Raw genomic sequence first — 57,671 nt, forward strand, 5'->3', positions numbered from 1 at the left:
CCTGAGCCATCGTTAATATCAAGGTCGCTTTTAATGTTTTTGATGGTCAGTTCACCTGAACCGTCCTTCACTTGAACCGCGCTAGTAATATTACTAATGTTTATCGCGCCAGAGCCATCATCGACGTTCAACATTAAGTGACTTGGCATCGTTACTTTAATATCAATATGTGGCGAATCACCCTGCCAAAAACCACTGCTGTTGATTTTAGCCACTAAAATCGCACTTTTACCTGAGTTAGTTAAGGTTAATTCATAGTCATCTGCATTACGTTCTTAAGCATATATATCAGCGACCACGGTGATCTCCGTCACTTGGTCAGAACCAGAAATCACCAAAGCGCCCGCTCCGGCTTCAACATCCAATGCGTTAAGCGTTTGTGCATCAATTATCAGTTCTTGTTGGCTGTGGTAATTGGCATGAGACGGGCTTGCTATAACAATGCAGCCACTTAAAAAGGTTGCGCCTGATATCAAAAGTAATGTTTGAGCTAATTTCATTGGTCTATTTCCTTGTAAACTATCGATTATTATAATTGTATGCACCAAACAATCAAGAATCGCGCCAAAGAATAAAAGGCAATATTATTAGTCATTTAAGAATAAACATTCACATATAAAAACTCAGTGTTGATATATTTTGGTTAAAATAACAATTAATTCGCGAATTCGTAACTAATAATAACTAAGAACTGATCAGTTAATTAATCACTTCAGGAAGAATGCCAAAAACTAAGCCTAATGTAATGAAGCTATAAACTAATGCTTTTTCTATAATATGACTGTTGCCTTTATTAGTTTTACCGCGAACTAAAGGAATATTGGGTACTGGCGCATCGGCAAAGATTCTAAAAATCATCGGTAAATAATAAGCTAAACCAATACCACTGCCGATAATAAGCATCGCAATTAACCACCAAGCATGGGCAATAGTTGCCTGACTTAAAATATAAAATTTACCAATAAAGCCCATGGTTAAAGGAATACCGGCTAAGCTCAGCAAGCCAAGTATCATCAATACCGCATAACTCGGTGCTCGCCAAAACAAACCTTGTAAGTCGTTCAGTGAAATATCTTCTTGATAAGACGAACGGGTATTTTGCTGTTGAATTAAGGCAATAATGATAAAAATAGACAAGTTAGCGACGGTATAAGCCGCTAAGTAAAATAAACTACTTTGCCAAGTAAACGCCAAGCTTTGCTCAGAAGTCACAATGATCACAATCAGTAGATAACCCATATGAGCTATTGATGAATAGGCGAGCAAGCGTTTCAAATTTTGCTGTTTAAGCGCCATCACATTACCCAATAACATGGAAATTACAGCAAATGACATCAAAAAAACTTGAAAGTTCTCCAGCAATAAATAGCGCTGAGCGATAATACATTTAAGCAAAACCACGAACATAGCTACTTTTGAAATAGTCGCCATTAATAGCGTTACTGGCGTTGGTGCACCTTGATAAACATCAGGTGTCCAGAAATGAAATGGTGCAATTGATAATTTAAAGGCAATACCAGAAACAAATAATAATAGCCCTAACTGAAAAAATATTCCTAAGCCTTGCTGATGATATATTTCGCTGGGTATCGCGCCATTAAAACTCAAATCACCGGTAACGCTATAAATAAAGGCGATACCTAACAACATAAAACTTGAGGCTGTGGCACTTAATACTAAGTATTTAAAACCACTTTCCACGCTATACTGACTTTCGCGATGATAACCTACTAAACCAACCAAACTGATGCTTAACAGTTCAAAGCCCAAAAATAGGCTAGCAAAATGGTCGCTAGTCACCAAAATACCCGCCCCGAGTACCATCAGTAATAATAATAAATAATACTCGTCGTGCACTTCTATATGCGCTTTTAGGAAACTATGGCTCATACGTAAAGCCACTATGGCTGAAATTAATATTAAACTAAAAGCAAAAGTGCTGTAACCGTCTACTTTCAGTAACTGTGTTACTTGGATTGCCTGGCTTACGTGGCTTGCAAAAGTTGTAAGTAAACTCACATTTGCGATTAATGAAACGAAAAGTATAAAAAAGGTAAAAAGTACAATAGTGCGTTGCGATCTTTTCCAGGCTACCAATAGCAGCGCTAATGTTATGCCAAACGCAATAATGAGTTGCGGTAAAATTGCGCCAGCCATAGCCGTAGTTAGCAAGGGTTGTGAGATATCTGCAATAGGCATATCACTAGACTCCAAATGAGAATTTAAGCAATAGCGTCGGATATAAACCAATGGCTAAAAGCATCAATAATAATGAGCCACAAATAATCAGCTCCCTAGACTGTAGATCAACAATGTCCTGCTTTGGTGCCCCTTGAAAGCTCGATTGAAAAAGTACCATGCCATAAATAGCAGAGCCGATAAGACCTAAAGCTGCAACAATGGCGAATTCAGGCAGCACTTGAAATACCCCAACAAGACTAAAAAACTCACCAATAAAGTTAGCTAAACCCGGTAAACCAAAAGCAGCGCCAGCGAAAGCTAAAGCAAATCCGCCCATACGAGGCGCACTTTGCCAAAAACCGCCCATATCGGCTAAATTACGACTGTGAATCCGTTGATAAATCATGCCCGCCATTGCGAACAAAGCCGCACTACTTAAACCATGAGCCACCATAGTCACAATGGCGCCTTGATAAGCAGTAGCATTAAACGCAAACAATGCCAGCATTACAAAGCCCATATGGCTAATACTGCTATACGCGACTAAACGTTTAAAATCTTGCTGTGCAAAAGCCATTTTAGCGCCATAAACAATGCTCACCACAGCTAATGTCGCAGCAATGGGGACAAATTGCTCGCTAGCTTGTGGGAACAAGAAAATAACAAAGCGAATTAAGCCGTAAGCCCCGGTTTTTAGAAGCACGCCAGCCAGTAAAACGCTTCCGGCTGTTGGCGCTTGAGTATGCGCATCAGGTAACCAACTGTGTACGGGCACTGAGGGTAGTTTAACTGCAAAGGCAATAAAAAAACCTAACATCAAATATTGACTCATTTCGAGTGGAATATCTAACTTAAGCCAATCGAGGTAATAAAAACTTAACTGCCCCGTTTGTAATAAATGAAAATATCCTGTGGCAATAATAGCCACTAGCATTAGTAAACTACTCACTTGAGTAAATATGAAAAACTTAAGCGCAGCAAATTGACGTTTCTCATGTCCCCAAATAGCAATAATGGCGGTCATGGGGAGTAACATAACTTCCCAGAAAAAGAAGAAAAGAAACATATCAACCGCAACAAAAACACCAATAATACCGGCGATAGTTAACAGTAAATTAAAATAATAAAAACCAACATGAGTCTGAATTTCTCGCCAAGAAACTAACACACAAATAATCGCTAACAGCCAAGTCAGCGCTATTAGCACAATGCTTAACTGATCAATCGCAATACTATATTGAATATTAAAAGTTTTAATCCAATCAACTTGGGTTAGCACTTGTAACTGTTCAAAGTCATTATTGTGGTTGATTGCCTGATTAATAATAAAAACAGCAAAAACTGTCGCTAATAAGGCTAAGCTCATTAATGCCAACCACTTAGCACTACCTTGCCAATGTTTTTCAGCTCGCCATGCTAAGGCACCCGCAATCAGCAATGCCAACATAATAAAGGTGAGAGTCATAAGAAACTTACTCCTAACAACAGTAATATGGCTAAACCAAAGGCCGCCAAATACCAGCGTAAACTGCCATTTTGTACCAGCAATAATGCATCGTGCCACAAGCTAACGTACCAAACATTGAGCATAATAATTTGGTCGAATATATCGCGTTTATTTAGCTCGGCAAGCCACTGATAAGGTTTAACTAACACTGCATCATATAAAGTGTCAAAACCTAAACCATGACGGCAGAACACTACAAGCTTACTTTCACTGGCTTTAATTTGATGTTCGCTGCCTTTCATTGCAGCACTACGATAGCTTTTAAAATAAAACCAAGAAAACACAATACCTATAAATGGCGTAATAATGGCAATTGTATGTAACCAATTAGGTTCATCCAATGATGCTAATGGCGTTTGTATAAATGTTGAGAACACTAATGTAAGATCCAGCGGAATAAGTCCACCAAATAATGACAGCAGCGCTAACACAATTAATGCACTACGTAACAAAGTACTTTTTTCTGTGTGGGGCTTTTCAGTGAAGCGCGCAGACCCCAGAAAGGCAAGAAAGAATAACCGGCAACTATAAATACTGGTTAATAGTGCTCCTAAAATAGCGCACCACCATAACATTGGCCCCGCAGTATTAGACGACCAAAGCTGAGCAATAATCGCTTCTTTGGAGAAAAATCCTGAAGTCCCCGGTAACGCCATCAAACAAATTAAACCAACAATAAACAAACTGCTTTCAAACGGCAGTTTCTTCAATAAACCGCCCATGTTGAAAAGATTTTGTTGATGATGCAGCGCATAAATAACCGCTCCTGCCGTTAAGAACAATAGTGCTTTAAAAAAAGCATGGGTCATTAAATGAAATACGCCTGCAGACCATGCACCCGCGCCCAACGCCAGCATCATATAACCAATTTGGCTCATGGTTGAATAGGCGAGAACGCGCTTAATATCGGTTTGTGCTAATGCCGCAATGCCAGCGAGTAATAGAGTTAAGGCTCCAAGCCAAGCGACATAATTCATTACTTCAGGCGATAATAAAAAGATGCCATGCATGCGGGCAATTAAATACACCCCGGCGGTAACCATAGTGGCGGCATGTATCAGTGCGCTAACCGGTGTTGGCCCAGCCATAGCATCAGGTAACCAAGTTTGCAGGGGTAATTGTGCTGATTTACCGACCGCGCCACCGAGTAATAACAAGGCAATCCAATAAATATCATTTGCGTGCTCTATGTTAGCAACCGAATTAGCGCTAGCCGCAATATTATTGGCTTGTTGTGCTAATGTCGTCACTGCTGCAATATTTAATTCACCGAATGTATTAAACAATAACAGCAAGCCTATCGCCATCGAGGTATCACCAATTCGAGTAACAATAAACGCCTTGCGTGCGGCTAAAACATTACTTTTTTCTTGATACCAAAAACCAATCAATAAAAAACTACATAAACCAACACCTTCCCAGCCAAGATATAACAGCACTAAATTATCGGCTAAAACCAATATCAGCATAGCGACAATAAATAAATTCATGTAGGCCATAAAACGCGAGAAATTCGCATCAGTTTTCATATATATGGCGGCAAATAAATGAATCAGAAAACCCACGCCACAAACCACGCTAATCATAACAGCGGATAGGCCATCAAGATAAAAGCGCATATTAACTTCGCTAGTGCCAAGTTGATTAGTTAAATCAAACCAATGCCAGAGGTTAACGCTCAACACTTGGTTTTGAGTAGCCGACAATTCAAACAATAATATCGCGCTCACTAAAACCGTTACTGCCATGCTTGTGACACTAATTATGGCGGCAAGCTGCCAAGACAGCTTCTTACCAAAGATAATTAACAGCAAAAAACTCACTAAAGGATAAAATGGTAAAGTCGCTAATAGCACTATCATTACCCCTTCATCTGGTTTAATAAATCAATATCTAAGGAGCGATATTTCTTTTGCATACGGATTAATAACGCTAACCCGACCGCAACTTCAGCCGCGGCAAGGGTTAAAATTAAAATAAACATCACTTGGCCATCAGCCTGCTGCCAAACGCTGCCTGCACCAATAAAAGCAACGCCAACGGCATTTAGCATGATTTCTAAACTCATCAAAATAAACAGCGTGTTTTTTCTTGCCACCACGCCAATAAAGCCGATAACAAATAATAGACTCGATAATATAAGCACATGAAACAGCGGAATAGAGGTCATAGCGGACCTCCAGTAACATCGGGTTTAGCATAGTGATAACCAGCTAGTAAACCTGATAAAAGTAGAAAAGAAGCAATTTCAACCGCCAGTAAATAGGGGCCATACAACATAATACCAACGGCTTTTGAACTAATAACCGTGGCTTGTAGGCTTTGTTGCATCTCAGCATTATTAATAATAACGACAATTTCAATCAGCAGCGCGAAGGCCAACAACATCGCCCCCACCATATTGGCTAAGTTTTTATTCTTTGGCGCGTTTGCGGTTTCATCTTCCCCTAAACCGAACATCAGTACGGCAAAAACAAACAGCACTAAAATTGCGCCAGCATAAACAATGACCTCTAACCCCGCGGCAAAAGGCGCTCCCATTAAATAGAAGCACACCGCAACCGCCAATAACGACACCACCAAATATAACAAAGCGTGTACGGTATTGTTGCCTGTTACCACTTTTAAACTAGCGATTACGGCCACCAAACCAGCAAGATAAAATAGGCTTTCAATAGCTGCAAAATTAGCGAGCATGTTGACTCTCCTTAGCGCTATGCAGAGGTTTTTCTAGCAAAGTTATGTCACAACTCATGGCATTAATCCTTTAATATCAATAGGTGGCCTTTCTTGTTCTGCTTGTCCCTTGCCTTTACCCGCAATCGCAATACCTGACTGTTGATAAAAGCTATAATCGTGATATTTACCTGGGCCATTAATTAATAAATGCTCTTTTTCATAGACTAAGTTTTGTCTATCGTATTCTGCTAATTCCACATCAGGGGTTAATTGAATGGCATAAGTCGGACAAGCTTCTTCACAAAAACCACATAAAATACAACGAGAAAAGTTAATACGGAAAAAGTCGGCGCGCTTTCGGCCATCGTCATCAACCACTTGTTGCAACGCGATACAGTCAACCGGACAAGCCACTGCACAAAGATTACATGCCACACAACGCTCTTCACCATCAGGGTCTCGAGTCAGGACAATTCGCCCGCGATACCTGGGTGCCAAATAAGGCTTTTCTTCTGGATATTGCACCGTATCGGCTTTAGTAAAAGTGTGTTTTAGCACTAACCACATGGTTCGAAGTTGACTAAACATTATCGCCCCCGTTTGCATTGTTATTATCAGCATAGATTTGATGGAGTTTATTCATAGTTATAGCACTCCCGTTAAGCGCAATACCGCGGTAACTAAAAGGTTTAATAACGCTAAAGGCAACATCACTACCCAGCCAAACTTTAGTAATTGGTCAAATCTAGGTCGCGGCAGTGATGTTCTTAAAAGAATAAAAAACATCACAAAAAACATAATTTTAATAATGAACCACAATAACGGAGGTAACCATGATGCAAGGGGTTCAGGCATTAACCAACCGCCAAAGAAAAGCACCACTGACATGGCTGAAATTAAGGTTACGCCTAAATATTCTCCGAGAAAAAACAAAGCGAATTTCAAGCCAGAATATTCGGTATGAAAACCAGCGGTGAGCTCAGTTTCAGCTTCTGGCAGATCAAACGGTAATCGATGGCTTTCAGCAATACCCGCGACTAAAAAAATAAAGAAACCAACAAATTGCGATTGAATTAACCAGCCATCAGTTTGTGCTAAAACAATTTCACGGAGGTTAAATGTGCCGGTTAGTAACACCACGCCCATGACAGACAAGCCCATAAAAACTTCATAACTGACCGTTTGAGCGGCCGCTCTCATACCACCTAACAAGGCATACTTAGAGTTTGACGCCCACCCTGCCAACACCACGCTATAAACAGCCAGTGATGCCATAGCAAGAAAAAATAATAAGCCAATGTTTAAATCAGAAACGCCAATACTAGGAGAAAACGGTACGACCGCAAAACTCATTAATACACACATCGCGCCAATAATAGGCGCTAATACAAAAACTAAACGATCACTAAAAGGTGGGATCCAATCTTCTTTACCCAAAATTTTCAATAAATCTGCCAATGACTGCAAAACACCAAAGGGCCCAACTCGATTTGGCCCACAACGGTCTTGCCAAATACCGATCATTCTACGTTCTACCCACACCAGCATAGCGGCAATGGGAATAAGTAATGAGATGATGATAGTAATTTCAAACAGTTTCCATAGCATTTCAACCATCATTCAATCCTCCTGAGAACAATCGAATAGGAATGTTTTGATCCTTTACTTTTAGCCTGTCGAGAATGTTTTCTTTACTTTGTTTCGCGGCGATCAACCCATCATTAAATTGCGCTAAATAATCACTCACCTCTTGGTCGCACGCTAAAGAAATGCTCATTTCAACTTGCTGCGTCAAAGTCTGAGAAAGAGCAAAGTTGCCAAATGCTAATGAACTGGGTAAATGATTGACGATAAACACTTGCCCGATGACACTTTGACTGGCCAATTGCATTTCTTTGTTCGTCGCTGAGAAAATAATTTTACACCACTGACCTTTTTTCACTCCAGCTTGCTGAGCTGCCCCAGCATTGATATAAATTTGATTACTTTGTCGCTGCATTTTAAATTCAGGAGTTAGCGCGGCTTGCCACTCACTGAAATAAACATGCTTTTGCTGAACATAAGTTAAAAGATTAGCCGCTAGATTATTAGCAGAACTTTCTTTACTGCTTTCTAATATTCGCCAGTTAGGGTTGTTGGCTACTTCTGTCAATATCGGGATAAACACCGCTGCCTTTTGCTTTAATAATTGACCATTAATTTCGGTTTGAAATTGAGCAATAGCTTGGTTCGAATTCCAACCTGGCGCCCAAGTAAAAGGCATATCACCACTTTGCCCAACAGATTTACCTTCCATTGAAAAAGTAAAGTCATCATCAATTTTTTGCGTAGTTTTTGCTTCATGTACTGTAATATTAGCCATTTGTGCTGTACGCCCACTGGCTCGATGGCTCATTCTCGCAATAGACTTTTGCTCAGGTTCAATACTCTTTTCTGCTATTAACATAGGCCATTGAGCATAAGTATCAGTAAAAAATTGATGTAATTGAGTGAGTGATTCGCAGTCGTTGTTTTTAGCGACAACTTGCACAGATTCATAAGGATTAAGACCACTAACTTCAGTCGATTTTTTCGATACTTTTATACCAACAATATCGGCAATATTATCTAACCAACGCCAGCTTTCTTGTATCGGAAGCACAGGTGCATGTACTTGAACGAATCGCTGTGCTCGGCCTTGGTAATTAACATAATGCCCATCGCCTTCACTAACAGCCGCAACGGGCAGCACAATATCGGCGATACTTGATAATCGATGAGCTGAATGATCAAGCACAATGAGGGTTTTAGCTGATTTTCTTAACTGCGCGATTTGATTCGCAGAGAGTTTATCCAGTTCTTGCTCAAGTAAAATAAGCCCTTGATAGTTTTTATCAGAGTCTTTTAGCTGTGCTATAACTTGTTCTATCGACAGCGATTGCTCATCTAAAATAGATAATAAACCAACGCTATTACTGCAAGGCGGCACAATAATTAATGCTGGCGCGACCATTGTATTTTGCTGTTTAAACGCCGACATTACATTGGTAATATGACTCAAAATTTCAGCACAAACGGAGCTAGTACCAGAAATAAATAATGGCTTTTTAGCTTTACGTAAAGCCTTATAAATTGAGGTAATAAAACCTTGTTCCTCAACACTCAACTGATCTTGCTCAGCTAATTTTGTAACCGCTTCTTCTACTGCTTTGTCATTGTTAATACTTTGAACGTTAGCTAGCTTTAATAACTTTTCAAAAGTGGCTAAACATTTCGTGATTTGCTCAATAGGTAACAATAATGCTTGCTCTGATACATCGTCGAGTTTAGTGGTGGTACTTTGCAGGCAAAATAACGGTGATAATAATTTTCCCCCAATGGTTCGAACTGCGCTGTCTTGCCATGATGGAATACCTATTTTTGCGGCTTTATCAATAGCGGCATTGCGCAGCGCTTGTCGCACAGACAAGGCCATTCTTGGCGCGGTTTGGCTAATATCCTCTGCAATAACAAAAATAAAATCACTGCTTTCAATATCCGTCAGACTTGGTGCTTTGTTTGATGCCAGTAATTGCGCATGATGCGCCGCTACTTTCATTTCTTGGTCATTATAGCCGGGGCTAAACTGCTCAGCGCCAACCATATTTTTCAAATAAAAATTAGCTTCTAATGAGGCACGGGCAGAGCCAATACCAATAAATTGTTTTTTTCTAAAGTGTGAGAAAGCTTTCGCAACATCTAATTTAGTTAATGAGACAGGTGATTGTTGCGCGATGCCTTTAGCTTGGTTGATACGCTGTTCACCATTAACAAAACCTATACCAAAACGACCGCGGTCACAGATGAAATAGCCATTAATATCATCATTGTAGCGGTTCATTACTCGGCGCACCGAACCATAACGTTCGCCAATACTTAAGTTACAACCTACAGAGCAATGGCTACAAACCGACGGTGCAGATTGTAGATCCCATTTTCGAGTATAGTGCGATGAAAATACTTTATTGGTAAATACGCCGGTGGGGCAAACTTCAACTAAATTACCGCTAAATTCACTCTCCAAAGCACCGTCAGACTGACGACCAAAGTACACTTGGTTTTTTGATCCATAAACGCCGAAATCCTTACCGCCAGCATAGTCATTATAAAAACGCGTACAGCGATAACAGGTAATACAACGGTTCATTTCGTGGCCGACTAATTCACCTAAATATTGATTGGTGAATGTACGTTTTGTGCCCTGATATTCCCGTACGCTATGGCCGGTCATTACGGTCATATCTTGTAAATGGCATTCACCGCCCTCAGCACAAACAGGACAGTCATGAGGATGATTAGTCATCATTGCAGCGATAACTTGTTCACGAAATTCAGTCGCTGCTTCATGCTTAATACTAATGCGCATACCGTCTGTAACTGGGGTAATACACGCCATGACTAAACGCCCACGTTTATCATCTTCATCTTGAAATTGTGTCACGGCGCACTGGCGACAAGCCCCTACTGAGCCCATCGACGGGTGCCAACAGAAATAAGGTAAGTTTAATTTTTTTGATAGCACTCCCGCCAGCAAATTATCTTCAGTGCTAAGCTGATAAGGCACGTCATCAATGAAAATCGTCACGTTATTTTCACTCATGTTATTGCCCTGCCTTTGGTGATGTAGGAGAGAGTGTTGACTGGGTTGCGTGAATATTTGACACTTGGGCTTGCGATACTTTAGTACGCTTTGGCGTCATTGACGGATTATAATGACAACAACCGTGCTCAATATGCTGTAAGAAGTCGTCATGAAAATATTTTAAAGCGCTACGTAATGGCTCAACAGCGCCAGGAGCTAAAGCGCAATGGGTTTTGCCTATCCACATAAAGTCACACAGTTTAGCTAAGGTGTCTAAATCTTGTATTTTGCCTTGGCCTTGTTCGATACGGTTGAGCACTTCAACCGCCCAAGGTGTGCCATCTCGACACGGCGTACACCAACCGCAAGATTCTTGAGCAAAAAAGCGCATCAAATTTAACACCATAGCAACTGGACAGTTCTTATCGTCCAACACAATCAATCCACCGGTACCTAAACGACTACCTACTTTGGCAATTGAGTCAAAATCCATAGGTGTATCAAGATGTTCTTCAACGAGAAAATCTGTAGATGCACCACCGGGCAGTAAGCCTCTAAATTGCAGGCCATCTTGCATACCACCAGCGTAGTCGTATAGCACCTCACGCAAAGTCGGCCCCATAGGTAACTCCCACAAACCAGGAGTTTTTACTCGCCCACAAGCACCGTAAATTTTACTTCCGGCGTCACTGTTGGGCGAAATAGCCTGAAACCACTCAATGCCATTTTTTAATATATGCGGTAAATTACATAAGGTCTCAACATTATTCACTATGGTCGGTTTGCCAAATAAACCACTGACTTGCGGAAAAGGTGGCTTTGCTCTAGGCGTTGCACGTTTGCCTTCGAGTGCATTTATCAAGGCCGTTTCTTCACCACATATATAGCGTCCCGCACTGCAATGGACATATAAATCCATTGCATATGAGCTACCTTGAATTTTTTCACCTAACCAATTATTTTGGTACGCTTCATCAATTGCTTGCTGTAGGCGCTTGGCCGCTAAATGATATTCACCGCGCAGAAAAATATAAGCTTTGTTCGCCCCTATGGTGTAAGCCGCAATAATCATAGCTTCAACTAATTGATGCGGCACACCTTCAAGTAATAAACGGTCTTTAAATGTACCTGGCTCCATTTCATCGGCGTTGGCGACTAGGTATTTATTATCTGGCGCATTTTCATCGCCGTCCTCAAACATCGGCACAAAACTCCATTTCATGCCGGTTGGAAAGCCAGCACCTCCGCGCCCTTTTAAGCCTGAATTTTTAACAATCTCTAATACGTCATTGGGTGAATGTTCTAGCGCTACTTTTGCCCCTTGGTAACCGCCCACTTGGCAATAATCGTCAAATGACAACGGCTGTTGTAAATTTACCCATTGGGTTAACGGCTTGTGATTAATGTTAGATGTCGACTCAGGCATTTACTTCTCCCTTACCGCAAGTTGTTGCAGAATATCAACCGCGCTTTCAGGACTTAAATACTGGTAATGCTCGGTGCCAATCATCATAGCCGGTGCTTTGTCACAACTGCCTAAACATGCATTAGACAGTAGCGTGAACTTACCGTCTGCTGTGGTTTGGCCGTATTCTATGTTTAAATGTTGTTTAATCGCCGTAAGAACTGAGTCTAGGCCTGTTAAATGACAAGCAATGCTGTCGCACAAATGGATAACATATTCGCCGACAGGTTGGCGGTAAATTAAATTATAAAAAGTCGCTACGCCTTCTAGCTGGGCAATGGGAATAGCTAACAAGTCACTAATAGCAAAAAGGCTTTCATCACTGATCCAGCCACGATGTTCTTGCACTACTTTAAGTGCCTCAATACCTGCGGCTTCACGTGTTTCCATGATACTGGCTTCATGCTCAATAGCAGCAATTTCAGGTGCTGTTAAATAATGTTGATAATCAATTGTCGTCGTGTCGATTGTTTCCATCACTATCTCTTTATTTGCTATAACTCGTTGTTATAAATCGTTGTTATAATTTTTATCGATCTACATCTGCCATCACATAATCAACGCTGCCCAATGTCGCGATAAGATCCGCCACCATTTGCCCTTTACTAATTAATGGCAACATTTGTAAATGGGGAAAGCTAGGAGTACGAATGCGGGTGCGATAACTCATGGTGCCGCCGTCACTGAACAAGTGATAAGCCATAATACCTTTCGTGGCTTCTACGCTTATCGACACTTCACCGGCGGGGATCACAGGCCCCCATGAAACATTAAGAAAATGCGGAATTAAGGTATCAATATCACGCATGGTTCTATCTTTTAACGGTGGCGTGGTTTGCGGATGTTCCGCTTTATAAGGGCCTTGTGGCATATTATTAAGGCATTGCTCAATAATGCGAATACTCTGGCGCATTTCTTCTACGCGAACACGGCAACGATCATAGCAATCACCGTTCTGGCCAAGGGGCACTTCAAAATCAAATTGATCATAGCCTCCATAAGGTCGTTGTTTCCGCAAGTCCCATGAAAAGCCTGTCGCTCGTAAACCTGGGCCAGTAACGCCCCAGTCAATAGCTTCTTGCGTTGAATACGCACCAATACCGACCGTACGTTGTTTTAAAATTGAGTTTTGCATGACCATTTTTTCATATTCATCAAGACGCTTAGGCAAGTAATTAACGTAGTCACGCACCAAGCCTTCCCAACCTTTTGGTAAATCTTGTGCAACGCCGCCAATGCGGAACCAACTCGGGTGCATGCGAGCGCCAGTAAAGGCTTCAATAATGCCAAAAAGCTTTTCACGGTCGATAAACATATAAAAGATAGGTGAAAGCGCGCCAAGATCTTGCGCGAATGTACCGTAAAACAATAAGTGACTAAGAATACGGAACATTTCAGCGGTCATAATACGAATAACTTTCGCCCGATCCGGTACGGTAATGCCGGCGAGTTTTTCAACTGCCATCACGTAAGGAAAGTTATTCATTACGCCGCCAAGGTAATCAATACGGTCAGTATAAGGAATATAACTATGCCAAGATTGTCGCTCGCCCATTTTCTCAGCGCCGCGATGGTGATAACCAATATCAGGCACACAATCGATAATTTCTTCGCCTTCCATTTGTAAAACAATACGAAAAGCGCCATGAACACTAGGGTGATTAGGCCCAAGGTTTAAGAACATAAAGTCGCTGTCTTTACTTTGTCGTTTCATCCCCCAAGCTTCGGGGTTAAATTGCAGTGCAGCTTGTTCCTTATCTTGTTGATAAGGTGGCAACGTAAAGGGATCCATTTCGGTCGCACGCGCAGGATGAGTTTTCAGTAACGGATGCCCTTCCCAGGTTTGCGGCATTAAAATACGAGTTAAATGCGGATGATTTAGAAAAACAATACCAAACATATCCCACACTTCTCGTTCGTACCAATTGGCATTTGGCCAAAAACCACAGACACTTTCTAAGGTTTTATCTCTCGGATTAAGGGCAACTTTAATACGAATGTCTTGGTTACGTTGATAAGAGCGTAAATGGTAGCTAACGGTAAAGGCTTGAGATAATAATGATGTGTGCTCTCGCTCACTTTCATCGATAGCGGTAATATCAAAACACATATCAAAGGGCTGAGCTAATGCTTGTTTTAACACTTGCATCAGCTTAATTAACTGATTTTTTTCTAACCAATAAGAAGGAATATCGTCAACAATATTTTCAACAGCGCTGACCGGCTGTAATTTCAGCTTAGGCGAAATGGCAAGAATTTCATCAAGCAAAGGAACAGCTTGCAGCATCTGCCAATCAGTACTCGCTTTCATATTTACTTGTGTTGCCATTAACTTCCCTTCACGCTAGCCGTTTTTATTATTAGTTTGTTTACTACGTTTTCACTTTATTAAAATTTTGTTTATTAAAGCCAATAACTGAGCCCATTTAAATATGATCTGGCGAATCTAAATTAGTCACCTGTATGCGCTCTTCGTGTTTAATATCTCGTAATGACGGTTTACCAATTTCACTCACCTGCTGCTCCCCAACCGCCCAACTTAACGGTCGTGGCTGGTGTTCAATTTTAGTTTGCAGCAATAATAAGGCTTCGAGTAACGCTTCTGGACGTGGTGGACAACCGGGAACATATACATCAACGGGGATAAATTTATCTACCCCTTGAACAACGCTATAAATATCGTACATACCGCCGGAATTAGCACATGACCCCATAGAGATAATCCAACGGGGTTCTAATAATTGTTCGTAAAGATGTTGAATCACCGGCGCCATTTTGCGAAAACAAGTCCCTGAAATCACCATCAAATCGGCTTGTCTTGGCGTTGCACGTATAACCTCTGCGCCAAAGCGGGCAATGTCATGGCGCGAAGTAAAGCTTGTTGCCATTTCGACATAACAACAACTTAAGCCAAAATTAAACGGCCATATGGAATTTTTACGTCCCCAATTCACCATGTCATCAAGCTTAGCAAAAAGCACACTGCGCTTTAGTTCTGCTTCAGAAACGCCCTTCATCTCACCCATGGCATCATCTAATTTTGCTTTTGTTAGCGACCATTCCATTATTGCTGTCCCTTAGTCTTATCAAAAAGAGTTTGTTCAAAAATGCTTTGTTTAACAGGTTGCTTTTCAGCTTTTTGCAAGCGCTGAAGTTGCGTTACTCTAAAAGGTTGATGGCGACGTGTTAACTCTAATGCGCCAATACGAATCAAATAAATTAAAGCCGCAAGGAGTACCGTAATGAAAATACTAGCTTCGATAAATCCTGGCCAACCAACTTCGTCAAAAGCAATAACCCAAGCAAAAAGATAAATAGTTTCTAGGTCAAAAATGACAAAGAAAATGGCATATAAAAAGAAGTGATTAGTAAAACGAGTTTTATTGTCAGAGACAGAGATAATGCCAGATTCATAAGGCGTGTCTTTCGCCCGCTGTTTTCCTTTGGGGCCAAGAAAATGTGACAGCAGCATCATAACAATGAGCATACCAGCCAAGATAATAAAGTAAGCCGCGATCGGCCATACTTGAGTTATTTGATCGGATGTGTCCACAAAGCCTCCACTGATAACTTAATGTTTGCTTGTGCCAAATATTAATGGCCACAAATCATTAAACTAAAACCGACAGACAGCAAACTTATCGATACATGCTTAATACGCAATACTCAGCCATTCATTTGCACTTTGGCATAACATAAAGCGATTAAAATAAAGTTAACATGCATTAGCTATATTGGATTTCAGTGTTACTAAAATTCATCGCAAAGTAACCACTAAGTAGATGGGACAGACAAAAGAGTCTGCTAGGTAGGTTAAATTCCTGACCTTATAGGGAGCTCATTATTACCAAGGGTAGTATTTGCTCACTGCATTTACTTATTATTGTTATTTCGCTTTCGCTAACTTTCTCTCTTCATTAATCCTACTGAGATAGCACCTATAACTTTATAATTTACACAATATTTGCATAGTCGACTTTTGCGAATGTACTTTGCAAAAGATCACAATGAAAAATATCGTTGATAATTTGAGTATAGAAAAGAATTCAAGTAATGCTTGTTTTTTAAGCGAATATTAGCATTTAAAAATTATAGATAGTGTGAAAAGCAATAAACACGGCGCTTGCCGTGTTTATTGTTAGAGGTAAAATTTTATAAACTGGCCATTATCAGTGATTATTCTTCAACGCCATTTAGTAAGTCAGAAAATGCAGACAATTTATCAAGCACTATACCGTGTATTGATTTTCTTGGATAACGACCCGTTCTCGTCATTGCTCCAGCAGGTTGCGCCATCAAAATTTCAATCGCCTGATCAATATTATCCACCGCATAAATGGCAAATTTCCCATCAGCTACGGCCTGAATAACCTCAGGTGCCAACATTAAGTTAATGGTATTAGTCTTAGGAATAATAACCCCTTGCTCGCCGGTTAAACCTTTATCTTTACAGAGACGATAAAAGCCTTCAATTTTTTCATTAACGCCACCAATTGATTGCACTTCTCCATGCTGATTCATCGACCCCGTTATCGCTAGGCCCTGGTTTATCGGTAAATGAGCAATAGCAGAAATTAATGCGCAAAGCTCAGCCATAGAAGCACTATCACCATCGATATGGCCATAAGACTGTTCAATGGCAATATTGGCCGAAATAGTCACCGGAAATTTTTGACCATATTTATGGCCCAAATAACCGGTTAAAATCAACACCCCTTTCGAGTGAATAGATTTACCTAAATCAACTTCACGTTCAATATCTGTTACCCCTTGGCTACCGGCATATACCGTCGCGGTTATGCGCGCGGGTGTACCAAAAACGCTATCACCAATCTCTAATACTGTTAGACCATTGATTTTACCGATTTGTCCGCCTTCAGTATCAATTAATAACTGACGCTCTTTAATTTCCTCTAGCCATGCTTCACTCATGCGACCGGTTCGACGTTGTTTGGCTGCTAGCGCCATCGTCACATGTTTACCACACAAGCCATTTGTACCAGCAGATAGCTTCCACAAATAGAATGCCTCATCTAATAAGTCATTAACTTGCACAATATTAGCCGATATTTTGTGTTGATGCTCGGCACGCCTAAGCGCATATTTAACCAGTTCTAATACGGCTTCGTCGGTTACTTCAGGGTAATGATTACGATGGGCTCGTTGGCGGATTAAATTCGCGTAATCATTTAAATTGCTCTGATTTTTCTCTAGATGACGATCAAAGTCCGCCAAAACACGAAATAGCTCGGTAAATTCTTGATCATAATCTTGTAAGGTGTAATAAATTTCAGGATCACCCAACAAAATTACTTTAACGTTTAACGGTATTTTTTCAGGCTGTAGACTAAATGCGCCTGGCTGTGCATATTCTAAATGCGGATTTTCAATGGTTATTTGCTGCGACTTTAGCGCTAATTTCAGTCGCGCCCAAACTAAAGGCTGAGTCAGCAACTTATCCGCTTCGAGTAATATGTAGCCGCCATTAGCTTTATGCAAAGCACCCGGTCGAATTAAACGGTAACTGGTGTAACTGCCACCTTGAAAACTACCAAAATCAACATGACCAAACAAGTTTTGAAAGGTCGGGTTTTGTTCATAAATAACCGGCGCACCTTCATCCGCTTTGCGGGTGACCAGTAAATTAGGTAAAAAGCGTTCAACCATCAATTTACGCATATCTTTGTCATTAGGTGCCTCGTTACTTTCATCTACCAGTAACTCTAATACAGCATCTACGACATGAGCTTTCACTTTTGCTAAATATTTTTGAACGCCAATATTACTGGCGAATTCCGTCTCAAGCTCTTTTAAAAACGGTTGAATACTTTGTGCCGCGGTTTCGTGCTTTAACTTACGTAATTTATCGGAAGCAATGCGTTTCCATTGCGGCAATTCAATTAACTTTTCAGACAATAAATCTTCTAACTTGGCCAATAAAATATAAAAGTCAGCACGTTTGGGCTCTTTTAGTTCAGCAAACTCTTTATCATTAAGTGGCTTACCTTCAACTAATGGTGAAAAGCCAATTTCACCATTTTCTTCGAACAATACCACATCTTCTTTTAATGCCGCTGCTTCAACTTCGGTAATGGCTTGATCATATTTTTTATTAAAGTCGCGATCGAGCGCAGCTTTTTGTCTTTGGTAACCGGGGTTATCGAAAATTTCTGGAAACAAATCCATCAACTCATCAATAAAGGTATTCATACGAGTAAGTAACTGCTTACCATCACCTGGGCTAACATATAGATTATGTGGCGAATTTGGGTCATCAAAATTGTTGATATAGCACCATTCATCAGGTGTTGGTTCTTTACTCGCTGTTGCGGCTAGCATTTGTTTAATAAGGGTTTGACGTCCCGTACCATGCTCACCCATAGCGTAAACATTAAAACCTGGTGCATCCATCGACAACCCGAAAGTTAACGCTTCTTTAGCTCTTTCATGGCCAATAAATACTTGTTCTATTTCTGCTGTTGGTGTGGCATTGGCAAATTGTTTAACCGTTAAATCTGCGGTTAATTGACTAGGCTTAAGGCGTGCATTGGTTGACACATTTGTCATAGAAGATCTCTTGGGGGTACGATTTACATATCAACGGAAATAATACTAAACGGCTAATTTAAGAGTCCGTTTAGTATAGATACTGCTTCATTAAATACAGTGTACAGCGACACGGCTATGAACAGCAAAATAATATTAAAAAACCCGTAAAAAAAAGTTAGTTTTTACGGAGTTAGACTTAAGCGATTAAAGTCTTTGCCACCGCAGTTAATACAATCTGTCACAACATTAGCATGGCTATAAGTAACACAGTGTAAGCAGGTCTGACATTGTAATTGCCCAAACCCTACATAATCACCAACATGGTAGCCATCTTTATGTTGAAAGTCATCCATAAGCTCCGACCATTCTACTTGTGATTTATCGGTAATTTTAGCCAAGTTTTCCCAGAGGCTTTCATGCAGTATTTCTAAATAGACTGAGTGCTTAATATCGGCTTGATATTGCTGATAGAAATCACTGAGATCATATTGTAGATTGGCTATAAATTGTTTAACTTTCTGTTCTGGAATTTGCTCTGCAGCAATAACAATAGCTTTCGCTTGTTCCAGAAAACCGGCTATTGACCGAACTTCATTTTCTTTGGTGTCTTCAAGCCATGTTTGTAACTTTTGATACACCTCTTTAACAGAAGATTGTTCTTTTTTCATAACGCCTCCGTAATATAAAGCCCAGCTTTTAGTATAATAATTAAGGTGATAAAAGCCACCATTAACTGTTTTAGTATAGGGTAAAAAACAATGACAAAAGTGGCTTTTGTCGACTAACTCGTCTTTATCTTGAAAAATCTGCCGCATTAACCTGCTTTAACTTGTCGCAGCGGCTAGAGATAAGGTATCCTATCGGGATAATTTTTATCGCTAAAACCTAATCTTAAAATATCAAATTTTATTACTATAAATTTGCCAATAAAGCAGGTTGAAGCTCCTATTTAAGCGTGCTTGAGAAATCTTAATGGAATCCATTTACAATCCCCAATCAATTGAAGCCGATGTTCAGAAATTTTGGACTGATAACAACACCTTCAAAGCTGAAGAGTTACCAGGAAAAGAAAAGTTTTATTGCTTGGCGATGTTTCCATATCCAAGTGGCCGACTCCATATGGGCCATGTACGTAACTACAGCTTAGGTGATGTAATTTCTCGTTACCAACGCATGCAAGGCAAAAACGTTATGCAACCTATGGGTTGGGACGCTTTTGGATTGCCTGCTGAAAACGCCGCGATTAAAAACAACTCTGCGCCGGCTAAATGGACTTATGAAAACATTGATTACATGCGTAACCAATTAAAGTCATTAGGCTTTGGCTACGACTGGAGTCGTGAATTAGCGACTTGTAAAAAAGATTATTACCGTTGGGAACAATGGTTCTTTACTCAGCTTTATGAAAAAGGCTTAGTGTATAAGAAAAATGCCACGGTAAATTGGGATCCTGTTGATCAAACCGTATTAGCTAACGAGCAAGTTATCGATGGTCGTGGTTGGCGCTCAGGTGCGTTAGTTGAACGCAAAGAAATTCCACAGTGGTTTATTAAAATTACTGACTATGCTGAAGAATTAATTAACGATTTAGACCAATTAACTGATTGGCCTGAGCAAGTTAAAACCATGCAACGTAACTGGATTGGTCGTTCTGAAGGCGTAGAAATGACTTTCCAAGTGGCTGACTCTGCAGAAAGCTTCGATATTTATACTACCCGTCCTGATACCTTGATGGGTGTGACTTATGTTGCATTAGCCGCTCAACATCCATTAGCGTTAGCTGCAGCAGAAAATAATGTAGAACTCGCCGAATTTATTCAAAGCTGTAAAACCAATAAATCTACTGAAGCCGATATGGCAACAATGGAGAAAAAAGGCGTTGATACCGGCTTAAAAGCACTTCATCCTATTAGCGGTGAAATTGTACCGGTTTGGGCCGCAAACTTTGTCCTAATGGATTATGGCTCAGGCGCGGTTATGTCAGTACCAGGTCACGACCAACGTGATTGGGAATTCGCAACTAAGTACGGTTTAGAAATTAAACAAGTTATCGCGGGTACTGAAAACGATGACGTGACTAAAGCCGCCGTTACTGAAAAAAATGTTTTAATCAATTCAGGTGAATTTGACGGTTTAAGTTTTGAAGATGGTTTTAAAGCTATTTCTGATAAGTTGATCAGTGAAAACAAAGGTAAAGTAACGGTAAATTACCGCTTACGTGACTGGGGTGTTTCCCGTCAACGTTATTGGGGTACGCCAATCCCAATGATGCATTTAGCCAATGGTGAATCTGTGCCAGTGCCAGCCGATCAATTACCGGTTGAGCTACCTGAAGATGTCATCATGAACGGTGTAACGTCACCGATTAAAGATAATCCTGAATGGGCAAAAACCACATTCAACGGCGAAGAAGCATTCCGAGAAACTGATACCTTTGATACTTTTATGGAATCATCATGGTATTACGCACGTTACTGTTCGCCAAACGATGATACGCAAATGTTAGATCCAGCCAAAGCCAATTACTGGCTGCCGGTTGATCAATACATTGGTGGAATTGAGCATGCAATTTTACATTTACTTTATGCACGTTTTTTCCATAAGTTATTGCGTGATGCTGGCTTAGTTACATCAGACGAACCATTTAAAAAATTACTATGTCAAGGCATGGTATTAGCCGATACATACTACCGTGAAGCTGATAATGGTGGACAAGATTGGATAGCACCAACCGATGTTGAAGTTGAACGCGATGAAAAAGGCCAAGTAACGACTGCTGTCAGTAAATTAGATGGCAAACCGGTTATTTCTGCTGGCATGAGCAAAATGTCAAAATCGAAAAACAACGGCATTGACCCTCAAGAAGTAATTAATTTATATGGCGCCGATACTGTGCGCCTATTTATCATGTTTACCTCTCCACCTGAGCAAACATTAGAATGGTCAGATACCGGTGTAGAAGGTGCTCATCGCTTCTTAAAGCGCGTTTGGAAACTTACCTATGACTTTACTCAAGCAGCAGATGTGTCACAAGCAGCGCCAAGTATTGAGGGATTAACACTTAATCCAGCTCAAAAGTTACTGCGCCGTGAATTACATAAAACCATCGCTAAAGTCAGCGATGATATTGGCCGTCGCAACACCTTTAACACCGCTATTGCCGCGATTATGGAGTTAATGAACCATTTAGGCAAAGCCAGTATTGCAAGCATTGAAGACCGTGTAGTCATGCATGAAGCTATTCGCGCTGTGGTATTAATGCTAACCCCTATCGTGCCACATTTAAGTCATCATTTATGGAGCATGATTGGTGATGGTAACCCGGTTGAGAATACAGCATGGCCAGTAGTTGACGACAGTGCTTTAGTTGAAGATGAGAAGCTAATTATTGTGCAAGTTAACGGTAAATTACGCGCTAAAATTACCGTTTCTGCTGATGCTACCAAAGAAGCGGTTGAAGAAATCGGTTTTAACGATGAGAATGTCAGTAAGTTTATTGACGGAAAAACCGTACGTAAAGTCATTTATGTACCGGGTAAGTTGTTAAATATTGTTGCTAATTAATTTCTGCAATGACTTTTGCGTAAATTTTTAGTCATCATTTATAGATTAACAACATCGCAGTAACTTAACAGTGCCTACTAAACCTATTAGCTAGGCACTGATTAAATTTTTATCCATTAAAAAGTGAACACTTTATGAAGCAATTGGTCATTGGTCGAGTAAGCAAACTGCTATCATTTAGCCTAGTATTAATCATGTTAACGGGTTGTGGTTTTCAACTGCGCGGTAATTATTTATTAGCGCCTGAATTACAAACCATTGCTTTTAGCTCGGTTGACCAATATGGCGAACTTACGCGCTTAGTTAAACAGCATTTAACGATTAATGATGTTAATTTAGTGCAAAAAAGTGATGATAAAATTCCACAAATGCGCATGCTACAAGACAACTTAGACAGAAGAACACTGTCAGTTTTTCCGAATGGTCAAGTAGCAGAATACGAACTTATTTATACCGTTCGCTATCAAATTTTAATTCCTGGGCAAGATATACAAAACTTCCGCTTTGAGCTTAACCGTGATTATCAAGATGATCCTGATATTGCATTAGCAAAAAGTCGCGAGTTATCGTTAATGCTACGAGAAATGCGTAAAGAAGCCGCCAATAAAATCTTGCGTGATATGGCTAGTATTCAGCTATAGGTAAATTACATGCGCATATATCATAATCAACTCGACAACACACTCAACCAAGGCTTTAAGCCAATATGGTTAGTATTTGGTGATGAGTTATGGCAAAAAAATGACGCATTAGAAAAAATAAAACTGCACGCAAAAAAGCAAGGCTTTGACGAAATAATTCGATTTAGCATCGACGATAAATTTGATTGGGACGAGCTGTTTCAAGAATATCAATCAATGAGCTTATTTTCGTCATTACGTATTATCGAAATAGAGTTTACCTCGGGTAAAATTGGCGATAATGGCGCAAAAGGTGTTGCCCAATTACTCACGTTATTACATCAAGATATCCAACTAATATTTCATGGCCAAAAGCTAGACGCGGCAACGCAAAAGCGTAAATGGTTTAAATCGTTAGAAGCAGCTGGTTGCTTTGTCCCTTTATACGATATGGAGACTAAACAATTAAAACAATGGCTGAATAATCAAGCTCGACAGTTACAATTAACATTGCAACCCGACGTGATTAATTTAATGGCGGAATTATTTGAAGGTAATTTACCGGCACTCGCTCAAGAATTGCAAAAGCTGTCTATTTTGTTTTCACAGCAACCGGTGAGTATAGAGGACGCTGAACAACTTTTCATTAAACAAGCAAAATTCAACGCTTTTCAACTCATTGATACTTTATTGATCGGCGATCTAAAAAAATGCTTAACTATGCTAGATCAAATGCAACATGACGGCAGTGCGCTTGGTCAATTAGTTTGGGTGGTCCATAAAGAAATTAGCCAGCTTTATGCCATGTTGGAGCAAATAGAGCAAGGCAGCAGTATTAACGACATTTTTAAGCAGTATCGTATTTGGGATAAGAAAAAACCTTTATATCAGCATGCTTTAAAGCACATAACCTTAAGGCATGCTGAACAAGCTTTAGCACGGCTAGCGCAAGTTGATTTACTCAGTAAAACCAGCAGTGATTTTAACGCATTCACTTTACTGAGTGATGTTTTCATTAGCTTATTTCACGATACCATCAGTCAGAATTTCAGTTTAGATTATGAGTACAACTAAGCAAACTGCGCCAACGCTTATCGCATTACTTGGCGGTACTTTCGACCCGATTCATCAGGGTCATATTTTACCCGCTCAAGAAACGGCAAAATGGTTAGGTACGAAGCAATTACATTTAATTCCCGCGCATATTCCGCCCCATAAAAACAGTACCCATGCCAATGCAAAACAGCGTGCTAACATGGTGTCTTTAGTCTGCGAAAACAGTAATATATTCACTCTAGACAATCGAGAGCTTAACCGTAAAAGCCCTTCCTATACTGTCGATACTTTGCATGAAATAAAAGCTGAACAACCAAGCGCAGACTTATTTTTTATTATGGGTATGGACTCGCTGCTATCATTTACAACTTGGCATTGTTGGCAAGAAATTCTTAGCTTGTGTAACTTGGTGGTTAATATTCGCCCTGGTTATCCGCATTCAGCGCTGGAAGCGTCACTTGCACCAGAATTAAAATCCCGCCTTATTTATGATTTGGCAAAATTACAGTATAAAAAAACAGGGCAAATCATTCTTCATGAAAGTACACCTGTTGATATTTCGTCTACCGAAATTAGAGCCAAAATAAAAGCTAATTTACATTATTGCCAATACCTGCCCAAACCGGTGTTTGACTATATAGAACAGCAAGGACTCTATAAGTAACAACATACTTTAGCCAGTAACCTCCCATGAATGCCCTATTTTTGGCTAGTTTTAATCACCAGTCAGTGAAATAAATCAATTGTTGTGTAAAAAACCTGCGATTGACGACATTAGATGGTTAACTGACAAACAAAATAATGTTATTATCGCCGATTATTGTTAATTATAGAGATCCCACTTTGCAAAGTTCAGACCTAATTACTTTTGTTACCGAAAAAATCGAAGATATGAAAGGCCGCGATATCGTCACATTAGAGGTATCTAAAAAATCGAGTTTCACTGACTACATGTTAGTTTGCTCTGGTAACTCAAAACGTCACGTTATTTCTATTGCCCAATCACTAACTATTGAATGCCGCGCTGCAGGTATTGAAGCGTTAGGCGTTGAAGGTAATGATATTGGTGAATGGTCTTTAGTTGATTTAGGTGATGTGGTTGTTCACGTGATGACTGATGAAATTCGCGATCGTTACCAACTAGAACAACTTTGGGAATAATCTAAACAACAATGCGCATTACCTTATATGCCGTTGGTAATAAAATGCCAGCTTGGGTTAGCCAAGGATTTAGCGAATATTGCCGTAGATTTCCCCGTGACATGAGTTTCCACCTAGTGGAAATTTCCCCGGGGAAACGTGGTAAAAATGCCGATATTGCTCGCATTCTAGAAAAAGAAGGTGAGCAAATGTTAGCCGCTATTCCAAAAGGTAATCGCATTGTTACGTTAGAGGTAGAAGGCAAGCCTTGGACTACACCTCAACTTGCTAAACAACTTGATCGTTGGCATGTTGATAGTCGAGACGTTGCTCTGCTTGTTGGTGGTCCTGAAGGTTTAGCGCCCGCTTGTATTGAAGCGTCTGAACAAAAGTGGTCATTATCTCCGCTGACATTACCACATCCAATGGTTAGAATTGTCGTTGCTGAAAGCCTTTATCGTGCTTGGTCAATCAACAATAATCACCCATACCATCGAGAATAAATAATGGCCCCCAAAAAACGCGTTGCCATTAGAAATCATAGCGCTGAAGCCAATTTATTTGCACGCCGTACTTTCATCACCTTTATTGCCGTCATCATAATTGCCTTGATGTTGTTTAGTAATATTTATGATCTCGAAGTTAATTCATATCAGAAATACCAGACACGCTCAAACTCCAATCGTATTAAACTTTTACCAGTCGCGCCCAATAGAGGCTTAATCTACGATCGAAATGGTGTTTTATTGGCTGACAACACGCCAGTTTACAGTTTAGAAGTGATCCCTGAACAAGTGACTGATATTGAAAATAGCCTAGCTGAGGTTAGCCAACTATTAGATATAAGCCAAGAAAAACAAGACGAATTACTCAAAGCAGTAAAAAGTAAACGTCGTTTTAAGCCAATTGAGCTTTACTCTCGTTTAAGCGAACAACAAATTTCTTTATTTTCGGTCAATCAACATAAGTTTCCCGGTTTTTTTATCGATGCACGTTTAAAACGTTATTACCCTTTTGCAGATTTAACCACTCATTCGCTTGGCTACGTCGCACGTATTAACGGCCGAGATTCTCTCGCGCTTGAAAAGCAAGGCTTAGCTGAAAACTACGCCGCTACCCGCAATATTGGTAAGTTAGGCTTAGAAAAATATTATCAAGATATTTTACACGGCACTATTGGTCACCAAGAAGTTGAAATAAATAACTTAGGTCGGATCATACGTACTTTAGATTTTACGCCGCCGATCCCAGGAAAAGACCTAACCTTAACCATGGATATTGAGCTGCAAATGATCGCAAAACGAGCCCTTTCGGGTAAGCGTGGTGCCGTTGTTGCTATTGACCCAAGAGACGGTGGCGTTCTCGCCATGTATTCTAACCCGAGTTTTGATGGCAACCTGTTTGTTCATGGTATTAGCAGTAAAAAGTACAAAAAACTTTTAGCTCCTGAAAGTAATAAACCTCTACTAAACCGAGCAGTACAAGGCTATCCTCCGGCCTCAACCATTAAACCTTTATTAGCATTAACTGGTTTAGATGCTGGAGTCATCACGCCAGAAACAGAAATTTATGATCCCGGTTTTTATCAACTTCCCGGCATAGAAACCAAGCGTCGCGACTGGAAAAAGTGGGGCCATGGTAAAGTCGACTTGAATAAGTCCTTGGAACAATCTTGTAATGTTTATTACTACGACTTAGCCTACAAACTTGGCATTACCCGCATTAGTCAAATGATGATGAAATTTGGCTTTGGTGAATATACTGGCATAGATTTACATGAAGAAAGCCGGGCAATTATGCCCAGTATCGAATGGAAAAGAGCCCGTTATAATAAAGGTTGGTATACCGGTGAAACCTTATCTGTGGGTATTGGCCAAAGTTACTGGTCAGTCACCCCCTTACAGTTATCACAAGCCATATCCATCTTGGTCAACAAGGGTGAAATTAAAGTACCGCACTTATTAAAATCCACCAGTGAAGTGTTAGCACACAACGAAGATACCAGTGTGCAACAGGCGCTTATTACTGAATATATTGTTGATCAGAAACCGCCAATTATTTTAAAGAATAAAAAAAGTTGGGATGTTGTTTTAGACGGTTTACATAATACCGTGCAAAAATTCGGTGCTACCGGTTATAACGCATTTAAAGGCACTAAATATGACGCGGCGGGTAAAACTGGCTCAGCACAAACCGCTAATATTGAGCAAGGTGAAGAATACGACGCCAGCAAAGTTAAAGAAAGCAAACGTGACAATGCCATGTTTATTGCTTTCGCACCATATGAAAACCCCGAAATAGTTGTAGCTGTTGCCATTGAAAATGTCGCTGAAGGCGGTGGTGGTGCAAATGCCGCACCAGTAGCGCGCCAGATTATGGATCAGTATTTTGGGGATCGTGAAATTGTCAGCAAAAACCCACGGCAACATCCAAATCATGACAATGTTTATCAACAAAACATTATAAATAAAGCAGGTGAGCCTTAGTGCGCAGTACCGGACATGACCAACAAAGGCAGCGAACCTTATGGCAGCGCTTACATATTGATTTACCTCTTTTAATAGGTATTCTGGCCTTAATGACCCTAGGGTTATTTGTTGTTTATAGTGCAGGAGGACAAGAATCTGCTGTACTTATACGCCATGCAAAACGTGTTGGGTTAGCACTTTTTGTTATGTTTATTGTCGCGCAAATCCCACCCTTGTCGTATCGAAAATGGGCGGTGCCTGTATTCATTGTTGGCTTAATGTTATTAACTGCCGTTTTGCTTTTTGGCCATGTTGGCAAAGGCGCTCAACGTTGGTTAGATCTTGGCGTAACTAAATTTCAACCCTCTGAAATTATGAAACTTGTTATGCCAATAATGATCGCTTGGTATGTCAGCCAATACGATTTACCGATTAGAATTTCTAAAATAATTATCGCTTTTATTTTAGTGTTAATACCCACTTTATTAATTGCTAGACAACCTGATTTGGGTACCTCTTTACTTATCGCAAGTTCTGGTATTTTTGTTATTTTTCTTGCTGGTGCTAGTTGGAGGCTTATCGGAACCTGTGTCGGATTAGCGTCAGCTTTTGCCCCGGTTTTGTGGATGTTTTTGATGAAGCCTTATCAAAAACAGCGGGTACTTACATTTTTAGATCCTGAACAAGATCCACTCGGTTCTGGCTATCATATTATTCAATCTAAAATTGCTATCGGTTCAGGCGGCATACACGGTAAAGGCTGGTTGCAAGGTACCCAATCGCAACTAGAGTTTTTACCTGAGCGCCATACAGATTTTATATTCGCCGTATTTAGTGAAGAATTTGGCTTAATTGGTGTGGGTTTATTATTAACCGTATATTTAGCAATAGTTATGCGCGGCTTATGGATTGCCGTTAATGCTCAACATGCGTTTACCAAACTATTAGCCGGTAGTTTAACGCTAACATTTTTTGTTTATATTTTTGTGAATATCGGCATGGTATCCGGTTTATTGCCGGTAGTTGGCGTCCCGCTACCTTTAGTTAGCTATGGTGGCACATCAATGGTGACATTAATGGCAGGTTTTGGCATGCTAATGGCAATAAGTACGCATAGACGGTTTAATATCTAATAAAAATTTGCGAATAAACAAATTGTAAAATAAAAGGGTCAACTGGTATTTCATGACGAAACTAAATATACCCCAACATTTCTATCTCTGGTTACTATTGATAATGGTTTCGGCCTGTAGTACCAACCATGGCCGCTACCAACAAAAGCATGACAGTACACCAACGCGCATACCAAACGCCAGTGAACTACATAATGCAACACCGCGAGCTGAAGAGCATAGCCGAGGTGGCAACAAGCACTACCAAGTATTTGGCAAGCATTATCAAGTATTAAACACTGCAGAAAACTTTAGCCAAACCGGCACAGCCTCATGGTATGGCCGAAAATTTCATGGCCATTTAACCTCTAACGGTGAAATTTACGATATGTACGCCATGAGCGCCGCCCATAAAAATTTGCCCTTACCTACCTATTTGAAAGTCGTTAACAATAGTAATGGTAAATCCGTTATTGTTAGGGTCAATGATCGAGGTCCATTTCATCAGAGCCGCATTATCGATTTGTCTTATAGTGCAGCCTATAAACTTGATATGCTAAGAACAGGCACCGCTAACGTAACTATTTCTGCCATTAATGACTTTTCTACTGCTGGTTTAGCACAACTTGAAGACAATACTCCGCGCTTCAACGATACTGCAGCACAAATAACAACTTTACCAACATCAGCTGTTTCAACTGTTACTCAAGTAATAGCAACAGATAAAACCATACCTAAAATACCGACATTATTAGTATCATCACCTGTAAAATCACAGTACATACAGGTATTTGCTAGCCAAAGTCATGCGCAAGCAACTAAACTTGCCAAGACATTAGCTAAGCAATATCAAAAAAATGCACAAATAGAAGAAAAAAATGGAATTTTTCGTGTGCTTGTTGGTCCGATAGAAAGTAATGATGAACTAAAGCGATTATTATTAATGATTAAAGACAATGGTCACCCTAAAGCTTTTATTCGTAAGTAAAATTTAAACTTTATAAAACCCTGTTTTTTTCTCTGTTCGCGGTTATGTTTTAGCCATTATTTTTAGCGATTAAATAATTTCACCGCTCATTTAAACGTACAAATATGCAGCTAAATTCATCAATAGTAACAAATTGATGCTGGTGCTCATTAGAATTCAAAATGAATAATGTTATACTCCATAAAATATTTATAATTTCCATTAATCGATAGTGCTGTAGGACAATTATGCCCCAACTCAAAGTTACTCAAGTGTCTAAAAAATCAATAAAGTTATTAACTTTTTTAGGCTCTGTATTATTAAGCGTTTGCTCTCTTTCTCATGCTCAAACTATTATCCCATCAGCGCCAGAAGTAAATGCTAAAGGTCACATTTTAATTGATTACGCCACAGGTAAGGTTATCGCTGAAAGTAATGCCGATATATTACTAGCACCAGCAAGTTTAACCAAAATGATGACCAGCTACATCATAGGTAAAGAATTGGTTAGTGGTAACATCAAAAATGATGATCCGGTGAGAATTAGCGAAAAAGCTTGGGCGAAAAACTTCCCTGAGTCATCAAAAATGTTTATTGAAGTTGGCACAGAGGTACCGGTAAGTTTACTAAACCAAGGTATTATCGTTGCATCAGGAAATGACGCTTGTGTCGCTATGGCAGAGCATATTGCCGGTAGTGAAGGCGCATTTGCCCAATTAATGAATGCTCACGCTGAACAATTAGGCATGCACAGCAGCTTTTTTGAAAATAGCCATGGTTTAGACAGTAAAGAACACAAAACTACAGCTCGCGATATGGCGACATTGGCTATTGCCCTTATTCGCGATGTGCCAGAAGAATATAAACTGTATAGCCAAAAATCTTTTACTTATAACAATATTAAACAATATAACCGCAATAGCTTATTGTGGGATAAAAGCATGAATGTTGACGGGTTAAAAACCGGCCACACATCTCAAGCGGGTTATAGTTTAGTAACTTCGGCCACTAAAGGCGACATGCGTTTAGTCAGTGTGGTTATGGGCACAGACAGCGAGCGCGCACGTAAAGTAGAGAGCAAAAAATTACTTAACTACGGTTTCCGCTTTTTTGAAACTTACACACCGTATAAAGCCGGTGAGAAATTTGTCAGTGACCGTGTTTGGATGGGCGATCGCAAAGAAGTTGATTTAGGTATTATGGTTAATACACCGATCACTATACCGCGAGGTCAACGTAAAAATTTACAAGCTAATTTTGAGTTAGACAAACAATTAACAGCACCACTGAAAAAGGGCGAAGTTGTTGGTAAGTTATTTTTACAACTTGACGGTGAAGATATTGCCCAATACCCACTGGTGACACTGCAAGAAGTTAATGAAGGTAGCATGTTCAATAAATTAATGGACTATGTAAAACTGCAGTTTGTTAATTAATCCTGCTCAATGTTTGCATGATTAGGCTATTATTTTCTGTCAAAAACTCAGCCTAGGCTGAGTTTTTATGTTTTAGCTGCGGCTCAGTAAAAATATAATCACCACTATCCATTGATTTTAGATAAAATCTCCCTCACTTATACTCAATAAAGATAAGCAAATTAGCGGCTATTGGTCACATTCGTAACAAATAGTGTTAAAATATCGCCAATTTACATATGCAAACAAATAAATTACCACTTAATGGCTTGGTTTATTAAACATTTATCTAATATCCCAGACATTTTAAAACACCTATCATAGCGTTGTTTTACCGATTTAAGAGAAAAGAAATGAATACTAAGTTTGATGAATTACTAGATTTCCCCACCGTACTTAACTTTAAAATTATGGGTATTGCGTGTGACGAATTGCCAGATCTTGTTGTCGGTGAATTACAAAAGCACACGCCAGGTGATTATGCACCAAAAATCAAACAAAGCTCAAAAGGTAATTACCACTCAATTGCAGTGGCTGTTACCGTGACAAGTAAAGAGCACATAGAAACAATATATAAAACCTTGAACGCTATTGAACAAGTGCGCTACGTACTTTAATGCTATTCGGTTTTTACGGTGTATTCCAGTTATTATTTGGATATAATAAACACTACAGAATTTATAGAGATATACCTTGAAAAACACTTTGATTATTCGGCAACTAAATAACCTCGACTACATCGATGTTTGGCATGCCATGCAAAATTTCACCGATAATCGAGATGACAATACCGCTGATGAACTTTGGCTGGTAGAGCATCCGCCAGTGTTTACCCAAGGGCAAGCAGGCAAAGACGAGCACCTTTTGATGCCTGGTGATATCCCGGTAGTGAAAGTAGATAGAGGTGGACAAGTGACCTATCACGGTCCCGGTCAACAAGTTATCTACTTTATGATCAATCTACGCCGCAGAAAAATGGGCATTAGACAGTTGGTAACACTGATAGAAAACGGCATCGTAGCGTCAATGGCCGATTTTGGCATCAATGCAAAAGCAAAACCGGATGCTCCGGGTGTTTATGTAGACGATAAAAAAATTGCCTCTTTGGGACTACGCGTGCGCAAAGGCTGCTCTTTTCATGGTTTAGCATTAAACGTAAATATGGACTTATCACCATTTCTACGCATTAACCCTTGCGGTTACCAAGGCTTAGAAATGATACAAACAATCGATTTACAGGGCCCTGCCACAGTAGATCAAGCGGGTGAATCACTGGTTAAACACCTTAGTGAATTATTAGACACTCAGCATTTATCTTATCAAACGGGATTGGAAACAGTACATGACCACTAAATCATCACGCATTACCCCTGGCACTAAATTACGCGATGCCGAAAAAATGGCCCATATTCCTATTAAGGTTGTGACTTCTGAGCGTGAAACTATGCTCAGAAAACCTAATTGGTTACGTATTAAATTGCCAAAAAGCTCAGAACGTATTGATAGTATAAAAGCCGCACTACGTAAGCATAATTTGCATTCAGTTTGTGAAGAAGCGTCATGTCCAAATTTATCTGAATGTTTTAACCACGGCACCGCAACCTTTATGATTTTAGGCGACATTTGTACTCGTCGTTGTCCATTTTGTGATGTTGGCCATGGTCGCCCACTAGCTGCAGATAAAGAAGAGCCGCGTAAATTAGCCTTAACGCTAAAAGACATGAAATTAAAATACGTAGTGATCACCTCAGTAGATCGTGACGATTTACGTGATGGCGGCGCACAACAGTTTGTTGATTGTATTACAGAGATTGCCGAGCACTCTCCACATACAAAAGTAGAAATTTTAGTGCCGGATTTCCGTGGCCGTATGGATCGTGCTTTAGAGATTTTAAATACCCACCCACCGGGTGTATTCAATCACAACCTAGAAACTGCTCCGCGTTTATATACCAAAGCTCGCCCTGGCGCTAATTACCAATGGTCTTTAGATTTGTTGAAAAAATTTGGTGAAGCAAATCCAAGCGTGCCCACAAAATCGGGTTTAATGGTTGGTTTAGGTGAAACTAACGAAGAGATTCTACAAGTCATGCGCGATTTGCGTGCTCACGGCGTGACTATGTTAACCATTGGACAATACTTGCAACCAAGTAAACATCATTTACCGGTTGAACGTTACGTTCACCCTGACGACTTTGACATGTTTAAACGTGAAGCTGATAAAATGGGCTTTGATCACGCTGCTTGTGGTCCTCTCGTGCGTTCAAGCTATCATGCTGACAAACAAGCCGCTGGTGAAGAAGTAAAGTAATACTTGTTGCTTAGTAAATTAAATTAAAAAGCTAGAAGCTAACACTTCTAGCTTTTTCAATTCTAGAACAGGATAAAGGAGCCTAAAGCATATTTTCTCATTAAGTTTTCCCCCAAAAAACGAATAATACCAAATGTAATAAGTTATTGACCAATTTTAAGCGAGGATAAATTGTTCAAGAATAAGGCGTTTGATTGAGTAATAGCGGGCTATTGGGATTGAAAACAACGCAGTTATTGACGATTTAAACCGCCTTAAAATGATCGATTATTTATTTCAATTGGTATAACTAATAACTCATATCCCTACAGTATAAATTCAATAGTAATTTTATCCTTATCTTCTTAAATTTAAATTCTAAAAACATATAGACATCTAAACGTCTGAGTGATATCTTCTGAAATACAAACCATGTAGACGTCTAAGCGTCTTTTAGTTACATTTAAATACACTTTTAGCAACCTAATCGCATAGCTATCAGGTAACTTACACGAGGAAAAGAGCAATGAATTTCGAAAAAATAACACTAGGCGCCGGTTGCTTTTGGTGTGTCGAAAATATTTTTTCACGCGTTAAAGGCGTAATTTCTGTGACTAGTGGTTATGCTGATGGCGATATTGAAAACCCAAGCTACGAGCAAGTTTGTAGTGGTCTCAGTAATCATGCAGAAGTAGTTCAAATTGCCTTTAATCCGTCGCAATTAAGTGTAGAGCAATTATTAACGGTATTCTTTGCTATACATGATCCAACCACGATTAATCGTCAAGGTGAAGATATAGGTAGCCAATATCGTTCGACCATTTTATTTCACAACTCAACGCAACAAATTATAGCTGAAACTAAAATTAGTCAATTGAATGCACAAAAACTTTTTGCACACCCTATTGTCACTTTGATCAAAGCGGCTAATAATTTTTATAGTGCAGAAGACTATCATCAAGATTATGTTACCAACAACCCAGAAAATAAGTATTGTCAGCTAGTGGTAGCGAAGAAAATTCAAAAGTTTTTAAGCGAGTTTGCCCATTTATTAAAAGATGAAAACTTAATGGATGAAAATGTAATGGATGAAGCGATTTAATTCATATGATGTAGACCTACAAACGCAAGCGGCAATTTTTATTCACCTGCTGTTATGCTGCCGCTTCCTTGTAGGTTGTATATGGGCTTTAGCCGTTCGTATTAACTAAGCAATAAACCCCTGCTAGCTTGACGGCATAAATACCGACTTAAATCGAAATAGAACCGAGACAGCAAGGATAATTAACTTATTGGCTTGCTGTTGGTTAAATATGCGTTAAATGCCCGTTGGATTTCAGCCCATCACCTTTATTTGGCAATAGCTTTAACTTGCTACCCAAGCTTGACGGCATAAATACCGACCTACATCGGTTTAGCACCAAAGCACCAACCATAATTAACTTAATGGCTTGCTGTTGGTCAATTGTCGGTTCGGCTGAAACCAATCATCTTAGCTAGCTGCTAGGTAAACTTGCTAAATTATTAATACATTAAGGTATAAAGCTTACGTCGATATTTACTGACTAATGCATCACCATCCGGTAACGATTTCAGCACATCAAGTAATAAATCTTTACTGGCTGTATCTGCGCCATCTTTTTGTACCAGTAAAAATAGAATCGTCAGTGCTTCGTCATTGCGATTAACTTGGCTATATTGCGCGGCTAATTTTTGTTGCAGCTCAATATTATCAGGATCACTTTCTAACTGTTGCTCTAACGCTTGAATCTCAGGAGAATCAGCAGCCTGAGTGGCTAGCTCTAATCTTGCCATTAATGATTGATAACTACTGTCTTGATCGACCATTTTAATGCTTTTCAACAACGCTTCTGCTTCTGTAATCTTGCCAGTTTGAATATATACATTAGCTAGCACTAATTTAATATCAGCGCGTTCGTTGTCAAGTTGGAAAGCTTGAGTGATAACAGGAAATGCTTCAGCAACTTTATTTTCGGCTAAAAGTTCATTAGCTTGCGCCAATAAAACATCTTGCTCTTTAGGTAGGTATTTACCTAAAAACTCATTAATGGTTTCATCAGTTTGTGGTCCGGTAAGACCATCAAGTGGCTGGCCGTCTTTTACTAATATTACGGTTGGTAAGCCTTGAATGCCAAATTGTTGAGCTATTTGTCCCTGAGTTTCGCAATCTACTGTTGTAAATAATATTGTGTCGCTATAGTTTGCCAATGCACGAGTCAACTTATCTCTTAGTTCAACACTTTCAGGTATTTGTTGAGCCCAAAAATCAAGCAATACAAGTTTGTTTTTTGATTCTTCGATAATAACTTGTTGAAAGTTTTCTAAGGTGATCGCGAGAGAATTTGTCATCAATGCAGTTCCAATAATAAAGAGATATGCTAATTTAAGTGGGGTCAAACGCTAAAGATGCAAGCAAATGGACTAAATATTTCTTTTAAGCTGTGATTATAAATTAGGCCCAGTATATAACAATAGCATTAGTAAACTGCTCAGCTAGAACTTTTAAAGGCCCTGCCCGACAACTGTTTGATAAATATTTGACTAATAAACGGTCCTATTTTTAGCTGAATTTAAAACGAGCGGTTGAGCATTTAGTTTGACCCTGTAGTTTAATAAGTTCATAATTTGTCGGAATTTTTTGTTTTGAATTAGGTAGTTAAATGTCATTAGATAAGATCATTATTGTTTTCGCCGTAATTACCTCTATCTTATGGTACTTAAATCGAGGAAAAAGCAGTAGAAAAACTAATCGTGCTCAGAGTATTATTGCTAGACGCAGTAAATCCCCAACGGTTAAGTTACGCAGCATATCATCAAGCCCTCAGGCGCATGTAAACCTTATTCCTAAACAAAGTGATGTAATAAATAACTCCGAAGATTTTCTGGATTTTAAATTACTACGTTTTGATAGTTTCAATAAAAAACAGCAGCAAACAATTAATGAAATGAGTCAATGCATTCGTCAACCGAACCCCTTATTGCTAAACTTGACGAGCGGCGAGCTTGAGCCAAAAGAGTTAATAGCGCTGATAAAGTCAGATGCAGAAATGACGGCCAAAATCATTAACACCGTGAATTCTTCACTTTTTTCCTTGCGACAACCCATAGAGAGCATTCATCATGCCATTGTATTTATGGGGGTAACGGCGGTAAAAAGTATCGCTATACAGTTTATCTTGCAACAAAGTCTATCATTTGAAAATAAAGCCCAAGCAGCGGCCTATAAAAAAATATGGATATCTAGTTATTTGGCGAGTTCCTTTGTATTTTTGCTTGCCAAACATTTAGATAAGGAAAATGCGGCTGAATTATCGACCTTATGTTTGCTAATAAGCTTGGGAGATATGACGATGCTCTCTTATAAACCATCAATAGCCAAGCTCTATTTGAGCCAGACTTCATTGTACGAAAGAGTGCGCGACAGCCAATTATCTTTGGATATCAATTCGTCTGTAATCGGCAAAGTATTAGCCGAGCGCTGGCAGCTACCCAAATCCATTGTCGAGGGCATTGGCAACAGCCTAGGCCCCTTAATTAATGATAAATTATACAGTGACCGGCCAATTGAAGAAGCTCAAAACACTTTGCTATGTTATTTTTCATGCCGCCTAGGTGATTTAATTGCCTTTGACAGTGTTAAGGATATTTTTAAGGTTGGAGACGATGGTGTAGAGGCGTTTAATAACTTAGATTTCTTTCATGTACAAAAAAATATTGAACAAGTCGGGCTAGAAAAAATAAGCCATTTATTCAGAGATCAAAGTTTTATAAGCAAGGCAAAGAAGCTCATTGCTCAGATAGCCGTGTAGGCATTGCGCCCTTGGTGATTTTTTAGCTTATTCATTGAGTCGTGCAACGAATACAAGAAAAGCAAGGTGACTATTTATAGGGATTATTTTTAGGGAGTATATAGGGAAAATAAAAAGTATTTTTTACGTTTTTTTCTAAACTTAATTTTCGTAAAGTACTGCACATTGCTTGATGTAAAGTTAAAGCTCTTTTCCTCGCTTAAATTCCCAAAAGCGTTAAATATGAGGTTCAGAGCGTTTAACTTTTATTAAATAACCACGATTATCGCTTAAACTTTTTGCAATAATTCGCGAGCAATAATCACTTTTTGAATTTCACTCGTGCCTTCATAAATTGAAGTAACACGCACGTCACGCGCCATACGCTCAAGTGGGTATTCTTTAATATAGCCTGCACCGCCCATCAACTGTAAAGCATCGTAACAAGCTTTATTGGCATTTTCAGTGGCAAATAATTTCGCCATTGAAGCGGCCATACCAAATGGTTGGCCTTGATCTTTAGTATATGCAGCTTGCATCAGGAGTAATCGTGCAGCTTCCATCTCAGTATAACGCTCTGCTAGCGTCCATTGAAGACCTTGAAAGTTTGACAGTGATTGACCAAATTGCTTACGGTCAACAATATAAGCTTTAGCATAATCAAGTGCGGCAAGACCAACACCTAATGCTAAAGAACCAATACCAATACGACCACCAGCCAATTCACCTACGGCAACGCCAAAACCTTTATTTTCTGCGCCCATCATCGATGATGCTGGCACACGACAATTGTTAAATTGTACTTCATTAGTTGGTGACGCTTTTTGGCCCATTTTTTCTTCAGCTTTACCAATGGTAATGCCTGCAGTATCGGCTTCAACAATAAAGCACGAAATACCCTTACCTTTTTTTGCCTCAGGGTCAGTTACTGCCCAAACCACAAATACATCAGCGAACGAGCCGCTAGTAATATAGAGCTTACTGCCATTAATAATATAATGTTCGCCGTCTTTAACCGCTTGAGTTTTCATGCCTGCAGGGTCTGAGCCTGCAGTTGCTTCAGTTAAACAAAAGCCACCAGCACGATATTCACCACTACAAATTTTTGGCAGGTATTTATTTTTTTGTTCTTCGTTACCTACCGCTTGAATAACTTCAGCGACCATATTAGTCACCGATGTTGTAACAGCCGTTGATGCACAAGCACGCGCTATTTCGGTAATCGCCAAACTAAAGGCTACAGTGCCAGCTTCAACACCGCCATATTCAGCTTTAATATTTAAGCCCATAAAACCTAACTCATTTAATTGAGCCAAGTTTTTTAAAAACAAATTTTGATCCCTTGTTTCATCAAGCTTTGCTGCTACAGGTGCTAACTCACTATCGGCAAATTTACGTGCCATATCTTGAATCATTATTTGTTCTTCAGTTAAAGACAAATTCATCAAATTTCTCACTTTTATTAGCTGAATATCTATCATTACCGGTTAACTGGAAAGTTTATACGCGATGTTAAAAAAGCCTGATAGATAATTATTACAACTAAGGTAAATAAAGTAATACTAAGTGCAAACTACCCACTTAGTATGTGTATATATATATTTATAACAAAAACGCGCCAAAGCGCGTTTATTTATAAGTTAAATGTATTGTAACAATTATCCGACAACAAACCAAAGCAGACCTACGCCAAGCACTAAACGATAAACCACAAATGGCATCATGCCTATTTTGTTGACTACAATAAGAAAATAATGAATACAAGCATAAGCACTAACAAACGCTATCACACTGCCTAAGCCCATTGCTGACCAGTCTACAGCTCCAGCTTCTAGAATCAGCTTTAAGGTCAAATAACTGCCAGCCATAGCAATAGCAGGAATAGAGAGTAAAAAAGAAAAACGCGCGGCGTTTTCTCTACTTAAACCTAACATCAAGCCGATAGTCATCGTAATACCAGAGCGTGATGTTCCCGGAATTAGCGCTATTGCTTGCGCTAGCCCAATTAACATAGCGCCTTTAAAACCTAAATTTTCAATGCTCTTGTTTTGTTTCGCTTTAATGTCAGCAAAGCCAAGTAAAAAGCCAAATAATAATGTTGTCGCGGCAATAACCAGTGCGCTACGCAAATGTTCTTCAATAAAGTCTTTACCAAGTAAACCAAATAATCCTGCTGGTATAGTGGCAAAAATAATCCACCAAGCTAATTTACCATCGAAATTATCGCGTTCGCCTTTCAGTGTGCCAAACCATGCAACGGCCATATTGCCCACTTCTTTACGAAAATATAATACTACCGCGAATAAAGTACCAACATGCACGGCAACATCAAACGCCAAACCTTGATCTTCCCAGCCAAAAACAGCCGATGGTAAAATTAAATGTGCCGAACTCGAAATCGGCAAAAATTCGGTTAAGCCTTGTATTAACGCTAAAATAAAAACTTCAATTGTGCTCATACTGATTATATTTCCTTATTTACTCTTGCCCAAATTAAAGGCACTTTTTTTAACTGCTGTTGATTTTTATCGTATTGTCGCCATAACTCTTCATAGCTTTGTTCAACAATAGGGTGAACCAAATGCCCGGCTATTTCAGCTAACGGCCATAAAACAAAAGCATTTTTAGTAATTTCATCACGTGGTATTTGGGCGGGTTCTTCTGTAATAACCACGTCATAAAGTAATAAATCTAAATCTAAAGTACGTGGACTAAACTTCTTAGCATACTGACTTCGACCATGAGCAAACTCTATTTTGCGTAGTGTTTCGGCAACGTCAGTTAGGGTTAGCTCAGTACTTACCCCAGCCACCATATTGTAAAATGCTTTACCCGCAAAGCCGACCGCTTCACTTTCAAATAACGATGATAAGGTTAACGTACCAAAAGCATCCGTTAATGCATTAAGTCCCTGCTCAATATAATGTTGACGATTGATATTACTACCAAGCGAAATATATATTTCAGCCATTACAATGCTTGGCCTAACAGCGTGGTACCACGTTCTATTTCAACACCAACTGTTTTAGCGTTATGTACCGCAGTGGGTTTCATTAATTTCAAACGCAACCAAGGGATTTGATATTCATCGATAAGAAATGTGGCAATACGTTCAGCAAGTGTTTCAATTAAATCAACCGGATTCGCATTAGCAAACTCGACTATAGCTTCAGAAATTGCTGCGTAATCAAGCGTTTTAGCTAGCTCATCATTCTCCGCCGCATTGGCCGTATTCCAGCCCATGGCTAAGTCGATGACGAGTGTTTGCTTTATTTCTTTTTCCCATGGGTAAAAACCAATGGTTGTTTGAAAGGTTAATCCTTCAATATAGACTTTATCCACACTAAAACCTTATTTATGCAACGGCGTAATCGAATAGAACAAACAATCGCCACACTTGCTTTAAAAATAAATGGCGAGTTTACCTGTGCGGGTCTAGAAAAACTAGTAAACATCACGCTACAATGGCAAAAAGCTAAAAAGAAATGCTTATTTTTACAGCTTTTGCTAACAACTGCTTTGGAAGGAGCTGAGTATCACAAGTTTACTTGTCACATTTATAATGGTTGTTATGGCTTACTTAGTAGGTTCAATTTCGAGTGCCATTTTACTTTGCAAGTTATTGAACTTACCTGATCCTCGCGCTACTGGTTCTAAAAACCCTGGTGCTACAAATGTATTACGCATTAGTAATAAATTCGTTGCCGCCGCTGTGCTTATTTTTGACATACTCAAAGGCACATTACCCGTATGGGGTGGCTACTTTTTAGGTTTAGACCCCGTATACTTAGGCATTATCGCTGTCGCGGCTTGTTTAGGGCACATGTACCCAATATTTTTCAATTTTGAAGGTGGGAAAGCTGTTGCAACAGCATTTGGCGTGCTTTTACCTATTGGTTTAGATTTAGGTGGGTTACTTGTTTTAACCTGGTTATTAGTCGCTAAAGTTACACGTTATTCAAGCTTAGCTGCCATTGTTACTGTATCAATGGCACCTATTTATACTTGGTTATTGAAACCTATTTATGTCTACCCTGTGTTAATGTTATCTGGGCTAATTATCTTTCGACATAGAGAAAATATAATCAGACTTATACAGGGCACAGAATCAAAAATATCCTTTAATAAAAAATAACGTCGCTGCTTAGCGGGTATATTTAAGCAATTTAAATAGGCGCTAAAGTATCTAGTGGCCAACGCGGCGTTGCTTTAAAAGTTAAGTCTGTATCTACACCAGCTTTTAAACGCTGCAAACCTGCGTAGGCAATCATGGCACCGTTATCGGTACAAAACTCAGGTCTAGGGTAGAATACTTCGCCGCCAAGCTTCTTCGTAATCTCGGCTAACTTTTCTCTTAACGCTGTATTAGCACTCACACCACCGGCAATAACTAAACGACTTAAATCACATTGTTTTAATGCTCTTTTACATTTAATGGCCAACGTATCAACTACCGCTTCTTGAAAGGCATAAGCGATATCAGCTTGTGTTTGCGCTTTTTGCTCGGGAGTTAATGCTTCTTTTTCTTCTTTTCGGATGGTATTTGCCGCTGACGTTTTTAAACCACTAAAGCTAAAGTCTAGACCTGGTCTATCGGTCATAGGCCGCGGAAATTTATAACGACCTTTTCGACCACTTTCTGCCATTTTGGCTAATACCGGACCACCAGGATAATCAAGCCCAAGTAGTTTGGCTGTTTTATCAAATGCTTCACCGGCAGCGTCATCAACAGACTCGCCAAGAAGTTCATAGTGACCGATACCATCAACACGCACTAACATAGTGTGACCACCCGACACTAATAAAGCTACAAATGGGAAGTCAGGGACATTTTCTTCCAGCATTGGCGCTAATAAATGCCCTTCCATATGATGTACAGGTACAGCAGGTAAGTTCCAGCCATAAGCCAAACTTCGACCAATTGAACAGCCAACTAATAAAGCGCCAACCAAGCCAGGTCCTGCAGTATAAGCAACACCATCTAAGTCTGCCGGTGTTAAGTTAGCGTCAGCGAGTACTTCTTTGATTAAAGGAATCGTTTTACGCACATGATCACGTGATGCCAACTCAGGTACTACTCCACCATAATCAGCATGAACGGCAATTTGGCTATATAACCTGTGAGCCACTATGCCTTCGGGTAAATTACCTTCACCATCATCGTAAATGGCAATACCGGTTTCATCACAAGAAGTTTCAATACCTAAAATTCGCATAGTTTTTCTTTACCTAGCAGGGTTACATCAATAGAAGAAGTCGACTAATTGCTAGCATTCAGAAAGCAGTTGTCATTTGGCCGATGATTTTACCTATGCCACAAGCAACTTTCAATTTATAGCGTATAAAAGATAGTTAAATTTATTTTAAAGCGCCCACAGCCAGCAATAGGTCAACGAAAACAACGTAATTATTAACATTCCCTGACTACGGCTATTTTATAGAAGGCAATTTAAGCAAAATATGGCCGAAAAAGTTATTACTCCTTTACATTAGCGTATCGTTCGCATTAGAATATGTCACCAATTTTTAATAGAGTGGGTGAAGATGAGGCCATGTGGCTGAAATCAGACACCGATTTAATATAGATTTCTAACTAAGGTAACATAGTACATGCCAGTAATTAAAGTAAGAGAAAACGAACCATTTGACGTTGCATTACGTCGTTTTAAACGTTCATGTGAAAAAGCAGGTATCCTTTCAGAAGTTCGCCGTCGCGAATCTTACGAAAAGCCAACTTGGGAACGTAAGCGTAAAAAAGCAGCAGCAGTAAAACGTGCAGCTAAAAAAGTTTCTCGTGAGAACGCTCGTCGCGTTCGCATGTACTAAGAATATAATACCTTAGTAAATCCTAAGCCAACTGAGTTAACTTAAGCGTAAATTACATATGAGTCTACTTAGCCAACTTAATGATGAAATGAAAATTGCCATGCGTGCCAGAGACAAACTTCGTCTTGGCGTAATTCGTATGGCAAAATCTGCGATAAAGCAGGCAGAAATAGACCACAATACAGAAGCAACTGATGAAAATATCATTGTTTTGTTGACCAAAATGGTTAAACAACGCAAAGAATCTATCAAAATGTTTACTGAAGGTGGTCGCGATGAATTAGCAGCTAAAGAAGCCGCAGAAATAGTCGCCTTAGAAGATTTTCTACCGCAGCCGTTATCAGCAGATGAAATTAACCAACTGATCACAAAAGCAATTGCCGATACCGGTGCAGCTTCAATGGCTGATATGGGTAAAGTAATGGCGGTGTTAAAACCGCAAATGCAAGGCAAAGCTGACATGGGCGCTGTAAGTGGCCAAATCAGAGCGATTTTAAAAAGTTAGTTAAACTTCCTTTTGAACTTCAATGTTCATTCTGAATATAAACCGCGATAGCTTAGGCCTCGCGGTTTTATTTTAATTAGAGTGCAATAACTTACTATTCTCCTAACCTTATTTGTGTAGAATAGTGTTTTATCTGGATGTATTGATATTTATGGCTGGTATGATCCCTAGACAGTTTATTGATGACTTGTTGGCAAGAGCCGATATTGTAGAATTGATAGATTCTCGCGTACCATTAAAGAAAGCAGGTAAAAATTACCAAGCTTGCTGTCCATTTCATACCGAAAAATCGCCCTCTTTTAGTGTTAGCCAAGATAAACAATTTTATCACTGCTTCGGCTGTGGTGAACACGGTAATGCCATTTCATTTTTGATGGAGTTTGACCGTCTAGAGTTTCCAGATGCCGTTGAAGAGTTAGCTTCCCATTACAATATGGACGTGCCACGCGAACAAAACACGCGCTCACCAGCACAACAAAAACAAGATCAAAAAGCCTACATACAAAAACAAGACGACTATGAATTAATGGCGCAAATAAGCCGTTTCTTTCAACAACAATTAAAAGTTGCGTCTGATAAAGATGTTGCCATAGACTACCTAAAAGGTCGGGGCTTAAGCGGCGAAATAGTTAAGCGCTTTGGCATAGGTTACATCAGTGATGCCTGGGATGGCATGATGAAAGTCTTTGGTCGCAGTGGTCAAATAAATCAACAGCTCGTTGATTTAGGTATGGCTATTCAAGGTGATAAAAATAAACCCTATGACCGCTTCAGAGGTCGCATTCAATTTCCAATTCGTGATAAACGTGGCAGAGTTATCGGCTTTGGTGGCCGCGTATTAAGTGACGGCACCCCTAAATATCTAAACTCACCAGAAACCCGTATTTATCATAAAGGCCAAGAACTCTATGGTTTATTCGAAGCCAAACAAGCCATTAAACAATTAACCCGCTTAGTGGTAGTTGAAGGCTATATGGATGTAGTTGCACTTGCTCAACACGGTGTTGATTACGCGGTTGCCTCACTTGGCACAGCAACAACGCCCGAACAACTACAAACGTTATTTCGTACCGTAAAAGAAGTAATTTGTTGTTACGATGGCGATCGGGCTGGTCGCGACGCCGCATGGCGCGCAATGGATAATGCCCTACCTTTGATTCAAGATGGTTATAGCTTAAAATTTGTTTTCTTACCTGACGGACAAGATCCCGACTCCATGATCCGCGAGCAAGGCCAAGCTGCTTTTGAGCAAATATTAGATAATGCCACGCCATTGTCACAATTTTTGTTTGAGCACTTATTAAGTAGAATTGATATGAGTTCTCCTGAGGGAAAAGGAGCCGCTGTTGGTGCTTTTCAACCTTATTTAGCCAAGTTACCGGAAAGTAATCTTAAAGACGCCATTGTGACCAAATTAGCCAATCAGTTTGGCGCAAGTAATGAAATGCAATTAAAAAAATTACATAAAAACTTCGCTAACGTCACTGAAAATAAAGCGAAAGCTAAGCGTCCTAAAATCACCCCAGTAAGACTCGCTATTGCATTATTACTTGAGCATCCCCATATAGTAGAAATATTACCCGACCCGGCAATTTTAAATGAATTGAATATGCCAGGTATTCCTTTGCTAAATACACTGTTAGCATTGTGTAAGAAAAATCCAAAGGTAAATAGTGCCCAATTAATTGAGCACTTTAGAGGCCAGGAAGCCGGAAAACAGTTAACAAAATTGATGTGTTTAGAACATCATGTTGAAGCAGAAAACGCCGAAAGCATGTTTTTAGATTTAATTGAAAACTTTTTAAATGTTTTTATTGAACAACGCACAGAGCAATTATTAGAAAAAGAACGTAACGGCGGATTAACGTTAACCGAGAAGCAAGAATTGCACGGTTTACTTAGCGCATAGAAACAATATCGTTCAAATTAGATTAGAACAACAAATAGAAGCGCAGTTTATCGCTGGTAATTTAGTAAATATTTAGCTATAATTTCCGGCTTACTGTTGTAATTTTGATAGCCATAAATAGGTGGACACTCGTCAATGGATCAAGCCCCGCAATCTAGACTTAAAGAGTTAATAATCAAAGGTAAAGAGCAAGGTTATTTAACTTTTGCACAAGTTAACGATCATCTCCCTCAGGATATTATCGATTCAGATCAAGTTGAAGATATCATTCGAATGATTAACGACATGGGTATTCAGGTGTTTGAAAACGCTCCTGATAACGACACGTTAATGATGAGTGAAGCAAATACTGATGAAGATGCTGCTGAAGCTGCTGCGCAAGCACTTGCTACCGTTGAAAGTGAAATCGGTCGTACTACAGATCCCGTTCGCATGTACATGCGTGAAATGGGTACGGTAGAGCTATTGACGCGTAAAGGCGAAATAGTTATCGCCAAGCGTATCGAAGAAGGTATCAAAGAAGTACAGCGTTCTGTTTCTGAATATCCGCCAGCAATTAATTATTTGCTTGAGCAATGGGATAATTTTGAAGCTGAAGAAGTTCGCTTAAGCGATATTATCGTTGGCTTTTTAGACCCTGATGCTGAAGATGAAGAAATTCCTGCAGCCGCGACTCATATCGGTTCTGAGCTTTCTAAAGAAGAGTTGGCTGAAGAAGATAAGTCTGATGATGACGAGGAAGAAGAAGATACTGGTCCTTGTCCTGAAGAAGCGCGTGAAAAATTCACGGCTTTGCGTGAAGCATACGAATTTGCTAACAAAGTTATCAAAACTAAAGGTCGTGGTCATGCTGATGCACAAGCAGCAATTGACGCTTTAGCTGAAGTATTTAAAGAATTTAGAATCGTACCAAAAGTATTTGATCGCTTAGTGAAAAACATGCGCAGTGTGATGGACCGTTTACGTGTTCAAGAACGCTTAATCATGAAGCACTGTGTGGTTGGTGCGGGTATGCCAAAAACTACCTTCATTAAAATATTTCCAGGTAACGAAACCTCGAAAGGTTGGTTTGAAGAACAAAAAGCGGCGGGCTTACCTCATTCAAAGAGAATGTCTGACATCGAACTAGATGTTGAGCGTTGCATATACAAACTGAACATGTTAGAAGAAGAAACCTATCTTAACGTGCATGGCATAAAAGACATTAACCGTCGTATGTCAATCGGTGAAGCGAAAGCTCGTCGTGCGAAAAAAGAAATGGTTGAAGCTAACTTACGTTTAGTTATTTCAATTGCAAAAAAATACACCAACCGTGGCTTACAGTTCTTGGATTTAATTCAAGAAGGTAACATTGGTTTGATGAAAGCAGTTGATAAGTTTGAATACCGTCGTGGTTATAAGTTCTCAACTTATGCGACATGGTGGATACGTCAAGCGATTACACGTTCAATTGCCGATCAGGCGCGTACTATCCGTATTCCGGTGCATATGATTGAAACGATTAACAAACTTAATCGTATTTCACGTCAAATGTTACAAGAAATGGGTCGCGAGCCAACACCTGAAGAATTAGCTGAACGCATGATTATGCCAGAAGATAAAATTCGTAAAGTGTTGAAAATCGCTAAAGAACCTATTTCAATGGAAACGCCGATTGGTGATGATGAAGATTCTCACTTAGGTGACTTCATTGAAGATGGTAGCGGTGAATTGCCTGTTGATTCAGCGACCTCTGAAAACTTAAAAGATGCAACACACGAAGTATTAGCGGGCTTAACAGCGCGTGAAGCAAAAGTGTTAAGAATGCGTTTTGGTATTGACATGAACACTGATCATACCCTTGAAGAAGTCGGTAAACAATTTGATGTAACACGTGAACGTATTCGTCAAATTGAAGCAAAAGCATTACGTAAATTGCGTCACCCTTCACGCTCTGAGCAACTGAAAAGTTTCTTAGACGGTGAGTAATTAATTTCTCAAATTAATTACTTCCCTGTGAACATAAAATCCAGCTAATAGCTGGATTTTTTTTGGCTTGATTTTATTGACTTGAGTTTATTGGCTTAAGTTGTTTGGCTTGTGCTTGTCAGCTTGAGTTTAATTTCTAGTAACTTGAACAGCACTATTCTTTTTCATTAAAACCGTGTTTAGGTGAGGTTAAAAAAGTGTCATCAGTTAGGGTATCTAGAAACGCTAACAAGTCTTTTTTCTCATCAGGCGTTAACTCAAAGCCCTTAACAAACTGGCTTTTCATTGGGTTCGCCCTGCCATCTCCCTGATGCTGTCCACTTTCAATATTACGCCCGCCTGCCGCATAAATATCAATGACCTCAGCAAGTGTAGCTACACTGCCATCATGCATATATGGGGCAGAATGGCGTATGTTGCGTAACGTTGGAGCGCGGAATCGGCCATTGTCTTTGGCTAAAGTCGATATTTCAGCGAGTCCGATATCTTTACTAGGGTAGCCAAATATCGCTTTACTTGATTCAACATAATACAAGCCCGTATTGTGAAATGGTCTGCGATCAATCAACTGCTGTTCATGACCGGTTGATTGCGTAAAGTTAAAACCGCCATGGCAGTGATGACATTCTAAACGTTCAGAAAAAAACAAGTTCATACCGCGAATAGCGGCAGCAGGAATAGCGTCATCGACACCTAAATAAGCATATTTATCGAAAGGCGATGCTAATGAGATTAAACTGCGCACATAACTCGCTAAAGCCTTCACTATCAACTCGAAGCTAATGGGTTGTTCAGGAAAAGCGGCGTTGAAAGCCTGTTGATATTCTATGGTTTTAAATCGCGCCAGCACTTCGACTTCATGGCCAGTTATCCCAAGTTCAATTGGCGATTCATCAAACATAGGCAACAATATTTGACGCTCTAATGAAGTAATGCCGTCATGTGCCCAGGTAAGCGTTTTATTATAGGCGATGTTAACTAGGGCTGGAGCATTTCGTCGATGCACTGTGCCTGTTGACCCAACAGAAACTGATAATGGCTCAGCAAATGCAAATTGCTGCATATGGCAACTTTCACAAGATTGTTGCTGATTAGCCGATAGTTTTTTATCAAAAAATAGTTGTTTTCCTAATGCTACTTTCTCGTCACTCATCGGATTATCTAACGGTACTTGTGGTTTAGGAAACCCTTCTAAAATAGGCCATTTATAGCTGTTTTCTATTTTTTTAGCGTTATCACAGCCAAACATTAAAGCCATTAAAGTTAGGCACATGGCTATAGCTATAAATTTATTCAACGTCCTCTCCTGGACTTTCAGGCTTAATGTTAACAGCCCTAAATACACTTGATACACTTGATACACTTGGCGTATTATTAATTTGTTTCACTAGAGATAAATTATTAAATAATTGCTGACAGCTCAATTTATTCTGCTCCGATTGACAACTCGACGACGGAGTTAAATCAACATTATTTAATAGCGTAGCTAAATCAAAGTTTAACGCCAGTCGACCATCACTGTTAATAGAAAGAGGAAGTTCGAAATTAAATCGATTAGGATAACGACAAGCTTGTTTAGGTGCTCGCATTGCACTTGCTGATTTACAACCAGTAGAGCCCAAGTGAAATAGCCATTGCTCATTATTAGCGGCAAGCTCAAGTCGCATAAATTTATGGCCGGTTTGCCAAACCCAAAACATTGACGGTAAATTTAACGGGCTTTTTTGACTAATAGGATTTAAATGATTTACCTCAAAAGGCACGCCAAGGGTAAAGCGAATAGCGCTATTTTTATTGATACCAGCACCAGGCAGAGGTTCAAGCTCGATAGTCCAATTACTGTTTTTCAGTGAGCCTGTTTGCGGCTTAGCTGATTGGCAGTTCGTGCCAAGCAAAACGGTATCATGCGCTTGAAAAGGTGTTTGTGCTAAATTAATTTTTTGCCAACCCGTTTCAGCTGAGCCATATTCAATATGACTAATAAAAAATTGAAACTGCTCAATAAGCCAATTTTTATTCACCTCGCCGGTATTAAATGGCGTTTGGCAGTTCAACTCGCCGTGCTGCCATAATAACTGCACGTTTATTTGCGAATGACTTTTTGCTGTAAAACTTAAAAAGTACCCCATTAAACTGAGTAAAATAATAAATATTGCTAAAAATATATACTGCTTATTACTTAACATAAGTTCCACTTAGTCATTATTTCGGTTATAAATTTATGCGTAAAGATTAAAACCACCGTTACTATTAAGCAATGATTTTAAATAAAACTCAAATGCGTTAAAGTCATATGTAACCTTTTTAATATAAGGACTTGCTGATGTTACGTACAATCTGGGTATTTCTATTTATCTCGGCGATGTTTAATAGCCACCTAACCCTAGCTCACTCAGAACATGACAAAGCACGTTTTGTTGCTCAAACAGGCAAAGACTCAGGTAAATGCGATCAGGTATTAAGACCTTGTAAAACTATTGCTTACGCTGTTCAACAAGCAAATAAAGGCGACAAAATATTAGTTTCTGCTGGTCAATACACGGTTAATACCAGTGATGAGCTATTCTATTTAAAAAGCGCTCTAGTGCCCATTTATGGCGGTTACAATCGCTTTGACCATTTTCAAAGCCAAAGCCCTGATACTAACCCTACAGAATTAGTAAACATTCCCCTAGATATGGCAGAGCCTTTACGTCAACAAGGTTTTGTTATAATGGCTGACGGTAAATCGCTATTTGCTAATAACAGCGCCGAAAGCAAAGCACTGAAACGCAAACTGGAAAGTTACTATACCTTAAGTGAAAAGCAAACAGGCGTAGATTGTGTAGATGGTTTAGCCGGAAGCTTTGCTTGTAGCAATATCGATTTACTTGCCCACATGCCCTTAAATGAGTTTTCTAGCCGCCCAAGCAGCGCAAATGACATATGGGGTCACGTTGATTTAAATAATGGTAACGAATATGCGTTGATTGGTTTGCGTAATGGCGTTGCCATCGTCAATGTTACTGACCCTGAAGATCCTCAAGAAGTAGGAACAATTTCTGGGCTGAACTCTACATGGCGCGATATTAAAGTTTATCAATACTTCGATAATATAATAAATGCTTGGCAAGCCTATGCTTATGCCACTATAGACGGCGCTTCTGATCACGTAACGATTATTAATCTCAACCAACTGCCAAATTCAGTAAGTTTAGTCGAGAAAAATACGGTAGTCACTAAAGCACATAATGTTTACATCACCAATGTTGACCATACACTCAACATCGCTTTACCTGGTTTAACACCCAGCTTGCAACTTATTGGAAGTAATAGATTTGGCGGTGCATTTCATAGTTATTCACTAGCAACACCTGCAACGTTAACCGCATTATCGAATAACTATTTTGGCTCAGGTTACACCCATGACGGCGCTTCAATCAACATTACTGATAACCGAAAAGAAAGCCAGTGTGATACCCAAGGTGACAGCTGCACTGTCTTCATCGACTTTAATGAAAAAGAAGTAAAGCTATGGAATATCACCGACACTTCAGCAACTACGTTACTCGGTACAGGTGAATACAACGATGTAGCGAAAAGTAATCAATATGTTCACTCTGGTTGGGGCACAGAAGATGAACAGCACATATTTTTACATGATGAATTTGACGAGAAAGATGGTGGCTTAAATTCAACTGTACGTATTTTCTCAATTGCTGATTTAACTAATCCTGTGCAAGTTGGACAATGGACCGGCCCAACTCGTGCCATTGATCATAATGGCTTTGTTCGAGGCAACCGCTATTACATGTCAAACTATGAGCGCGGTTTAACAGTATTAGATATTACAGACCCTGCAAATCCAGTCGACGTTGGTTTTTTTGATACTTATACACCTTCGAATAACGCTGGCTTTAACGGAGCTTGGGGCACTTACCCATTTTTACCCTCTGGAAATATATTAGTCAGCGATATTGGCAGCGGTTTATATATATTAAAAGACCGTACGCATGAATCTAACCAAGGTAAAGTAGCTTTTAGCCATAAAGCGATAACCGCTAACCAAGGCGAAACCTTAACGATTAGTGTGCAACGCAGTAGCGCAAGTAACCCTGATCAGGCTATCAGCGTTCATTACCAAGTGTTGCCAGGAAGTGCGAAAGAAAACAGCGACTATACGCCAGTAAAAGGCATAGTAACTTGGCAAGCAAATGACATAGCCGATAAAACCATTAATATTGATATCATGAGCGACCTAACAGGTGAAGAATTCAAAGAAGAATTTTTTGTCCGTTTAAGCCAACCAAGCAATAGCGCAACATTAGGCAGCAATAGCTACCTAACCGTCAATATAGATGGCCTTGTCGACAACGGAACATTAACATTTACGGGATCGGAAACAACGGTTGCTGAAAACCAAGGGACTCTCGATGTAGTAATTGCGCGACAAGGGAGCTCAACAGGAGCAGTATCTGTTACGTACTTATTAAGCTCAGGCACAGCAACTATTGGCGAAGATATGGAATCAGCTTCAGGCACCGTAAATTGGTCAGACGGCGACTCGGCAGAGAAAAGCATTCAAATCATCATTATTGATGACACTGAAAGTGAAGTTAACGAAAACTTTACTATTACCTTATCACCCGTTGCAGAAAGCAATTTAGGCGCCATAACTCAATACACCGTTACTATTTCAGATGATGATAGTAATACCGCACCAACAGTAACCTTATCTGAAAATAGCGAAGTAAATACTGGCGCAACCGTAAGTGTATCCGCAACTGTCACAGACAATGAAAATGACCCTATGACCTACTTATGGCAACAAACAGCGGGAACCAGCATCAACTTGACTAACGCCGACACTTTAGCAGCAAGCTTTGTCGCTCCTTCTGCCGCCGGTAATATCCAGCTATTATTCACCGCCACAGACTCTAAAGGATTCTCTACCAGTGAAATCCTAACGCTAACTGTAGTTGCCGCACCAGTGATAACACCCACACCGGATAAAAAATCATCAAGTAGTGGTTCAGTCAGTTACTTAATCCTATTTTTGCTCGTTTTATTAACCAGAAAACACCTGAAATGACCAATAATCTGAGTTGTTCGAGCAAGCTAAGCACTTAATTGTTCAACTAATGAACTATCAGACTAATTTATCAGTTTTTTTGACGTTATAGTGGTGACAACAAAATAAAAAATGCTTATACTTCCCGCCGCTTGATGAACCTTTCGCGTTTATCAAAGCAATTTAGAAAGATGGCCCCTTAGCTCAGTTGGTTAGAGCATCCGACTCATAATCGGCAGGTCCCCTGTTCAAGTCAGGGAGGGGCCACCATTTCAACATTAAAGACGCATTTAAGCGTCTTTTTTTATGCCTGAAATCCAGTAAAAACGTACGTGATGATCTTTCGGGCACGCCACAGCCCTTTAAAAACAAGCACCATTAATTCTTTAAAGAGTCCAACAAGGTTCTTTAAGAGATTGTAACATCCAGTGTTTAATGTAACACTCTTAGTAACACTGAGCGAAAAAGGCAGTCACAGTGTTACTAAAAGAGATAATATTATGGCTAGAACAACTAAACCACTCACAAATACTGAAGTAAAGCAGGCTAAACCAAAAGAAAAGGAATATAACCTTTCTGATGGAAGTGGCTTAATGCTTAGAGTAAAACCGCATGGCTCAAAAATATGGCTATTTAACTATTACCGGCCTTTCTCTAAAAAAAGAGCCAATATTGGCTTCGGACAATTTCCAGAAGTTACACTTGCCGATGCAAGGCAGCGCCGCGATGAGGCACGAACACTCTTATCCAAAGATATAGATCCTAAAACATATAAAGTTCAGCAGTTTCAAGAAAAAAAAACTGCATTAGAAAACACTTTCGGTAAAGTTGCAGAGAAGTGGCACATATTAAAAAAACAACAAGTAAAAATAGAAACCGCCGAAAAATCATGGCAAACAATGAACCTTCATATTTTACCTGAATTAAATAACGTACCTATTCACCTAGTTAAACCTAAATTAGTTATTGATATACTCAACCCTATTGCAAGCAAAGGTAGTTTAGAGACAGTTAAAAGGCTATGTCGTAATATTAATGAAGTCATGCGTTTGGCTGTAGCTTCAGGGCTGATTGAGATCAATTATTTAGCGGATATTACTAAACTATTCGCTGCGCCTAAAAAAACTAACATGGCGACAATCACACCTGATAGATTACCTGAATTAATGCGCGCACTTAACCAAGCTAGTATAATGAAAATAACAAGATGTTTGGTTGAATGGCAATTGCATACAATGACCCGACCAAATGAAGCTGCAACTGCTAAATGGGAAGATATCAGTTTAGAAAATAAAACTTGGATCATTCCTGCAGAACAAATGAAGATGAATAAAGCTCATATCGTACCATTATCACCTCAAATGCTATCCTTACTTGAAATTATAAAACCTATATCTGGTCATAGAGAATACTTGTTTCCTAGTCATAGAACCCCTAGAGGTCACGCTAATAGCCAAAGTGTAAATATGGCCTTAAAGCGAATGGGATTCAATGGGCAACTAGTTTCTCATGGCCTACGAGCCTTAGCTAGTACAACACTTAATGACCAACAAATTTTCGATAAAGAGTTAATTGAAGCCTCGCTTGCACATGTTGATAAAAATCAAGCGCGTAGAGCATATAACCACGCGGATTATTTAGAACACCGTAGAAAAGTTATGGATTGGTGGTCTCTGCATATACAAAAAGCTGCTGACGGGAATATGAGTTTAGTTGGTTAATTTAAATTATTATAATATAAAAAATTTATAAGCTGCCTGTGTGGCAGTGAACAATCTAGCTAACTTATCTAACGATATGTCTATTTTCTAAGCTGCCTGTGTGGCAGTGAACTTTAGCTTCTTTAACTTTTGCTTTGACCATTGTTTCTAAGCTGCCTGTGCGGCAGTGAACACAGCGGCAACTTTTAGCTCAACTATTGGTGATTTCTAAGCTGCCTGTGCGGCAGTGAACAACAATCACACTTTGGTTGGGTTAATGCGCTATTTCTAAGCTGCCTGTGCGGCAGTGAACTCAACACACCAGAAAATAAATGATAGTAGTAATTTCTAAGCTGCCTGTGCGGCAGTGAACAAAACGCGTCGTTTCGTACTGCCAGTGTCAGCTTTCTAAGCTGCCTGTGCGGCAGTGAACAAGGCTGATTTATCACAATCCCAGTTTGGACATTTCTAAGCTGCCTGTGCGGCAGTGAACCGTGGTGTTTAAAAGCCGTATGCATTTTTCTATTTCTAAGCTGCCTGTGCGGCAGTGAACTGTTAAAGAGTCGGCAGATTGGAATGGTGAACTTTCTAAGCTGCCTGTGCGGCAGTGAACTAGACGCAGGCGGCAGTGTTAAATGGATTAGTTTTCTAAGCTGCCTGTGCGGCAGTGAACTACCGGTTCGGTTTGGTGGGAACGATTTAAAGTTTCTAAGCTGCCTGTGCGGCAGTGAACAGGTAAAGGCAAAGGCGCATCAAACGCAGCTATTTCTAAGCTGCCTGTGCGGCAGTGAACACGAAGGTTAGATGGTAGAGTGTGCGAAGTTATTTCTAAGCTGCCTGTGCGGCAGTGAACTTGCATATCGTGAGCATCGATAACGCATCACATTTCTAAGCTGCCTGTGCGGCAGTGAACTAATAAGCCAACTGTTAACCAGTTGGCTTACTTTTCTAAGCTGCCTGTGCGGCAGTGAACATTTCGCTATCAGATAATTTATCGGTCTGATTTTTCTAAGCTGCCTGTGCGGCAGTGAACGTAGCTGCTGCTGTAGTCGTTTGACCTATAACTTTCTAAGCTGCCTGTGCGGCAGTGAACCTACTACACCCGCGTTTTACATTGCACGCGTTTTTCTAAGCTGCCTGTGCGGCAGTGAACCTTTTGCGGCAATTGCTACGGGCGCGATGGATTTTCTAAGCTGCCTGTGCGGCAGTGAACCCAAACACAGCCGATTTATTGACTCAATAAATTTTCTAAGCTGCCTGTGCGGCAGTGAACGAAGTAAATTAACGCTTTCGGTTTTGTGTGGTTTTCTAAGCTGCCTGTGCGGCAGTGAACTTTTTTTCGCCTTGGTCATTGGTTGGCTGTTCTTTCTAAGCTGCCTGTGCGGCAGTGAACTCTCGTTATAAGCTTAGGGTCTGCATTGGATATTTCTAAGCTGCCTGTGCGGCAGTGAACTATTACATTAAATAACTGGTCGATAGCTATCATTTCTAAGCTGCCTGTGCGGCAGTGAACCAATAGGTCGTGAAGTGTCAAGGTTTTTTGACTTTCTAAGCTGCCTGTGCGGCAGTGAACTCTGTATTTGGTGTTTGTCCCTTCTTCATACTTTTCTAAGCTGCCTGTGCGGCAGTGAACATGAATGAAAAACTACATTTCTTAACCTTTGATTTCTAAGCTGCCTGTGCGGCAGTGAACGTAAAAATGTTATAGATAATTTTTACTATGACTTTCTAAGCTGCCTGTGCGGCAGTGAACACTTGATTTGCAAAAGCCTAACTTTCACGCTATTTCTAAGCTGCCTGTGCGGCAGTGAACTGATATGTAGTGATATGTAGTGATATATATTATTTCTAAGCTGCCTGTGCGGCAGTGAACTTGGCGATAGTCATATTGCAGATGCGCTTTATTTTCTAAGCTGCCTGTGCGGCAGTGAACGAAATAGATGAACATTTAGATAAGGTAGAGATTTTCTAAGCTGCCTGTGCGGCAGTGAACATTTAAGTTTTTAGGTATTAAATGTTTTCTGTTTTCTAAGCTGCCTGTGCGGCAGTGAACAACAACGCTAAAGCTTGGGCCTCTTCTTGTGCTTTCTAAGCTGCCTGTGCGGCAGTGAACCTATTCGAGTTTTAGACGGGGATCTAACAGATTTTCTAAGCTGCCTGTGCGGCAGTGAACAGAAGATTAGCGATTAATATTAGTAATGTTGCTTTCTAAGCTGCCTGTGCGGCAGTGAACAATCTCCACTGTTTTTACATATCCATCCTTGCTTTCTAAGCTGCCTGTGCGGCAGTGAACGTCGCTAAGATATTAGCGGCCTTAGTGTAATCTTTCTAAGCTGCCTGTGCGGCAGTGAACTAAACCTAATGATATCGTCCGCGCTCAACTACTTTCTAAGCTGCCTGTGCGGCAGTGAACAAATGTTTGAATTGAACGGCGAACGTTGGAACTTTCTAAGCTGCCTGTGCGGCAGTGAACTTATCGTGGGGCTGTAAAACTTATAGTGTTGATTTCTAAGCTGCCTGTGCGGCAGTGAACTTACTGGTAACACTAACAAACAAACACTAACATTTCTAAGCTGCCTGTGCGGCAGTGAACTATCCCAGTAGTGTTCTCTCGTCGTTTCAACGTTTCTAAGCTGCCTGTGCGGCAGTGAACTATTTTTAAAGTCCTACGCTTCGATGCTTGCTTTTCTAAGCTGCCTGTGCGGCAGTGAACGCATCAACGCCTTGTGATGCGTTACTCATAGCTTTCTAAGCTGCCTGTGCGGCAGTGAACTAAACCTAACAGACTTAACAGGCAGACCAGATTTTCTAAGCTGCCTGTGCGGCAGTGAACGTATATTACCTGACGGAATGACAAGTTCAAAATTTCTAAGCTGCCTGTGCGGCAGTGAACTGATGTTGGTAATGTTTCCACTCCGTACCCTATTTCTAAGCTGCCTGTGCGGCAGTGAACTTTCTTCTAGCATGTCTTTAACTACCGGAGCCTTTCTAAGCTGCCTGTGCGGCAGTGAACCCTTATAGGTTTTGACAGAAACAACACTGATTTTTCTAAGCTGCCTGTGCGGCAGTGAACTAAAAACTGCCCTTTATAACCTTTGCTTAACTTTTCTAAGCTGCCTGTGCGGCAGTGAACGACCAAGTGGAAAACCACGGCGATTCCTTGCTTTTCTAAGCTGCCTGTGCGGCAGTGAACCCTCACATCGGCAAGCAGAATTAATCGTTAAATTTCTAAGCTGCCTGTGCGGCAGTGAACCATCTCAGTATGTAGATGACCCGGCTGATATATTTCTA

At 39.9% G+C, this 57,671-nt stretch carries 47 protein-coding genes, 1 tRNA gene and 1 CRISPR repeat array (2 of these 49 running past the window's edge); of the genes, 23 read left to right on the forward strand and 25 right to left on the reverse strand.

Features of this window, described 5'->3' with window-relative positions:
• The 17 genes from A3Q33_RS03625 to A3Q33_RS03705 all read right to left on the reverse strand — a co-directional run.
• On the reverse strand, nt 1-215 hold the start of the coding sequence (locus tag A3Q33_RS03625) for a DUF4097 family beta strand repeat-containing protein (protein ID WP_081178752.1). 319 nt of this gene lie to the left of the window's left edge; 215 of the gene's 534 nt are visible here — the first part of the coding sequence; it begins with the start codon at nt 213-215; the stop codon falls past the left edge of the window.
• 60 nt (nt 216-275) lie between these two features.
• Nucleotides 276-500, reverse strand: coding sequence for a hypothetical protein (locus A3Q33_RS03630; RefSeq protein WP_081178753.1), 225 nt, complete (start codon nt 498-500; stop codon nt 276-278).
• A 199-nt stretch (nt 501-699) separates the two neighbouring features.
• The gene (locus tag A3Q33_RS03635) at nt 700-2,199 is read right to left on the reverse strand and encodes an NADH-quinone oxidoreductase subunit N (protein WP_081178754.1); all 1,500 of its coding nucleotides are present in this window, start codon (nt 2,197-2,199) and stop codon (nt 700-702) included.
• Nucleotides 2,200-2,203: 4 nt separating this feature from the next.
• Nucleotides 2,204-3,646: a complex I subunit 4 family protein gene (locus A3Q33_RS03640; RefSeq protein WP_081178755.1), complete on the reverse strand. Its 1,443-nt coding sequence runs from the start codon at nt 3,644-3,646 to the stop codon at nt 2,204-2,206.
• A complete protein-coding gene (nuoL, locus tag A3Q33_RS03645) occupies nt 3,643-5,550 on the reverse strand; it encodes an NADH-quinone oxidoreductase subunit L (protein ID WP_081178756.1) in 1,908 nt (635 codons plus the stop codon). Before nuoL ends, A3Q33_RS03640 begins: the two co-directional genes overlap by 4 nt.
• A complete protein-coding gene (nuoK, locus tag A3Q33_RS03650) occupies nt 5,550-5,858 on the reverse strand; it encodes an NADH-quinone oxidoreductase subunit NuoK (RefSeq protein ID WP_081178757.1) in 309 nt (102 codons plus the stop codon). Before nuoK ends, nuoL begins: the two co-directional genes overlap by 1 nt.
• The gene (nuoJ, locus tag A3Q33_RS03655; protein WP_196798046.1) at nt 5,855-6,385 is read right to left on the reverse strand and encodes an NADH-quinone oxidoreductase subunit J; all 531 of its coding nucleotides are present in this window, start codon (nt 6,383-6,385) and stop codon (nt 5,855-5,857) included. Before nuoJ ends, nuoK begins: the two co-directional genes overlap by 4 nt.
• A gap of 54 nt (nt 6,386-6,439) precedes the next feature.
• Nucleotides 6,440-6,955 carry an NADH-quinone oxidoreductase subunit NuoI gene (gene nuoI, locus A3Q33_RS03660; RefSeq protein WP_081178758.1) on the reverse strand — a complete coding sequence of 172 codons (516 nt, stop codon included), beginning with the start codon at nt 6,953-6,955 and terminating at the stop codon, nt 6,440-6,442.
• 57 nt (nt 6,956-7,012) lie between these two features.
• On the reverse strand, nt 7,013-7,987 hold the full coding sequence (nuoH, locus tag A3Q33_RS03665; RefSeq protein WP_502687215.1) for an NADH-quinone oxidoreductase subunit NuoH: 975 nt from the start codon (nt 7,985-7,987) through the stop codon (nt 7,013-7,015).
• Nucleotides 7,977-10,985: an NADH-quinone oxidoreductase subunit NuoG gene (gene nuoG, locus A3Q33_RS03670; protein WP_081178759.1), complete on the reverse strand. Its 3,009-nt coding sequence runs from the start codon at nt 10,983-10,985 to the stop codon at nt 7,977-7,979. Before nuoG ends, nuoH begins: the two co-directional genes overlap by 11 nt.
• A 1-nt stretch (nt 10,986) precedes the next feature.
• On the reverse strand, nt 10,987-12,393 hold the full coding sequence (nuoF, locus tag A3Q33_RS03675; RefSeq protein WP_081178760.1) for an NADH-quinone oxidoreductase subunit NuoF: 1,407 nt from the start codon (nt 12,391-12,393) through the stop codon (nt 10,987-10,989).
• Complete coding sequence (gene nuoE, locus A3Q33_RS03680; RefSeq protein WP_081178761.1) at nt 12,394-12,909, reverse strand: NADH-quinone oxidoreductase subunit NuoE; 516 nt, start codon at nt 12,907-12,909, stop codon at nt 12,394-12,396.
• Between the two features lie 52 nt (nt 12,910-12,961).
• Nucleotides 12,962-14,761, reverse strand: a complete 1,800-nt coding sequence (gene nuoC / locus A3Q33_RS03685; protein WP_081178762.1) for an NADH-quinone oxidoreductase subunit C/D — start codon at nt 14,759-14,761, stop codon at nt 12,962-12,964.
• A 97-nt stretch (nt 14,762-14,858) separates the two neighbouring features.
• Nucleotides 14,859-15,458: a NuoB/complex I 20 kDa subunit family protein gene (locus tag A3Q33_RS03690; RefSeq protein ID WP_502687239.1), complete on the reverse strand. Its 600-nt coding sequence runs from the start codon at nt 15,456-15,458 to the stop codon at nt 14,859-14,861.
• A gap of 38 nt (nt 15,459-15,496) precedes the next feature.
• Entirely contained in the window at nt 15,497-15,985 is a 489-nt protein-coding gene (ndhC, locus tag A3Q33_RS03695) for an NADH-quinone oxidoreductase subunit A (protein WP_231295773.1), read from the reverse strand.
• Between the two features lie 623 nt (nt 15,986-16,608).
• Nucleotides 16,609-18,999 carry an ATP-binding protein gene (locus A3Q33_RS03700; protein ID WP_081178764.1) on the reverse strand — a complete coding sequence of 797 codons (2,391 nt, stop codon included), beginning with the start codon at nt 18,997-18,999 and terminating at the stop codon, nt 16,609-16,611.
• A 164-nt stretch (nt 19,000-19,163) separates the two neighbouring features.
• Nucleotides 19,164-19,649 (reverse strand): zinc ribbon-containing protein, encoded by a 486-nt coding sequence (locus A3Q33_RS03705; RefSeq protein WP_155866691.1) that lies wholly within the window; start codon nt 19,647-19,649, stop codon nt 19,164-19,166.
• Between the two features lie 304 nt (nt 19,650-19,953).
• Here A3Q33_RS03705 and leuS point away from each other — a divergent pair, with 304 nt between their 5' ends.
• The 14 genes from leuS (at nt 19,954) to msrA (ending at nt 34,715) form a co-directional block, all read left to right on the forward strand.
• Nucleotides 19,954-22,545, forward strand: a complete 2,592-nt coding sequence (gene leuS, locus A3Q33_RS03710) for a leucine--tRNA ligase (RefSeq protein ID WP_081178766.1) — start codon at nt 19,954-19,956, stop codon at nt 22,543-22,545.
• Between the two features lie 134 nt (nt 22,546-22,679).
• Nucleotides 22,680-23,186 (forward strand): LPS-assembly lipoprotein LptE, encoded by a 507-nt coding sequence (locus A3Q33_RS03715; protein WP_081178767.1) that lies wholly within the window; start codon nt 22,680-22,682, stop codon nt 23,184-23,186.
• A gap of 9 nt (nt 23,187-23,195) precedes the next feature.
• The gene (gene holA, locus A3Q33_RS03720; protein ID WP_081178768.1) at nt 23,196-24,239 is read left to right on the forward strand and encodes a DNA polymerase III subunit delta; all 1,044 of its coding nucleotides are present in this window, start codon (nt 23,196-23,198) and stop codon (nt 24,237-24,239) included.
• Nucleotides 24,226-24,885, forward strand: a complete 660-nt coding sequence (gene nadD, locus A3Q33_RS03725) for a nicotinate-nucleotide adenylyltransferase (protein ID WP_081178769.1) — start codon at nt 24,226-24,228, stop codon at nt 24,883-24,885. Before holA ends, nadD begins: the two co-directional genes overlap by 14 nt.
• Before the next feature lie 179 nt (nt 24,886-25,064).
• A complete protein-coding gene (gene rsfS / locus A3Q33_RS03730; RefSeq protein ID WP_081182269.1) occupies nt 25,065-25,382 on the forward strand; it encodes a ribosome silencing factor in 318 nt (105 codons plus the stop codon).
• A gap of 11 nt (nt 25,383-25,393) precedes the next feature.
• Nucleotides 25,394-25,864, forward strand: a complete 471-nt coding sequence (gene rlmH, locus A3Q33_RS03735; protein WP_081178770.1) for a 23S rRNA (pseudouridine(1915)-N(3))-methyltransferase RlmH — start codon at nt 25,394-25,396, stop codon at nt 25,862-25,864.
• Between the two features lie 3 nt (nt 25,865-25,867).
• Nucleotides 25,868-27,847 carry a penicillin-binding protein 2 gene (gene mrdA / locus A3Q33_RS03740; protein WP_081178771.1) on the forward strand — a complete coding sequence of 660 codons (1,980 nt, stop codon included), beginning with the start codon at nt 25,868-25,870 and terminating at the stop codon, nt 27,845-27,847.
• A complete protein-coding gene (gene rodA, locus A3Q33_RS03745) occupies nt 27,847-28,962 on the forward strand; it encodes a rod shape-determining protein RodA (protein WP_081178772.1) in 1,116 nt (371 codons plus the stop codon). Before mrdA ends, rodA begins: the two co-directional genes overlap by 1 nt.
• A 52-nt stretch (nt 28,963-29,014) precedes the next feature.
• A complete protein-coding gene (locus tag A3Q33_RS03750; RefSeq protein WP_081178773.1) occupies nt 29,015-29,929 on the forward strand; it encodes a septal ring lytic transglycosylase RlpA family protein in 915 nt (304 codons plus the stop codon).
• Between the two features lie 227 nt (nt 29,930-30,156).
• A complete protein-coding gene (locus A3Q33_RS03755) occupies nt 30,157-31,344 on the forward strand; it encodes a serine hydrolase (protein WP_081178774.1) in 1,188 nt (395 codons plus the stop codon).
• A 332-nt stretch (nt 31,345-31,676) separates the two neighbouring features.
• Nucleotides 31,677-31,940, forward strand: a complete 264-nt coding sequence (gene ybeD / locus A3Q33_RS03760; RefSeq protein ID WP_081178775.1) for a DUF493 family protein YbeD — start codon at nt 31,677-31,679, stop codon at nt 31,938-31,940.
• A gap of 139 nt (nt 31,941-32,079) precedes the next feature.
• A complete protein-coding gene (gene lipB, locus A3Q33_RS03765) occupies nt 32,080-32,676 on the forward strand; it encodes a lipoyl(octanoyl) transferase LipB (RefSeq protein ID WP_231295837.1) in 597 nt (198 codons plus the stop codon).
• A complete protein-coding gene (lipA, locus tag A3Q33_RS03770) occupies nt 32,666-33,634 on the forward strand; it encodes a lipoyl synthase (protein ID WP_081178777.1) in 969 nt (322 codons plus the stop codon). The genes lipB and lipA overlap by 11 nt, the downstream gene beginning before the upstream one ends.
• A gap of 505 nt (nt 33,635-34,139) precedes the next feature.
• Nucleotides 34,140-34,715: a peptide-methionine (S)-S-oxide reductase MsrA gene (gene msrA / locus A3Q33_RS03775; RefSeq protein WP_081178778.1), complete on the forward strand. Its 576-nt coding sequence runs from the start codon at nt 34,140-34,142 to the stop codon at nt 34,713-34,715.
• 422 nt (nt 34,716-35,137) lie between these two features.
• On the opposite strand, the gene A3Q33_RS03785 is transcribed toward msrA, so the two are convergent.
• Nucleotides 35,138-35,983, reverse strand: a complete 846-nt coding sequence (locus A3Q33_RS03785; protein WP_081178780.1) for a tetratricopeptide repeat protein — start codon at nt 35,981-35,983, stop codon at nt 35,138-35,140.
• A 311-nt stretch (nt 35,984-36,294) separates the two neighbouring features.
• Here A3Q33_RS03785 and A3Q33_RS03790 point away from each other — a divergent pair, with 311 nt between their 5' ends.
• Nucleotides 36,295-37,443: an HDOD domain-containing protein gene (locus A3Q33_RS03790; protein WP_081178781.1), complete on the forward strand. Its 1,149-nt coding sequence runs from the start codon at nt 36,295-36,297 to the stop codon at nt 37,441-37,443.
• Between the two features lie 269 nt (nt 37,444-37,712).
• On the opposite strand, the gene A3Q33_RS03795 is transcribed toward A3Q33_RS03790, so the two are convergent.
• From A3Q33_RS03795 to folB, 4 genes are all read right to left on the reverse strand, one after another.
• Entirely contained in the window at nt 37,713-38,867 is a 1,155-nt protein-coding gene (locus A3Q33_RS03795) for an acyl-CoA dehydrogenase family protein (RefSeq protein ID WP_081178782.1), read from the reverse strand.
• Nucleotides 38,868-39,080: 213 nt separating this feature from the next.
• Entirely contained in the window at nt 39,081-39,881 is an 801-nt protein-coding gene (locus A3Q33_RS03800; RefSeq protein WP_081178783.1) for an undecaprenyl-diphosphate phosphatase, read from the reverse strand.
• Nucleotides 39,882-39,886: 5 nt separating this feature from the next.
• A complete protein-coding gene (gene folK, locus A3Q33_RS03805; RefSeq protein WP_081178784.1) occupies nt 39,887-40,393 on the reverse strand; it encodes a 2-amino-4-hydroxy-6-hydroxymethyldihydropteridine diphosphokinase in 507 nt (168 codons plus the stop codon).
• Nucleotides 40,393-40,764, reverse strand: a complete 372-nt coding sequence (folB, locus tag A3Q33_RS03810) for a dihydroneopterin aldolase (RefSeq protein WP_081178785.1) — start codon at nt 40,762-40,764, stop codon at nt 40,393-40,395. Before folB ends, folK begins: the two co-directional genes overlap by 1 nt.
• A 220-nt stretch (nt 40,765-40,984) precedes the next feature.
• Here folB and plsY point away from each other — a divergent pair, with 220 nt between their 5' ends.
• On the forward strand, nt 40,985-41,557 hold the full coding sequence (gene plsY, locus A3Q33_RS03815) for a glycerol-3-phosphate 1-O-acyltransferase PlsY (protein WP_081178786.1): 573 nt from the start codon (nt 40,985-40,987) through the stop codon (nt 41,555-41,557).
• 31 nt (nt 41,558-41,588) lie between these two features.
• Here plsY and tsaD read toward each other — a convergent pair whose 3' ends face one another.
• On the reverse strand, nt 41,589-42,638 hold the full coding sequence (gene tsaD / locus A3Q33_RS03820; RefSeq protein ID WP_081178787.1) for a tRNA (adenosine(37)-N6)-threonylcarbamoyltransferase complex transferase subunit TsaD: 1,050 nt from the start codon (nt 42,636-42,638) through the stop codon (nt 41,589-41,591).
• Nucleotides 42,639-43,032: 394 nt separating this feature from the next.
• Here tsaD and rpsU point away from each other — a divergent pair, with 394 nt between their 5' ends.
• From rpsU to rpoD, 4 genes are all read left to right on the forward strand, one after another.
• Nucleotides 43,033-43,248: a 30S ribosomal protein S21 gene (gene rpsU, locus A3Q33_RS03825; protein WP_011045067.1), complete on the forward strand. Its 216-nt coding sequence runs from the start codon at nt 43,033-43,035 to the stop codon at nt 43,246-43,248.
• A gap of 58 nt (nt 43,249-43,306) precedes the next feature.
• A complete protein-coding gene (locus tag A3Q33_RS03830) occupies nt 43,307-43,753 on the forward strand; it encodes a GatB/YqeY domain-containing protein (RefSeq protein WP_081178788.1) in 447 nt (148 codons plus the stop codon).
• A gap of 151 nt (nt 43,754-43,904) precedes the next feature.
• Nucleotides 43,905-45,662: a DNA primase gene (dnaG, locus tag A3Q33_RS03835; protein ID WP_081178789.1), complete on the forward strand. Its 1,758-nt coding sequence runs from the start codon at nt 43,905-43,907 to the stop codon at nt 45,660-45,662.
• A 135-nt stretch (nt 45,663-45,797) separates the two neighbouring features.
• Entirely contained in the window at nt 45,798-47,630 is a 1,833-nt protein-coding gene (rpoD, locus tag A3Q33_RS03840) for an RNA polymerase sigma factor RpoD (protein WP_081178790.1), read from the forward strand.
• A 154-nt stretch (nt 47,631-47,784) separates the two neighbouring features.
• On the opposite strand, the gene A3Q33_RS03845 is transcribed toward rpoD, so the two are convergent.
• Entirely contained in the window at nt 47,785-48,927 is a 1,143-nt protein-coding gene (locus A3Q33_RS03845; protein WP_353615517.1) for an MbnH family di-heme enzyme, read from the reverse strand.
• A complete protein-coding gene (locus A3Q33_RS03850; RefSeq protein ID WP_081178791.1) occupies nt 48,920-49,816 on the reverse strand; it encodes an MbnP family copper-binding protein in 897 nt (298 codons plus the stop codon). The genes A3Q33_RS03845 and A3Q33_RS03850 overlap by 8 nt, the downstream gene beginning before the upstream one ends.
• Before the next feature lie 137 nt (nt 49,817-49,953).
• On the opposite strand from A3Q33_RS03850, the gene A3Q33_RS03855 reads away from it, so the two are divergent.
• From A3Q33_RS03855 to A3Q33_RS03865, 3 genes are all read left to right on the forward strand, one after another.
• Nucleotides 49,954-52,701 carry a choice-of-anchor B family protein gene (locus A3Q33_RS03855; RefSeq protein WP_081178792.1) on the forward strand — a complete coding sequence of 916 codons (2,748 nt, stop codon included), beginning with the start codon at nt 49,954-49,956 and terminating at the stop codon, nt 52,699-52,701.
• Nucleotides 52,702-52,873: 172 nt separating this feature from the next.
• A tRNA-Ile gene (locus A3Q33_RS03860) sits at nt 52,874-52,950 on the forward strand.
• Nucleotides 52,951-53,180: 230 nt separating this feature from the next.
• On the forward strand, nt 53,181-54,401 hold the full coding sequence (locus A3Q33_RS03865; RefSeq protein WP_081178793.1) for an integrase domain-containing protein: 1,221 nt from the start codon (nt 53,181-53,183) through the stop codon (nt 54,399-54,401).
• Between the two features lie 24 nt (nt 54,402-54,425).
• Nucleotides 54,426-57,671: a CRISPR direct-repeat array (repeat unit 28 nt; unit sequence TTTCTAAGCTGCCTGTGCGGCAGTGAAC); it runs 1,763 nt beyond the window's last position.

Source organism: Colwellia sp. PAMC 21821 (genome assembly GCF_002077175.1).
Classification (GTDB): domain Bacteria; phylum Pseudomonadota; class Gammaproteobacteria; order Enterobacterales; family Alteromonadaceae; genus Cognaticolwellia.

Bases quoted from the DNA above. Each gene is read 5' to 3' on its own strand.
- A3Q33_RS03705 (WP_155866691.1), bottom strand. From the start codon at position 19,649: ATGAAAAAAGAACAATCTTCTGTTAAAGAGGTGTATCAAAAGTTACAA.
- nuoE (WP_081178761.1), bottom strand. From the start codon at position 12,909: ATGGAAACAATCGACACGACGACAATTGATTATCAACATTATTTAACA.
- rpsU (WP_011045067.1), top strand. From the start codon at position 43,033: ATGCCAGTAATTAAAGTAAGAGAAAACGAACCATTTGACGTTGCATTA.
- ybeD (WP_081178775.1), top strand. From the start codon at position 31,677: ATGAATACTAAGTTTGATGAATTACTAGATTTCCCCACCGTACTTAAC.
- nuoC (WP_081178762.1), bottom strand. From the start codon at position 14,761: ATGGCAACACAAGTAAATATGAAAGCGAGTACTGATTGGCAGATGCTG.
- A3Q33_RS03785 (WP_081178780.1), bottom strand. From the start codon at position 35,983: ATGACAAATTCTCTCGCGATCACCTTAGAAAACTTTCAACAAGTTATT.
- nuoH (WP_502687215.1), bottom strand. From the start codon at position 7,987: ATGATGGTTGAAATGCTATGGAAACTGTTTGAAATTACTATCATCATC.
- lipB (WP_231295837.1), top strand. From the start codon at position 32,080: ATGCAAAATTTCACCGATAATCGAGATGACAATACCGCTGATGAACTT.
- A3Q33_RS03750 (WP_081178773.1), top strand. From the start codon at position 29,015: ATGACGAAACTAAATATACCCCAACATTTCTATCTCTGGTTACTATTG.
- rpoD (WP_081178790.1), top strand. From the start codon at position 45,798: ATGGATCAAGCCCCGCAATCTAGACTTAAAGAGTTAATAATCAAAGGT.
- A3Q33_RS03715 (WP_081178767.1), top strand. From the start codon at position 22,680: ATGAAGCAATTGGTCATTGGTCGAGTAAGCAAACTGCTATCATTTAGC.
- nuoF (WP_081178760.1), bottom strand. From the start codon at position 12,393: ATGCCTGAGTCGACATCTAACATTAATCACAAGCCGTTAACCCAATGG.
- nuoL (WP_081178756.1), bottom strand. From the start codon at position 5,550: ATGATAGTGCTATTAGCGACTTTACCATTTTATCCTTTAGTGAGTTTT.
- nuoG (WP_081178759.1), bottom strand. From the start codon at position 10,985: ATGAGTGAAAATAACGTGACGATTTTCATTGATGACGTGCCTTATCAG.
- A3Q33_RS03790 (WP_081178781.1), top strand. From the start codon at position 36,295: ATGTCATTAGATAAGATCATTATTGTTTTCGCCGTAATTACCTCTATC.
- A3Q33_RS03800 (WP_081178783.1), bottom strand. From the start codon at position 39,881: ATGAGCACAATTGAAGTTTTTATTTTAGCGTTAATACAAGGCTTAACC.
- A3Q33_RS03850 (WP_081178791.1), bottom strand. From the start codon at position 49,816: ATGTTAAGTAATAAGCAGTATATATTTTTAGCAATATTTATTATTTTA.
- A3Q33_RS03865 (WP_081178793.1), top strand. From the start codon at position 53,181: ATGGCTAGAACAACTAAACCACTCACAAATACTGAAGTAAAGCAGGCT.
- nadD (WP_081178769.1), top strand. From the start codon at position 24,226: ATGAGTACAACTAAGCAAACTGCGCCAACGCTTATCGCATTACTTGGC.
- A3Q33_RS03640 (WP_081178755.1), bottom strand. From the start codon at position 3,646: ATGACTCTCACCTTTATTATGTTGGCATTGCTGATTGCGGGTGCCTTA.
- A3Q33_RS03855 (WP_081178792.1), top strand. From the start codon at position 49,954: ATGTTACGTACAATCTGGGTATTTCTATTTATCTCGGCGATGTTTAAT.
- plsY (WP_081178786.1), top strand. From the start codon at position 40,985: ATGGTTGTTATGGCTTACTTAGTAGGTTCAATTTCGAGTGCCATTTTA.
- leuS (WP_081178766.1), top strand. From the start codon at position 19,954: ATGGAATCCATTTACAATCCCCAATCAATTGAAGCCGATGTTCAGAAA.
- nuoK (WP_081178757.1), bottom strand. From the start codon at position 5,858: ATGACCTCTATTCCGCTGTTTCATGTGCTTATATTATCGAGTCTATTA.
- folK (WP_081178784.1), bottom strand. From the start codon at position 40,393: ATGGCTGAAATATATATTTCGCTTGGTAGTAATATCAATCGTCAACAT.
- A3Q33_RS03635 (WP_081178754.1), bottom strand. From the start codon at position 2,199: ATGCCTATTGCAGATATCTCACAACCCTTGCTAACTACGGCTATGGCT.
- nuoI (WP_081178758.1), bottom strand. From the start codon at position 6,955: ATGTTTAGTCAACTTCGAACCATGTGGTTAGTGCTAAAACACACTTTT.
- msrA (WP_081178778.1), top strand. From the start codon at position 34,140: ATGAATTTCGAAAAAATAACACTAGGCGCCGGTTGCTTTTGGTGTGTC.
- mrdA (WP_081178771.1), top strand. From the start codon at position 25,868: ATGGCCCCCAAAAAACGCGTTGCCATTAGAAATCATAGCGCTGAAGCC.
- A3Q33_RS03830 (WP_081178788.1), top strand. From the start codon at position 43,307: ATGAGTCTACTTAGCCAACTTAATGATGAAATGAAAATTGCCATGCGT.
- holA (WP_081178768.1), top strand. From the start codon at position 23,196: ATGCGCATATATCATAATCAACTCGACAACACACTCAACCAAGGCTTT.
- dnaG (WP_081178789.1), top strand. From the start codon at position 43,905: ATGGCTGGTATGATCCCTAGACAGTTTATTGATGACTTGTTGGCAAGA.
- nuoJ (WP_196798046.1), bottom strand. From the start codon at position 6,385: ATGCTCGCTAATTTTGCAGCTATTGAAAGCCTATTTTATCTTGCTGGT.
- A3Q33_RS03630 (WP_081178753.1), bottom strand. From the start codon at position 500: ATGAAATTAGCTCAAACATTACTTTTGATATCAGGCGCAACCTTTTTA.
- A3Q33_RS03700 (WP_081178764.1), bottom strand. From the start codon at position 18,999: ATGACAAATGTGTCAACCAATGCACGCCTTAAGCCTAGTCAATTAACC.
- tsaD (WP_081178787.1), bottom strand. From the start codon at position 42,638: ATGCGAATTTTAGGTATTGAAACTTCTTGTGATGAAACCGGTATTGCC.
- A3Q33_RS03690 (WP_502687239.1), bottom strand. From the start codon at position 15,458: ATGGGTGAGATGAAGGGCGTTTCTGAAGCAGAACTAAAGCGCAGTGTG.
- A3Q33_RS03755 (WP_081178774.1), top strand. From the start codon at position 30,157: ATGCCCCAACTCAAAGTTACTCAAGTGTCTAAAAAATCAATAAAGTTA.
- lipA (WP_081178777.1), top strand. From the start codon at position 32,666: ATGACCACTAAATCATCACGCATTACCCCTGGCACTAAATTACGCGAT.
- rlmH (WP_081178770.1), top strand. From the start codon at position 25,394: ATGCGCATTACCTTATATGCCGTTGGTAATAAAATGCCAGCTTGGGTT.
- A3Q33_RS03795 (WP_081178782.1), bottom strand. From the start codon at position 38,867: ATGAATTTGTCTTTAACTGAAGAACAAATAATGATTCAAGATATGGCA.